Below are 57,671 nucleotides of genomic sequence, written 5' to 3'. Positions count from 1 at the left end.
CCGTTGTAAAATGGCACGTTGCTGAGTGGTGCGACGAATGCCTAAAGTTGTGGTTTCCCGAAATAAAACTGCTTCACAGTTAGGTAAATTTTCTGGATGACAAATCACTGTTAGTAATATCCCTGGACGGGATTTTTTCATGCCTATAGATTGAGTAAAGACATCTACGGCGCCCGCCGCAAACAATGCGTCAAATACATAGCCAATTGCTTGGGGGTTTAAGTCATCAATTTGAGTTTCCAGAACCGATATAGTTTCTAAACTTGGGTTAGTATCGCCATAATTGGTAAAATCTGACTGTAAACTGCTACTTTCACCCAACCACAGCCGTAGTATATTGGGGATGGGCAAATTTGCCGAACCTGCTCCCAATCCTACTTGCTGGATGGTGATGGGTGGTGGTGAACCAAAATCTCTCGCTAAAGTAGTAGCGATCGCGGCTCCTGTAGGTGTTACTAATTCTCGTTCAATACCATTGCTATAAACTGGACAGCCCCGCATTTCCCACAACTTCAAAACTGCGGGTACGGGTACTGCCATTTGTCCATGTGCAGCGCGGACTGTTCCCCCACCTGTGGGAAACGGTGAACAGTAGAGTAGGGGCCATCCTTGGTCATTACTGGCAATACCCAACCAATCTAACCCTAAACAAGTACCGACAATATCCACAATTGCATCCACGGCTCCCACCTCATGAAAATGAACTTTTTCAGGGGAAATGCCGTGTACAGCACCTTCTGCTACTGCCAGTTGCCGAAATACAGCTAAACTCCAAGCCTCTGCCCTTGATGGTAAACCAGCTTGGAGAATCATCCGCTCAATTTCTGGCAAGTGGCGTGCATGATGATAATGATCGTGTTCGCGATCGTGGTGTCCATGCTCATGTGCTAAATCCACATGGACTTTGGTCGCCTGCTGACCATGACGTTGGACAAGTTCTGCCCTTAACTGGTATTCCTGTTGAATTCCCAATCCGTGGAGTTTTTCAATTAAATATTCTAAGGGCACACCCAGACTTACCAAGGCCCCCAAACACATATCACCGGCAATCCCCGATGGACATTGAAGATAAGCAACTTTGGTCATATATGAATTACTCATCAGTACATAGTCATCAGTTAATAGTACACAGTACACAAACTCATAACTGACGACTGAGAACTGAATAACTTACTATTCCTGATTAACAGCTTTAATATAGTCGTATTTACTGCTGAGCGATCTAGTATTCAATTTTATATTTTTCTGACAATGCAAAACCCTCAAATTTCCTTCCCAAATTTTTTATGGCAAAAATTTTCACAGTCCATCCTGATAATCCTCAAATCCGCCGTATAGAGGAAATAAAATCGGCACTTTCTAGCGGCGCGGTAATGCTCTACCCTACTGATACGGTCTATGCAATTGGTTGTGATTTGAATGCCAAGTCGGCGGTAGAACGAGTACGGCAAATTAAGCAGCTAGCAAATGACAAGCCACTGACATTTTTATGTCCTTCACTCTCAAATGTGGCGACTTATGCCTTCGTAAGTGATACAGCCTATCGAATTATGAAGCGCCTGATCCCAGGACCGTACACATTTTTATTACCTGCTACTAAATTGGTACCAAGACTAGCACAAAACCCCAAGCGAAAAACTACTGGTATTCGCGTGCCCAATCATACTGTATGTCTGGCATTACTGACAGCGTTGGGTAATCCCATTATTTCTACTTCGGCTCATCTGCCGCCAGATGAGGTAGATAATGGGATGGGAGATAATCCAGAATCTAATTTGTCTCAGATGCAACTATTTGACCGTTTGGATAACTTGGTAGATGTAATTGTAGATACTGGCGAGGAACCTACATATGAAGTGTCTACAATTTTGGACTTGACCGGAGATCAACCAATGATGACAAGACGAGGTTTAGGCTGGGAAGAAGTAGCCGCCTGGGTTTAGTAACTAGACTTCACAGGCTAATTCGTCAATTTCGGAAAATCTAAGTAAATAAGCTCCAGTTTAACAATTGTCCTAATTACAGGTGCAAAGAACAGGTAAAAGCGGATAACGACAAAGTGAGGCACAGTAATCGTTTTGGGCGAATTTTAGCAAATTGTAAATAGCCCTGTGCCACCTGGATGAGGTTGCTTGTTAAAAAACCGACACAATGCTAACCTGTAACTTTTTCAGATTTCTTACAGTCATATATGTGAGCAGTGCTCACAGCGAGTCTTGATGGATAAATACCAAATTTATTAACCAAGACTAGACTCAGGTGCTGAATGGACATTGTTATAACGGTGCAATACCACTTCTAGTAAAAGTTATGAAAGCTAACCTTGCTAATCTGCCAACCTCTACATCTGCTTTTGACTTCCAAGTTTCCACCAAAGAAGTAACAGCCAGCAACATCGATACTCTGATGCAACTGCTATTAGAAGAAATCCAATCTCAAGTAAAAGCTGCACCTGGGTGTGTGCAAGCAGTAGCAAAACGCATAGCAAAAGAAGTGGAACGGATTTGTGATAAAAGCACCCGCATCCAAACATCAGGAGAAATCCAAGCTTGGCAGCTAACGCTAGCAAGACATCGTCTGCAAAAGTGTCTGCGTTACTACCAACTGGGTTCACGCAGAGGACGCGTTGAATTACATAGCAATTTAGGTGCTATGGTTTATCGCCACGTTACTATTTCCGGCTCAGATATGGGATTTCAGGGACGTTACAACCTGATTGAAGATTTTTTACAAGCATTTTATATCGAAGCGATTAAAGCTTTCCGTCGAGAAAATGAATTAGCTGAAGATTACACACCACGCACTCAGCTGCAATTAGCAGAGTACATGGCTTTTACAGAACAATATGCCAAGCGCCGCATTAATTTACCTGGGAGTGCTAGTCAGCAGTTAATTATTTTACGTGCCCAAGGCTTTGCCCGTCGCCAGCCGCAAGAAACTACCGTAGATATTGAAATGGCGGTAGAGTCTGCCAAGAGTGAAGAAGGAGAAGCTTACCAGCGTAACTCGGCGGTGCAACAGCTAAGATCCCAGATGATCGCCCAAAATACTTTTGATCCATCAGAAGAATCAGAACGCGATCGCGTCATTGCTGAATTAATAAGTTATTTAGAAGCTCAAGGTCAATCTGATTGTGTAGATTACCTCACCCTGAAGCTACAAGACCTTTCTGCACCAGAAATTGACCAAATTCTCGGTTTGAGCAGCCGTCAGCGCGACTACCTGCAACAGCGTTTTAAATATCATGTAGAAAAATTCGCCAAGCAACATCATTGGCAATTGGTACATCAATGGTTAGGTGCTGGTTTAGAGCATAGATTGGGTCTTTCTGCTCAACAATGGCAAACATTTTTAAGCTTGTTGTCAGAACAGCAACAGCAAATTTTACAATTAAAAACAGCACGACACAGCGACCAAGCGATCGCCAAAACCCTCAAATGCACCCCCAAACAACTGCAAAAGCGTTGGACTCAACTTTTAGACCTAGCATGGGCTATCCGCAACGGTAATACTCAAGCTCAGACAGGCTGAGTCAAGAGTCAAGAGTCAATGGTCATTTGTCAATTGTCATTTGTCTCCCTTCCCTTGTCCTCCTTGTCTCCCTTGTCCTTCTTGTCCCCCCTGCCCCGGTTGGTGAGCGCAGCGATGCACTGAGCTTGTCGAAGTGTCGAACCACTGCCCCCTCATCCCCCCGCGTCTCCCTTCCCTGATTCGCTTGATGAATCTTCGTTGCAGTAAAAGTGAATTAGTATCGGGCTTGCAGCCATCTCGTCTGTTTTTTGCAATCAGTCAGTTAATCTTTTATCAACTTCATCTTGTGGAAACAATCAAATATCTAACTTTACCTCCATCCCTTCTGATTACAAAAGACAGGAATGGGGGTAAAGTCATTGCTTTGCAGTCATAATATTATGACTTTAAATACACATGGGAACTATTCAAACAGTTTGGTACAAAAGTACTAAAAAAATTGAATTTTCTCTGTTTATAATTCAGCTTTTTTGATGCAAAATTGAAAATTCATATGAAATAATATACCATCTGTGACTGCTACTGTGGAATCCTAGAATCAAGGGCGATTTTGGCACAGGGATTCAGGATGACTATGACTCAAGGCGCACGGGCAAATAAGTCGGGAAATATTTTAGAAGGAAATATTGAAGCAGTCTTGAATGGACATAATTATTTCCAAGTCGGTAGTCATGTTACCAAAGAATTTCTTTTAACTGCCACTTTATTACCAAAACGCTACGCCAAGCAGGTTTCCATTGGTACAGGAATTTATCAAACTGCTCTAAAAGTGGACTTTTATGTTGTTGGTTTACCAGTCAGCCCTCCTGGGTTAATTATTGAGTGTAAATGGCAAGAAAGTGGGGGATCGGTTGATGAAAAATTCCCTTATTTAAATATGAATATTCAGCAATCTTACCCAGCACCAACTATTGTGGTGCTTGGCGGTGAAGGCATGAGAGAAGGAGCAATTAAATGGCTCAGGCAACAGGTTATGTATAATCGAAATTTATTAGGCGTTTATAACTTAGATAGATTTATCGCTTGGGCAAATAAACATTGTTAATTTAGTTTGTCATTGGTCATTGGTCATTTGTCATTGGGAAAATATTTCAATTCTTTACATTATTTAAACCACTAGTTTATATTTCTATTGGTTTTCTTAATAAGAAGTAATTAATAATTCGTAAATCATGCCGCGTTTTTTAGTATTAGAATTAATAGACCGTGATGCCGCTATGGGATAGATATTAAAATTTATTTCCTGATATAAGTTTCTAATAAATTCACAATCAGAATTACATACCATAACTTTAACACCACGATTGGCTAATTTTGCACAAGTATCTCTCAAACGTTCTTGGTCTTCTTCATCAAAAGAATCACGATGGTAACCTGTAAAATAACTAGTACTACTTATAGGATGATAAGGCGGATCGCAGAAGACAAAATCATCACTGCTGGTCTCGTAATTTAATAGTTCTACAAAATCAGCTTGTTTAATTTGAGTATGCGCCAGTACTACTGAGGCTGCTCGCAGTAAAGCTTCGTCACAAATATTAGGATTTTTGTATCTGCCTATGGGCACATTAAATTGACCTTTAGAGTTGACTCGATAAAGTCCATTGAAACAGGTCTTATTCAAATAAATTAACCGCGCGGCTTTTTCTAAAGCAGTGTTTCCCGGATTCGCTCTTACTGTATAATAGTATTCTCGATTATGACGAAATTTATGTTCTTTTAATAAGCAAATTAAATCCTCAACTTGATCCCGAACACAGCGATATGTGGTAATTAATTCCGCATTAATATCAGTGATAATTGCCACTTGTGGTTGGAGATGGAAAAATACAGCACCGCCTCCAATAAATGGCTCATAGTAAGTCTTATATTTGGTAGGTAAATAAGGAAGGTATTGTTGAATTAACCGACTTTTACCACCTGCCCACTTCAAAAAAGGACGTGGGCAAATTTCTTGAGGAATTTGGCTTACCATTTCATTGCAACTTATTTACTAAATCTAACCACTATAAACTAACGAATCATATTTTATAGGAATTTATTAAATTTCAGGCGGTATCGTTTACAATTAAATGAAACACGCATATCAAAACAAACTTATAGTCTATAACAAGGCAGTCTAAATAAATGTTTGACGGATTCTGGGATAACGTCTTTCGCTACCCCCGCTACTTGATTACGATCCTCGCAGGGATTTTTTTGAATACATTTGAGCCATTGTTTCCACTGTTGAAACGCCCAATCACCTTGATTCCCCTCATCGGTTTATTGTTTGGCAGCTTGGCCTTCGTTACTTTCACGCTCCGCGCCATGCTGGGCTATTAAGTACAATCTAGGTTGGCGCTATAGGGGGGTTTGCCCTACAGACAGTTGGGCAAGCACTGTTCTCCCTGATTTCTATCTATTGTTAAGTTATACAACCTCTGTGAGGAGGCAGAATTTTTATGGCTACAAATCGCCGCGTTTCCCGCGTTGCTGAATTGATCAAACGGGAAGTTAGCCAAATGCTACTCAACGGCATTAAGGATGACCGTGTGGGTACAGGAATGGTAAGTGTAACGGATGTTGATGTCTCTGGGGATCTACAACATGCCAAAATTTACGTCAGTATTTATGGCACAGAAGCAGCCAAGGCGGAAACAATGGCGGGTTTAAAGTCGGCCACAGGGTACGTCCGCAGCGAACTTGGGGCGCGGGTAAGGCTACGTCGCACGCCAGAAGTAATATTTATTGAAGACCGTTCAATAGAAAGAGGTAATAGAGTGTTGACACTATTGAACCAACTCAAAGATGAACGTCCATCCGCAAATGCGTCAGGAGACGATGAGAATAATGCCGACAAAGATGATGATGAATTTTCGGAATCAGTAACTTAAACAACAAAGTAACTTCTGGAACAATTAATCCCTGAGAATTCGCTCCTCAGTTTACAGACGTTATCGAGTCACGTCTGTTTCAATGTGACTATAGATTCAGGGGATAGAGCTAGAGACAAGGAGGATAAGGAAGCAGAGAAAGCAGAGGAAGCAGAGGAAGCAGAGGATACATGACTTATGCCCAATGCCCCATGCTCACTTGCCCTCTCGCAAGCCTTACTGCGTTCGCGCAGCGTCTCGTAGAGAAGCAGAACTCGTTCGCGCAGCGTCTCCGTCAGGAGAAGGGTAGGGATGCCCAATGCCCAATGCCCAATGCCCAATGCCCAATGCCCAATGCCCCATGAGTGTAGAAGTTAATACAGCAAAGAAAATTTCTTTAAGAAATAATTAACAGATGAAAGGCTGTAAGGTTTCCTGGTGTACTTTAACCTAATACTTTGCAACACTTTATACTCTAATTTCTGCAAGAGATGACTGCCTACTGAGGACTAGGTATAAGGAATTTTCATGCTTATTTATGGGTTTTTTCCATGATTGACTGCCTTGAACATAGAAATTAGGGATACAAGGGAAGGAGAATCATTAGTATTGCCCCCTGTCCCGCCACAAGCCCCATGCCCCATGCCCAATGCCTTATGCTCATTTATCTACATGGGGATGAACTTTTATTCATTGGGACTGCATAGCAGGTTATGTTGACTACCCTGGTATTCTTATATGAAGCAGATTTACTCATAATGTCAGAATATGTTGACTTTCTTTACATTTCTTAAGATAATTTGAGGATATGTAGCGTCAAAATGAAATTAGTTCCGTATAGCAAACTACAAAACCTTAGCTACAAGTCTAATTGTTGTCATGTTTGTTCCATCTAAATATCGGGAACACTATCTACGTGTAATTTGTGAGAAAAAATCATGAGTGTGAATACGGTGCCCTCTATCAGTTACTACTCTTTGGATGTAATTCAGGACGAAGCACGCCGACTGGTGCAGAAGGGAATGGTCAGCCGGCAACAGCCAATATATACACTCTGCCAATACATCCCTGCCAGAGAGTGGGTTTGCGTTGAATGTGAACTAGAAAAATGTGACTTTTTGTTACGCGATCGCATTGGCGATCTGATTGGTCGTGAAGAATGGGATAACGACTAATCAATACTCAATTTCTGATTTTGGGCTGAGAAGCAAATTTAAGGGATAATCTCTGGTTTTAATGACCATTACTCCAAATCCAGGATGTTAAATTGCCATTAAGACAGAAGCATTAGAGTCTGATTTATACAAGTTTTCGTTTTAGCGATCGCATCGGTAATTAATTCTCAGTTACATCCGATCTCGCCACCTGAGTATAGTATGTACATTCCCTAACCGGGGCAGTTTCCAATTGTAGACTGCTCCGGTAATTTTTCAGAAGAAGCCTGACAATGTAAACACAGTTAGCCAACTTGCTCTAGGTACTGATTAACGTCTTCAATCACGCGAGTGAGTTCCGCCTCTGTAGTTAAACGAATACTCAAGTCGCGGATCGTGAGTAAGACTTTAGCAGCGAAGGGAGTCGGCCAAATATTTGGATTACAGAAAATTTCTAAAAATACCTCACCAGTGTAGCGATATTCTACAGGAGCCTGGGGAGTGACTTTTCCTGCCCCTGGAGTCGTTTTAGCAGCGACAGTTTTCAGCCGAGACACTAATTCATCCAAAGCTGCTTTTAATTCCTGTGCTGCTTGGGGTGAAAAACTGAAGGAGACAGAACCTTCAATCAAGTTCAATGTTAGGGGCGTCGAAGACATAAGCTATTGATTCAGCCTGATTGATAATTACTCATGTTACCGGAATAGGGGCTAGGGGTTAGGGGTTAGGGGCTAGGGGAACCAGGATTAGGGGTTAGGCGCTATGGGTTAGGGGCTAGGGCGTGTTTTCAAACCCCAAACGCCTTCAGGCTAAAGCCTGAGGCTATATTAACAAAGCCCACCTGCGTGGGCTAAAAAGCCTTATTTCTCGTAGTCCGCGCAGGCGGTGAGTCCAGCGCTGCGGGAGGGTTTCCCTCTGCAGGCGACTGGCGTTAGCGTAGCGTTAGCGACGTTCGCGAAGCGTCTCCCCTTGGGAGAAGGAGCGTCACCCGAAGGGACTTGGTAGAGCTAGCCGCACCCTTGTAGGGTGACGGCGACTTTGAAAACACGCCCTAGGGAAGAAGAATGTTTATGTGCTGGTTGTTTGATTGATTACATAAGCCTCTAGCTTGAAAATAGGGGAATTAGGAAGAGAGATTTTTAGGGAAAAATAAGTTTCTTTCTTCTGCATCCTGCCTTCTACCTCCTACCTGGTTGGCGAGTGTAGCCGTACTGCGTTCGCGCAGCGTCTCGTAGAGAAGCAGAACCCGCAGGGTACCATTGCCTTTATTCAAAAAAAAGTTATAAATAATCTCAGTTTTTATACGGGTGAGTGATGTTTTGATAAGTATATGTGGAATGGAAACGACATGAAATATTAGTCAGAGAGGTAGCGTTATGAAATATGTTTCTTGGAATACTCTTTCTAGAACTGCTATCAGTGGTTTTTATGGGCACGGTAGAGGCGCAGTATACTTGTCTCATGATGGCAATGTACATTATTGCTGGGAAGGTCAAATATCTTTAGCTGTTTTGTTTTACGATCCCGAGACTGAGTTTGTTCTGGTTAAAGAGTGGCGTAATCCTGATAACCAAACTATTCATTTTGCTACCGCTATCATGCCTTTAGGCGCAAATGTCGTTTTACAGTTTTAAAATTATTTCCATTCACTGTTTCTAAATGTAGATTTTCGCAATGCCACCTAGAGAAGTTTTAGTAATTCATGTGAAACTAAAAAGTGTCATTGCAACTTTTAATAGTCTTTGTCTAAAGTCCGCAGTTTTGAGAGAAATCAACGCCAGCATAATTCGTAATTACGATGTTGTTGAATTTGGGAGGATTGCGATCGCAATTTGAGAGGTTAAGAAATTATAAGTAATGTAAATTTTTGTTGAGCGATCGCTCTTTTTGTATTTGCGAAGAGAAGTATTGAGCGATCGCCTGTAAGTTAGATTTTCATGCTGGGTACATCCTGCTCATCACCATGATATTCCAGATCGTTGGGTGCGCCACAAGCGGAAATATCGCCGGTATTGCCAGTAAAATTCACATCGGCTGACAATTCTGGATGTTGTTCTTTGCGTTCGGCAATTTGTTCACGAGTGAGAATTTTCGATTTATCAAAACCTAACTCGATTTCGGCATGTAGTCCTTTATATTTCACCCGCTTCAGGTTGTAGAAGCGTTTGTTGAGGGTAGTTTGGGCAAAAGCCTTTAAGCAGCCTAAAAGATATTTTCGCTTAAAGGGATCTTTGACAAACCAATACTCTAGCGTTTTCCGCAGATAGAACCGGGCGTAGTTGCGCAACACGCCTTTGAGAACTTCTTCCCGTTCCATTGCGTTGGGCTTCATGATTGGCGTGACAAAGTTATATTGCGAATAATCTCGGACTTCGACGCGATCGCCTAATTCCTGAAATAATTCTGAAAATGGCCAAGGGGTAAACATATTCCAGTTCACCATGTCTGGTTCCCAATCCAGCGCCATTTTATAGGTTTGTTCAATTGTCTCCGGGGTTTCGTTCTCTAAACCCATAATAAATTGGGCTTCGGCAACCATCCCATTTTGCTTTAGTAATTGAATCGCCCGCTTGTTTTGTTCAATTGTCGTTTCTTTGCGGAACAAGTTCAGCTTTAATTGGGCGGCGGCTTCTGTACCTAAAGAAACATGAACTAATCCGGCTTTGCGGTAAAGGGGTAATTCTTTTTCATCGCGCAAAATATCTGTGACTCTGGTATTAATTCCCCAATGCACACCTAAATTGCGTTCGATTAATTCGTTACATAACGCAATAAATTTGGGTTTGTTGATTGTCGGTTCTTCGTCGGCAAGAATGAAAAAGCCTACCTTGTGTTTTTTCACCAAGATTTCAATTTCATCGACAAAGCGCTTGGGAGAACCGGAACGGTATTTGCGCCAGAATTTCCATTGAGAGCAAAAACGACAGGTAAATGGGCATCCTCTCGCATAGTTTGGCACAGCTACGCGCACGTTCAGAGGAGTGTAGATATATTTCTTCCAGTCTAAGAGATCCCAATCTGGGGTGAGGGTATCCAGGTCAGCAATTGGGGGATGGGCTGGTGTAGCTACGACTTTACCATCTTCGAGGAAGGCAATACCTAAAATATTACGGCGATCGCTCTGATCTGTACCATTAGCGATCGCGCGTAGTAAATTAACTGTAATCTCTTCTCCTTCGCCGCGAATAATATAATCTACCCAAGGTGCTTCATTTAGCACTTCACTATACATATAGGTAGGGTGAACCCCGCCCATAATTGTCTTGGCTTGGGGGCAAACTTGTCTAACAATTTGTAGCGTTATTTGCGATTGGTAAATCATCGGCGTAATCGCCGTTGCTAGTACCACATCCGGTTGATATTGAGCGATAATTCCCGCTAAAACATCATCAGGAATATAGTCTGTCATCGCATCAACAAAACGGATATCGGTAAAGCCGGCTTGCTTTAATGCTCCACCAACATAAGGAACCCAACTAGGTGGCCAATTTCCAGCAATTTCCGCACCACCAGAATGATAGTTGGGTTGAATCATCATGATCCGCATAATTTTTTTCCTGCTGCTTTAAGAGGACTAAGGAAGGATGAAGGATGTAGGGCTTTGCCCTTCCCGAAGGGTAGGATGAAGGATGAATTTCTTGACTTCATACTTCATACTTCACACTTCATCCTTCAAATTAAATTGCTTTAGAAAAAGCTGCATTTTTTCGCTGTCTGGTATGAGCATCGAAGATGGAGGCAATATTTCTAATCAGTAATCTGCCGCTCGGTGTTACCTCAATACCATTGGGTATCATCCGAATCAAGCCATCAGCTTCTAGCAATCGCAACTCAGATAATTCTCTAGCAAAATATTCATTAAAATCCGTATCAAAAGCTATATGATATTTTTCTTCCACATCATCAATTGAAAGGCGGAACTGACACATCAATTCCATAATCACAGTCCGACGCAGAATATCGTCGCGATTGAGACTTACTCCTTTTTCAATGGGCATGATGCCTAAATCAATAGCATGGTAGTAACTTTTTAGCTGCTTAATATTTTGAATGTAAACATCGTGCAGCATACTTATAGAAGTAATACCAAAGCCAAATAAATCGGATTCGGGTTGTGTTGTGTATCCCTGGAAGTTTCTGTGGAGTTTACCCTCTTGTTGGGCGATGGTTAGTTCATCATTAGGTTTAGCAAAGTGATCCATCCCAATAAACCAATAACCATTTCCAGTTAATTCTTCAATTGTCATCTTCAGAATATCTAATTTTTCTGAAGCTTGAGGTAATGCTGACTGGGGAATCTTTCTTTGTACAGGCTTCATCCAAGGTACATAAGCAAAGTTAAACACAGCCACTCTATCGGGATCGAGTTTGATGGTTTTGGCTATTGTGTTTTTAAAGGTAGCCAGACTTTGATAAGGTAAGCCATAAATTAAATCGACGTTAACACTCTCAAATCCCGCATCGCGAATCCATTCCATGACATTAAAAAGCATAGATTCTGGTTGGACGCGATTAATAGATTCTTGCACTTGCGGGTTAAAGTCTTGAATGCCAAAGCTAATCCGATTAAAGCCTAAGCTTTTTAAGAAAAAGATATAATTTCTATCAACATATCTGGGATTGATTTCAATGGAGATTTCTGCATTTTCATCAAAGCTGAATTGTTGATTAATATTATTCCATAAAAATTCTACCTGCTGTAAACTTAAATAGTTAGGTGTTCCCCCTCCCCAATGTAGTTGATGAACTTGGCGCTTAGAAGAAATTAAGCTAGAAAATTGTTGGATATTGCGAGCAACATAATTGAGATAAGGGTCTACAATTTCTTTTCTTTGGGTAATAATTGTATTGCAACCGCAAAAATAGCAAGCAGTTTCACAAAAAGGTATATGAAAGTAGAGAGATAGGGGCGTATTTTTATAATTGCCAACTGCAATAGCTGCTCTCAAATCCAACTCGCCAAAATTTTCTTTTAACTCTGTTGCTGGTGGATAACTTGTATATCTAGGTAAAGCTTGATCGTACTTTCTGAGTAACGCCGAGTTGAATTCTACTGTTTGTGTTGCCAGTTTCATCATGCTAAGAACCTTGAATGATTTAATGTCAGTTGTCAGTTGTGAGGCAGTGCGTTGGGCGGGTTCCCCGACTTGAAGCAACTGCCGAACCCGTCAGGGTCAGTTGTCAGTTGTTATTTGTTATTTGTTATTTGTCCCCCTTCTCCCCTCAACACACTATTTCCAGTCATAGATAGCTAGCAACTGGGTTTTATATACAGAAAATTTCTGTCGTATTTTATGCGTATGGGTATCTAATTTGTAGAGTCAAGATAGCCACAATCGAAAAATTTACAAAATTCAGGACAAATCAGGGCGTTGCTGTAAACAAGTATGAATTAGGATTAATTCCTAGACGCAGAGCTAGAGAGAATAAGAGTTTGAAAGATGATATTTTTGGGTTTCATACTCATATTCAGCAACGCCAAATCTAGAGTTTCTCTAAATTGAACTTTTCATGCTTTATGCTTATTCAGCCGCTACGAGTTCTACTGAATTATTACCAGGTGAACGTTCTGTGCTACCGGGTTTATCTTGGCGCGTAATCAAATCAAAAACGTGATCCCCAATAGCAGCTTTGACATCTGCTTCTAATTCATGAACAACATCGCGATTGAGTTCAAATGCATAATTAGCTTCGGCGATAATTTTTTCAGCTAAAGCATCATCTACAGGTAATGCATTCAAAGCATCACGATATTGTCCTTTAAATGCTCTGATGGCTTCAACTGTAGGTAGTTGCTCAAATTCATGAAGTCCAGTTCCTTGATTTTCTGGTAAATCTAGGGCGGAACGGATAATTTTTTTCAAACTTTGTCCGCCAGATAAATCTCCCATGTAGCGAACATAAGCATGAGCAACTAATAATGCAGGTTCTGTGTTTGCGACTTCATTAATCCGCCCCACATAAACTTTACCTGCTTCTAGTGCTGAGATTTGCTCGCGCCAGTTTTCACCGTAGTAAAAAGCCAAGTCTTTCTCTAAATTGGCTTTACGGTTCAACAAGGGAAAATAAATCAGACTGACTACAGGATGAGTACTATATTGCTGAAGCTGTTCTTCCAAGGCAGTGTAAACTAGATACAAGTTCGCTATTAGTTTCCGAAAGGGTTCTCTTTCCACAATCCCTTTGAGGAAACATTTCATAAACGCTGTATTTTCTGCCATTGTATGGGATTTTTTTGTTCCTTCCCGTAACTTGGTTGCTAGATCGGTACTCATACTCAATTCCTAACTTTTTAATTGTCTATATAACTTTATGGCTATATAGACAACCAAATAAACTAAACTTTTCAAAAATTAACCTGAGGTTGGCAAAATTTCTCAAGCCGACTCAGAATTTAGTAGCAGTCAGGATTACGCTATAAAAGCACGACCTAGAGGTAACTCACCTTTGCTATCAAACGTGTTAAGGCTGGATTTGTTGGATTTGGGACTAGCTCAGCTTTATCACTTTAACCGAGACAATGATTTGTGGAGGACACTGCGCCGTTGCATTTAAAGGCTGGCGCTTCATTGATCATCGGTTAGCATTGGCAATTTACCCTTCTGAAATCAGCCCCACTGAAGTCAGTTGCGATCGCATTACAGAGATTTACTTGATTTAGCTTAACTTAACAACAGAAAGCAAGACTAAGTCTAGCATAGCTCAAATCTAGACGATTTAAACCTGCTTTTTTGATATCTATTTCAGCTATACTATGGGCGATCGCTTGGCCATACTACAGCCAAGTCCGGAGGAACCCCGCCCCAACGAATGCATGTGTCGCATTCTTTTTTACTAGTTTAATTAAGTAAAGATACTGCACCCCAGCATGAAAATCAATGCACAATGACTAATGTGCATTCAACCCCACAACCAACCTAGAAGATTGAAGTATAATTTTTGCAGGATTACTCTCTGCGTTCTTGATAATCTTCAGAGGACTTGGGGTCTAACTCCCAACGGCGATCATCACGCTCTTCTAAGATATCGTTAGTGCGGAGAAAAGTGCGATCGCTCATTTCTAGCCCTACTGCTGCTTCTAATTCCTCAGTGACATTTTGATCGGGAGTCGGCGCAGTACCACCCACAGCTTCATCTCCCACAGCATCTGCATCTTCCCAATAAGCATCAACATCACCACCAGTGAGTTCGGGGCTAGTTTCTGTATATTCCCGCCGTTCTGCTTGCATGGAGCGACCACCGATATTGTATCCTGGAACTTCTTTAACACCAGTGCCATAAGATTCGGTGATTTCTTGGGGTAAATCCTCAGGGTTGATTTCTGGTTGATGATTATTTGGCATAATTCTTCAAGTTTGCAGCCTCTTTACCATAACCTTTTCCACAAAAAAGCTTGTCTAACTAGGGATGTATTACTTTAGAAAGAAAACAATCTATCCCTTGAGAACGACGATCATTGAGTATTTGAAACATATTCTGGTAAGTATGAATTCATGGTCAAACCCCGTGTAGTTGAAGTTATTAGTTATGGGCAATAAGTTAATAAACAAAGTATTTTGCTTAATAGCTTATTGTTCATAACTGATATTTTATTGAAAAAACTTAAGAGGTTGTTTGAAAAGTGGTTTGCTGTATCTTCACACTAATCGATCCCCCCTAGCCCCCCTTAAAAAGGGGGGAAAACTTCTTAAAGTCCCCCTTTTTAAGGGGGATTTAGGGGGAGCTAAAAGGTTTTGCTACCTACGACAGGACTTTTCAAACATCCTCTAACAATCTATGCAATTAATCTTTTTTAAATTTGATGATTGCTTGCAACTACCTAAATGCTAAATCACAGCATTTATTGGGAAACCCCGGAGGTAGAAAGTGGAATACAACGAGTTTATTACCCACGTACAAAGCCTAGCTCAATCAAATTCTCGTGCAGAAGCAGAACGTGCTATCTTTGCCACACTAGAAACAATTGAAGAACGGATTGGATCGGCTCAAGCCCAGGAATTAGCTGCACAGTTACCTGATGAACTACGCAACTATCTAAAAGCAAGTCAGAAAGAGTCTGCTCAATCCTTTAATCTCCAAGAGTTTATAGCCCGTACAAGTCAAAAAGAAAATATTGACCCAATAATGGCTGTAAATCATGTGCGCGCTGTATTTGCAGTTTTGCAAAATGCAGTCCCACCAGAAAAATTTACGGCTTTTCACACCCATTTCTCTCACGATTACGAAGAACTGTTTACTACCGCATCTACGACATAGTAAACAATTCCTCACTGAATGAGGGCAAAAAAATGCCGCCATTTTTAGGAATTGAATTACCAAATTAGTTGACTATTTTACCCAGGAAAAAATCAGATGGTACATCATAACAGTCATTCAGCTAAGAAAAAAGTTGCGATCCTCATTGAAAATAACGTTGAAGATGCAGAATTTACTGTGCCTTATAATGGCTTAAAACAAGCGGGAATGGAGGTAGTGATCCTTGGTTCCCGGATGAATGAGAAATATAAGGGTAAACAAGGTAAACTTAGCACTCAAGCTGATGCTACCACCACAGAAGCGATCGCAGCTGAATATGACGCAGTCATAATTCCTGGCGGTATGGCTCCTGATAAAATGCGCCGTAACCCCAATACAGTACGCTTTGTTCAAGAAGCTGTACAACAAGGAAAATTAGTAGCCGCTGTCTGTCACGGGCCGCAACTTTTGATTGAAGGCGATTTACTCAAAGGTAAACGCATTACTGGTTTCAGTGCAATTCGCAAAGACATTATCAATGCTGGTGCAAATTATATAGATGAACCGCTAGTAGTTGATGGTAATTTGCTTACTTCCCGTGAACCTGGTGATTTAGGGATTTTCACCACAGCTATCTTAAGCCGTCTGGGTTACGGTGGAAAAGACGCAGCATTACCCAATGAAACCGATACATCTGCTGAATGGTGGAAACTGGCTGATGCTTGGGGTGGTTCAACAAAAGGCGATATCGTTAAAGGTTTGAATACTGCTTTAGCTGGTGAGCGTTATTCTTTGGAAGCATTGGAGAAGTATCTCGAAAAAGAATCAAATACAGACGCGAGATCCATTTTTCAAGAACTAATTGCAACTAAACAGCACCATATCCAAAAACTAGAAACCTACCTCGATAGATTGGGAGAAAAACCCTCCTTAGCTGCAAATATCGCCGAACAATACGCCAAAGTAAAAACCAGCTTGACTGGTAGCGATGACGTATATCAAATACGTTGCGCTTTAGGCGATTTGCAAACAGGAGTTGGCGATATTGGTAATTTGTGTGCCCAATTTACCGATCCCGTAGCCACCGCTCTTTTAAAACAAATTTATCAAGATTTAGTGACATGTGAACAGCGATTAGTTACCCTATATCGCCGACTTGTCACCGCCGAAGTTAAGCCGCCCAAGCCTACCACAGGTGCGGCTACAGCTATGTAATTTGTTTGACAACCTCAGAAGAGGACACTTCCATGCTGGAATTTTCCCAAATAGGAAAGTGTCCGTAGCGCAAAGAACACAGAGAGAGAAGAAGAGAGTCTTTGCGCCTTCACTGGTCATTGTACTGTAATCGGGAGAAAAAAAAGTGACTGCGACACCAGGAGATAGAACAAACACCAGTCAAGGTGAAGCCAGTGAAGCTGAACGTTGGGCTTCTTTAATCGGTGGCGGCGCTATGGTGCTGATGGGTTTGAAACAAGGCTCGTTGCGAGGTGCGCTAACGGCTTTGGCTGGTGGAGGTTTGATATATCAAGGTGTAACCAAACAAAGCACGATTCAGCAAGCACAGGAAGCCGTAGGCATGAATAAACCAATCAAAGTTGAAAAGACGGTAACCATTAATAAGCCTATAGATGAACTTTACCGCTTTTGGCACAACTTTGAGAATCTGCCGACATTCATGAAGCATCTCAAATCGGTTACGGTGTATAACCAGACCCGTTCTCATTGGATTGCCAATGCACCCTTGGGTAACAGTGTGGAATGGGATGCAGACATTTTAGAAGACCGGGAAAATCAATTGATTTCTTGGGCTTCGGTGGAAGGTGCAGATGTAGATAATTCTGGTTTTGTTCGCTTTCAAAAAGCACCCGGTAACAGAGGTACAGAAGTCAAGGTAGTTCTAGAATATAACATTCCTGGTGGGCAGTTGAGTGCTGCGATCGCAAAACTCTTCGGTGAAGAACCAGAACAACAAATCGGCGATGATTTACGCCGCTTCAAAATGCTCATGGAAGCCGGAGAAATCGCCACCACAGAAGGTCAACCTACAGGACGCCAATAGTCGGGTTTGTCAGTAGGGGCGGGTTTATTTAGATTGTTGCTAATCAGCGAGAAATATCTGTAAACCCGCCCGTACAGTTGTCAGTTGTAGTCAACACAAATGACAAATGACCAATGACCAATGACAAATGACCATTGACTATGGACTAATAACTATGAAAGCAGTTTGCTGGCATGGAGCCAACGATGTCCGGGTAGAGACAGTACCAGATCCGAAAATTCTCAACCCTCGCGACGCTATTATCAAAATTACTTCCACAGCTATCTGTGGCTCAGATTTACATATCTACGGTGGCTATATCCCCACAATGCAAAAAGGTGACATTATCGGTCACGAATTTATGGGGGAAGTGGTAGATGTAGGTAGGGGAGTCCATAATTTAAAAATAGGCGATCGCGTCGTTGTTCCTTCAACAATTGGCTGTGGTTATTGCAATTATTGCCAGCGTGATATGTGGTCGCTGTGCGATAATTCCAATCCCAAAGGTTGGATGGAAGAGAAATTATACGGCAATATTACCTCAGCAATTTACGGCTACTCGCATCTGTTAGGTGGTTACGCAGGCGCACAAGCAGAATATGTGCGCGTACCTTTTGCGGATGTGGGTGTTGTGAAAGTTCCTCCCGAATTACCGGACGAGATGCTGCTATTTATCTCCGACGCTATTCCCACCGGTTATATGGGAGCCGAATTTTGTGATATTCAACCCGGTGATACCGTAGCCGTTTGGGGTTGCGGTGCTGTCGGACAGTTTGCCATGATTAGCGCCTACATGATGGGTGCAGAGAGAGTGATTGCGATTGATCGCTTTCCCGAACGTCTAGAAATGGCCAGAAAGTATGCCAAAGCAGAAACAATCAACTACGAAGATGTTGATGCTGGCGAAGCGTTGAAAGAGATGACTGGTGGCCGTGGCCCCGATGCTTGCATTGATGCAGTGGGTTTAGAAGCGCATGGTGTCGGTTTAGAAGACTTCTACGATCAGACAAAACAAAAGCTGAGATTAGAAACCGACCGTCCCCATGTACTACGACAAATGATGGTAGCTGCACGTAAAGGTGGCACTCTTTCTATTATGGGTGTTTACGGTGGATTCGTAGACAAAATGCCCTTCGGTGCTGCTATCAACAAGGGTTTAACCTTCAGAATGGGACAAATGCATGGACAGAAATATATGCATTTGTTACTCAACATGATTTTGGATGGGAAACTCGATCCATCTTTTGTTGTTACCCACAAATTACCGCTAGAACAAGCACCCCACGGTTACGAGATTTTTCAACAGAAAAAAGACAACTGTATCAAAGTTGTTCTTAAACCGTGAAATAGCTCATAGCTATTAACAATAACCAGATTGTAATGTAACAGAGGATATCTATGGTACGTGTATTTGCTTGGATTCAAAATGCGATCGTGCGCCGGATTGTGGTTGTTTTTATGCTAGGTTTGGCGTTTTTAGGAATGCAAAGTTTCGGCTATAGTAATGGAATGCTAGCTCAAGCCGACACTGTGAAAACACCAGAAGGTATCTATTACAAAGGCACACCCGATAACGTTGGCAATACCGGCGGTGATAAGAATTTGTTGGAAAAAGCTAAAGATGCCCTAAAACCAAATTCTGGCGATAATATCAGACGAAATTTGAAGGATGATCAAGGATATTATGGCGATAGTAGATATGGCAATAGTTCCAGTAGCAGCAATAGCAATAGTGGTGAAACAGTAAGAACCCCAGAAGGTATCTACTACAAAGGTACACCAGACAATAACCCGATTGAAAATAGCCAAAACAAACTCGGCAAAGCTGCTAATAATATTCGCGAAAAGCTAAACTTAGATGAAGACACTCCTCGGGCGACAAAAGACTTTGTTAATTCAGTGAAGAACAAAGTAGGAGATGTCGTTAATCCTGGTAATAGGAATTAGTAATAAGCTTTGTAGGGTGGGCACTGCCCAACCCATACTATCCTTAATTTCTTACTCCTTTTTTCAAACTCAGTAGGGGCAGGTTAAGCCAGATATTCGTGAATTATTTGATCATATCTGTGAAATAGCCCCTACCCTTTGTCTAAAGGCCGTAGGGGCGGGTTAAGCGAGATAGCCGTCAATAATTTGATCATATCTGTGAAATAGCCCCTACTGTTTGTAAGAAACGCAATAATAAATTGTCAGTAATTTCTTGATTAAGAATAAAATCACGATTAATCGTGAATCAAGATATTAATTTTGGCAAAGTAAAGAAATTTAAAGCCTAAGGATTAATAATTATGAAAGCAGTTTGTTGGCATGGAGCCAATGATGTAAGGGTGGATACAGTTCCCGATCCCACACTGATCAACCCCCGTGATGCAATTATCAAAATCACTTCCACAGCAATTTGTGGTTCCGATTTGCATCTTTACAATGGCTATATTCCCACAATGCAAAAAGGTGATATCCTTGGGCATGAATTTATGGGGGAAGTCGTTGAACTGGGTAGCAGTGTTAAACATGTGAAAATAGGCGATCGCGTCGTCGTTCCTTTCACTATCTCTTGTGGTTCTTGTTTCTTCTGTCAGCGCGATTTGTGGTCTTTGTGCGATAACTCTAACCCCAATGGTTGGTTAGCAGAAAAGCAGATGGGCTATTCACCCGCAGGTCTATTTGGCTACTCCCATTTATTAGGCGGTTACGCTGGTGGGCAAGCAGAATACGCTAGAGTGCCTTTTGCCGATGTTGGCTTGTTCAAAATTCCTGATGGTTTAACGGATGAGCAAGTATTATTTTTAACCGACATTTTCCCCACAGGCTACATGGCCGCTGAGAACTGCAACATCAAACCCGGTGATATTGTCGCTGTGTGGGGTTGTGGCCCTGTCGGACAATTCGCCATCAGAAGCGCTTACATGTTAGGTGCAGAACGAGTTATCGCCATCGACCGCATCCCCGAACGCCTACAAATGGCTAAAGAGTATGGTAAAGCCGAAGTTCTCAACTACGAAGAATTTGATGTAGGCGAAGCACTCAAAGAAATGACCGGAGGTCGTGGCCCTGACTCCTGTATTGATGCTGTGGGGATGGAAGCACATGGTACAGACGCGATGGCGGTGTACGACAAGGTAAAGCAAGCAGTACGTCTAGAAACAGACCGACCCACAGCTTTAAGACAAGCAATTGTAGCTTGTGGTAAAGGCGGTCACCTATCTATTCCCGGAGTTTACGGTGGCTTTTTGGACAAAATACCTATGGGTGCGGCGATGAACAAGGGTTTGACTTTCAAAATGGGACAGACTCACGTTCATCGGTATGTCAAACCATTACTAGAACATATCCAAAATGGTGACATCGATCCCTCATTTATCATCACCCACCGCCTACCTCTAGAACAAGCGCCCCACGCCTACGAAATTTTCAAGCACAAAAAAGATAACTGTATCAAGGTTGTACTAAAACCATGAGTGACACCAGCGTTAAGAAAGTAGACTCTACCCATTCTCCTAAAGGTAAACTCGGTCAGAAGTATCTTGCATCTGGTAAGACTTTGGCAATGCGTCTTTGGGAAAATGAACAACCAAGCGAAGATAAACCGCCAACTTCCCGCGACTATGAAACAGTCGGTTATGTAATCAACGGTCGCGCTGAGTTACATATTGAAGGACAAACTATTTTATTAGAACCTGGAGATTCTTGGGTGGTTCCGAAAGGAGCAAACCATACATATAAGATTCTCGAATCGTTTACCGCAGTTGAAGCGACGAGTCCGCCTGCACAAGTACATGGGCGTGATGAAAATTAAAGCAGAATTCAGGATTCAGAATCTATTTTGAAAGATAACTTTTGATTACTGAATCCTTCTGCAATTTTCTACCTCTTTCAAGACAAAATCAACACAGAGCAGCACCGATAAATTGACTATATTTATCGGTGTTTTTTTGTGTGTATCTATAGTTTTAGATATTCCTATTTTTTGTAATATTTTTATCTGGCATTATATTTTGGACGGGTCTAATGATCGCAAGACACTCTGATGGGGTTATCAATAAAGTGAGCAATGACCACCAAAACACAAATATCTGGTCAATGCCCACCCTACAAAGTTTGTGTCGGCAACGTTGTATCTGCCCCTTGATATTCATTGAATTTAACGTTATCATTTCCTCAACTCAAAGAAGAGGATAGACCCCTCGGAGAGGTTTACCTGAAAAGGAGATTTCCGATCAGTCTCAAACTGTCAGAAGTGGGCATTAGTAGGGTAAAACGTATCTGCAACGATATCGCAGCAAGTGAGTGCCACGTTCTTGTAATTAACTTTCCTTCAAGCCGAAAGTAGAGTTCGTGGAAGCTGGATGGTACCGCCATTCTATGGTTCCAGCAATGGATAGTGCAGGCTAAAGCCTGAGCCTATTGATAGTTATTTTGCGGAACCTATGATATGGAGACTATTACACGAAGGCTAATTGCCTCCCTCAACTCATCAATTGCAGAAGAAATTATTATTCGAGGTTGGATTTCTCGTTTGCGATCGCTGGCTCGCACAACATTCATCATTGTTAAAGACTGTAGTGGCGAGATTCAGTGTGTTGCTGATTCCGAAGCGTTACGGGAAATTTCACTGAAGCCAGACGAGCCTGTCGAAGTTAGAGGTAAAGTCAGAGCAGACTCCCGCGCCCGTGCTGGTTTTGAGGTGGAAATATTAGCAATTTCTTTGCTCAATTCAGTAACTCATTTATTGCCATTCAATTCTAATGCCGATCTAGCTGATATCGGCATTGATACCATTTTGAGCTACCGTCCGCTATCACTGCGTAATCATAGTGTTGGTGACATCTTTAGAATACAGGCAGCAATTCTGCATTACTTTCGGCAATTCTTAAGGGAGCGACATTTCACTGAAATAGTCACATCCAAAATAGTTTCAGGCGGAACTGAAGGCGGAACAAATGTATTTGAAATCAAATATTTTGAGCGTTCAGCTTACCTCGCTCAAAGTCCGCAATTCTATAAAGAACAAGCTGTGGCTGGTTTAGAAAGAGTTTTTGAAACTGGTCATGTTTATCGTGCTGAACCACACGCTAGTAGCCGTCACCTGACTGAATATTACTCTTTAGATATTGAGTTAGGATTTATCGAAAGTCCTGAAGAAGTCATACAGTTAGAGCGAGAACTCCTCAACTTCATCTTTGAACGACTCAATCAAGAGTACTCTCACATACTGGAAAAATATCGTTCAAAGCCATTACCGCTAATGCTTGATATCCCTATATGGGAATTTGCACAATGCTTAGAAAAGCTCAAGCATTACTTTGGTCGTACCGATCTGATAGATGATCTAGACCCAGAAGCAGAACGCCAACTTTGCCAACTAGCAGAGTCAGAAACAGGAATATCTGCTGTGTTTGTACTTGGCTTTCCGCTTACAGGACGACCATTCTACACACACCCACGAGGCGATCGCGGAGCTTCTCAAAGCTTTGACCTACTTTTTGAAGGTATTGAAATCACAACAGGTGGACAACGACTTCACAAACGCTCTGATTTAGAGCAAGCACTTCATAACCGTGGTATTGATCCCGCGTCTTTTGAACATCATCTACGAATGTTTGAAATCGGAATGCCTCCACATGGAGGATTAGCGATTGGGCTAGAAAGACTAACAGCGAGAATTTTACATTTAGCAAATGTTAGGCAAGCGACGCTTTACCCACGAGATAGATACCGAATATCGCCATAATCTCAACTTATTGAAAAATGGGGTGAAAGTGGGTCATTAGCTTCGCTTACCGCGCAGCGAAGCTATACCCGAAGGGCTTTACATAATTTGTCATACATATCAGTATTTAGAAGTATGTATTTATTGTCCAGTTTTGTCCAGTTAATCAGCGATTAGAGGTGAGGCGATCGCTAAAACAATATCTTGATAAATTTCTATATTTAAAACAACAACACCCAAACTACTAGCTTAGTTTTCCTCTCTTTTCTCGCTAATATCTGGGGTTGTACTGATTATATCACTTGTGCAAAGAGATTAAAAAATCAGTCACATCGCCCCCCTGGAGGCACTAATTTGAGGAAATGTAAGTGTTCGATTTGGGTGTTGTAGTTAGTTGACGAGACAGATATAGAAACAGCGTTTTTACCTCTTAACTTAATTTAACTTTTGGACTGTGGCTGTTGGATCTGCCAGGAAAGCTTGTTAGCTCTGATTAATAAATTATCACTATTAGCTAGAGGGGAATTATTCTTGCAATTAAACTTTACTTTTAGTAGTAAAACCTTAGTCAGATATTTGAGAGATATTAGCGTAGATGCTTATTGCGTTGGGCGAATCCCTTAGAGCATGGTAGCAGAACTCGTAGAGTAGCAGCTTTTCATCAGACATCGCTTAAGGGAACTCCAAAAAATAAATTATTCCGTTAAAGTCGTTGACGGTAGACTGTTGACGTTTGACGGTTAACTGTGAACCGTCTGTAGGGGCAGGTTCTGTGAGATATTCACGCCTAAAATAGATATGTCGGTTAAACCCGCCCGTACAACAATAGCTTCGGGAATATTTTTTTACTTGGAAGTCCCTAACCACACATGTGAGAAAATTCTCAATAAATTACAAAAAATCGGGTTATCACCATTACCCTGTTGCTAGATAAACAAAGGCAGGTTGAATTTTCGTTAATCTTCTAAAAATCCGCAAATATACCATACATTTTCCGACCTATTTGAATTTATTCTGGTAGTGAATACACCAAAAAGTCGAGAGATGTGACCGTAAGCCCAAATTTTCCAATCATTCTAGTGAGTTGAGAAACCAGCTAGGATTCCTCTGGGAAGCCCTGGCTAAATAATTAGGCATATCGTTCCAGATAGCCAAATCCAAAGCATAAGGGGCAGGCTATCCTCTCATAAATACTAATCAAGTCAATTGAGTAGTTTTATCTTTGAAGTAAAAACTCAAATTATTTGGATGAGTATTTTCTAAGTAAGACCCAAGATATGAGAATTTGAGGAAAAGGTATGCCAGAAAATGAACGGGAAAAAATACGTCACCTTTTGGTTATCAAAGACTTACAGGGGCAACAAACTATTCCCCTACAAGAGGCTACTTATTCTCTCGGTCGGGATTCGGGAAACGCTATTGTCCTCCGTTCGCGATCGGTATCGAGACAACATGCCATTTTATTAAGGGTGACTATTCCAGAGACCGATCAATATGGCTTTCGGATTATTGATGGTGATTTCAAAGGAAAAAAAAGTACGAATGGTTTATTCGTAAATAGTAATAAATGCTACTCTCATAATCTCCAGCACGGAGACGTGATTGCATTTGGTAATAACCAAGTTAGTGCGAAATACTACGCCATTTCCAACTTGTCAGAAAAAGCTTTTTCTGAATCTTTTAATGTTGAGGACATATCTACCTACCTATCGGAGCAAGCCCATCCGGTCAATCCTTTTGAGACTCTGATCACTCCCGATATGAACTTTGAAGGTGCTAGTGAGACAGTACTCGCGCGTCTAGCATCTTTCCCAGAACTTATTCCTAATCCGATTATCGAAATGGATACAGAGGGAACAGTGATATATCTCAATCCCGCAGCAGCTCTCAAATTTCCCAAATTGAGGGAATCCGGGGAGCAACACCCAGTCTTGAGAGGATTGCTCAAAGCAATTAAAAATCGCCTGGGAAATTCTTTCGTTCGCGAGGTGGAAGTAGGTTCAGAAATTTTTGAACAATCTATTCATTATCTTCCAGAAAGTGATTTGATTAGAACTTTTATTATTAGGGATATTACAGAGCAAAAGCGAGCTACAGCCGAACTGCGCCAGCGAGACCGTTTACTACAAGCAGTCGCGGAAGCTGCTAATTATTTGCTTGTCGAAATGAACTACGAGAGCGGTGTGGAAAAAGCTCTAGCTATACTAGGTGAAGCGGCCGCAGTAGACCGTACTTATCTGTTCAAAAACCATCTCCATCCGACTACAGGGGAAATGGCCGTCAGTCTACTGTTTGAATGGACGCGATCGCATATTGAGCGATCGCAGCCCCACTGGCACAATCAGATTTATCAGTCTGCTGGCTTAGAGCGTTGGTACACTGCACTATCACAGGGACAATCGATTATTGGACTCACCCAGGAATTTCCTCTCACTGAACAAAAAATTCTCCTCCGAGATCAAATTCAATCAATCTTCTTAGTACCGCTGTGTTTTGAGGAAAAGTTTTGGGGTTACCTAGGCTTGGCAGATTGTTCACAAGCACGTCACTGGTCAAGACACGAAGAGTCTACCTTGTTGACGATGGCAGCCAGTATCAGTGGTGCTTGGCAGCGTCAGCAAGTAGAAGAAAAAATTCGTTACCAAGCTCTTCACGATCTACTCACAGGTTTACCTAACCGCCTTCAGTTTAATCATTCCCTTGATAAAGCTTTACCTAATGCAGGTATCAATCCGGATAGTCTCGCTGTCATGTTTCTCGATCTAGATCGTTTCAAGGTGATAAATGATACTTTGGGGCATACACTAGGAGATATTCTGTTAAAATCGGTAGCTCAAAGATTGAAAGAATGCCTGAGAACTGGGGACACCGCTGCCCGTTGGGGGGGTGATGAATTTACTATTTTACTGCCCCAAGTAAATTCTCTAGAAGAAATAAAACAGATAGCGCAGAAAATCCTCAAAGCTTTAACGAATGCCTTTGAAATCAAAGGGCACGAACTCTATATCAGTGCTAGCCTTGGCATCGCCTTATTGAATGACAACAGCCCTGATGCTGAAACCCTAATCCAACATGCGGATGCAGCCTTGTATCACGCAAAAGATGCTGGTAGAAATAACTACCAGTTTTACAGTCCTAATCTAAGTATTAAGTCACCTGCATTCCTAACTTTAGAGAAGAGTTTACGCTATGCCCTAGAACGGGAAGAATTCATGCTGTATTATCAGCCACGGGTGAATATTAAAACGGGAGCAATTACTGGCATGGAGGCTCTACTACGTTGGCAACACCCGGATATGGGACTAGTAGCGCCTAATATCTTTATTCCCTTGGCTGAGGAAAGTGGATTGATTGTCCCCATTGGTGAATGGGTAATCAGAACAGCTTGTAGGCAAAATAAAGCTTGGCAAGAAGCAGGATTACCGCAGCTGACTGTCGCTGTCAATCTCTCTCCGAAACAGTTCCGCCAACCGGATTTACTGGACATTTTGACTAGCATTTTACAAGAAACAGGTTTAAAGCCGAAGTTTTTAGAGTTAGAAATTACAGAGTCAACTGCTATTCAAGATTTAGAGTTCACCACAACAGTGCTGGAAAATTTAAAGCAGATGGGTGTTTATCTTTCTATTGATGACTTTGGTACTGGTCATTCTTCTTTATCGCGCCTACAGCTTTTACCGCTGCACCATTTAAAAATCGATAAGTCTTTTGTTCAAGAATTGTCAACAGATCAGAAAGTAGCTCATATTGTCAAAGCGATCGTAGTATTAGGTCAGAGTCTAGGGTTAAAGCTTACCGCTGAAGGTGTGGAAAAACAAGAAGAACTCGATTTTTTGAAATCTATCAATTGTGAGGATGTACAGGGTTATTTCTTCTACCGGCCGCTTGCTGCCCACAAAATTACAGAAATACTGCAAAAAGAAAAACTAAAGCACTAGTACCGCTGCGCGGAAGTCAAGAGTCACGCATTCACGCATTCAAAATAATTGAATTCCTTGCTCTTGCGTCATTTGTCATGGGTGCTTTAATGATGCTGCGATGTACTAGTTAAAACTAAAGTTAAAATTAGAATATTCAGATCTAGCTGTTAAAAATGTACAAATTTGCTCCAGCCGGGGAGAATGAACCAATAGTATTTGGTGCGGCGCGTCCTGGGTATTTAAACCAGAATGTGCATGATTGGATTGAGTTCATGAAGCAGCAAGATATTAAGCGAGTTTGTTGCCTTCTGCCTGAAAAGGAATTAGTTAATTATTCCCTGAATCTGGTAAATAAATATGAACAAGAATTTGGGGCTGCGCAAGTTTGCTGGGCACCAATTGAAGACTTCCACCTATGTGATTTAGAAACACTCACTACGAAAATACTTCCTTTTTTAATTACAGCAGACAAACAAGGTGAGAAAGTAGTTGTCCACTGTGCTGGTGGTAATGGGCGTACTGGTCATGTACTAGCCGCATGGTTAGCGAGTGTTCGGGGATTATCAAATAAAACAGCGATCGCCGCCATCAAGAAAACAGGCAGAAATCCTTATGAAGCTGCGATCGCATCTGTATTTAGGGGCAAAAATCCCTATAAAGTTGTCCAAGAACTTGATTCACTGTTGAATAATTGCCGATCGGCTTAAGATAGCGATCGCTTACTTTCTGGAAAGTCCAAAACCCAGACTGAACAGCACTGATTGACTTTCTAGGTGTTGTGAGTGGGCTTTTACGTTCAATCTCTGTGAGTCGCAAAAGAAGGTAATATTGCCCTAACACACTTGATGGCAGTATCCTGCAATTAGCCGTAGAAGTATCTGCGGCTGTGATAGTTGCTGAATTTCAGATAAATTTAAATGTTGAATTGCTTATGCGTCCTCGCCAAGAAATTACGGAGATGTTCTCAACCTTCGTTCAGTTGGAAAGAGACAGTTTTAGCAAATGGTTGATTGATATCAAACTGCGTCGCAGTATCCAAAATTGCTTACAGTCTTCACCAGAAGTCCCTAACTCAGAAAACTTTTGGGCACTATATTGGCACAAGCACTGGCGAGAACAATCTCATAGCCTTGCTAGAATGCATCTTTGTGCTTATCTACAAGAATCAAGTTACTGGACTGCTAAAAAAACAATTACCAGATTTACACATAGCCAATACAGCCTAGCTGATTACTTTCAAATGGCGAATGCGGAAATCGAAACAATTCTCAAAAGCTTTAACCCAGAAAAATCTTCTAACTTAAAAGCCTATGGGACAATAGCGATCGCCAGTCGGCTAAAAGATATTTTACGCCAACGCAAGGAAGCTGATATTTGTACAAGTTGGGGATTGTTACGCAAAGTCAGCAGAAAGCAGTTCTTAGAAGCTCTCGATCAAGCAGGATTATCACCTACCGTAATTGCCCAATATCGGCTAGCTTGGACTTGTTTCAAGGAATTGTATCTCCAAAACCAACCAGGAGGCACAAAGGCGCTACCAGATCCAAATCGCCAGCATTGGGAAGCTATTGTCAACCTCTACAACCGCGAACGACAAAATCAATTAACTCCAGCGATCGCAGAATGCACAACAGAGAAAATTGAAAAGTGGTTAACCCAAGCGGCTATGTATGTGCGTGCTTATCTGTATCCCCCTGTCAGTTCTCTAAATTTAGCCATATCAGACGATGACTCCACAACAACTTTTGATTTGCCAGATCCATCCTCCGTTTCATTAATCGCTGATATGATCGCCGCAGAGGATGACCAAGATCAACAAAATCAACAATCTCAGATTCGAGATATTTTGTTAAAAGCTATACAAAATTTTGAGGTAAAAACCCAGGAAATACTTAAACTTTACTACCAACAGGGACTGACTCAGCCACAAATTGTAGAACGCCTACAAATGAGTCAGCCTACGGTTTCTCGCAGGCTATTCAAAGCTAGAGAATCATTGCTCACAGCATTGATCCAATGGAGCCAAGATGGACTTAATATTTCTGTGACTTCCAACCTAATTAAAGATATGAGTACCGCTTTAGAAGAATGGTTGCAAGTTGACTATGGCGAATCTAGCTGACGTTATCCTGAATGAGGTAGTAAAAATGACTTCCGCTTTTATCGAACCGCAAGAACTATTGTTAGAAATATCACCGTCACTACAGGAAAGTTCTTGGCAAGAAAGCCAAGTTTACGCCACACCTAGCAGTCGTTGGCGTGCTTACATCAATCAAATTTCCCTTGATGGGTTTTTGAATTGGGTAAAAACTGAATATGTTTCCCATGTGAGTGTTTGGTACAGTTCCCCCGGTATTCCTGCGTTTTGGGAATTTGTCAATGGTACAGCAATCTTGTTAGGGGAAAGGCGAGTGGTTTTAATTCCCAGTGAAGCAATTGACGATCGCGAGTTAGAAGTTCCTCAAGAATGGGTAGATATTCCCAGTTGGACAGCGGACTATTATTTAGCTGTACAAGTTAAACCGGATGGGGAGTGGGTAAGAATTTGGGGTTACACTACCCATAAAGATCTGAAATCTTTAGCTGACTACGATCCAGTGGATAGAACTTATTGTTTAGATGTACAGCATTTAACAAAAGACCTAAATGCGTTCTTTTTAAGCTATCAATTTTGTAGAGGAGAAGAAATGAAAACTGCGATCGCTCCACTACCAGAATTAGCGCCTGCTCAAGTAAAAAATCTGCTACAACGCTTAAGCAGTACTGAAGTAACATTTACTAGATTAGCTGTACCCTTTAGTACTTGGGGAAGCCTACTAGAGAGTGAACAGTGGCGGCAAGATTTATATCAACACTATTTATATCAACAGCAACAGCCATCGCAATTTTTAAATGTGCAAGTTAATCTCAGTCGTTGGCTAGAAGAAATTTACGATGCTTCTTGGCAAGCTATAGAGACTTTTTTTGCGCCAAACTCCAGCAGTTTAGCTTTCAATTTTCGCAGTTCCTCTGGGTTAGGTGGGGCCAGTATCAAACGCGCCAAGTTGATTGACTTGGGAATGGAAATAGATACACAAAAAGTAATCTTACTAGTCGCCCTCATCCCAGATGCTAACCAACAAGTTAGTATTCGCGTGCAGCTACATCCAGCTGGTAATCAACCCTATCTACCCGCTAATATCAAGCTAGTTTTACTTTCAGATCAAGCAGAGATAATTCAACAAGTACAAGCCAGAAATCAAGATATCTACGTCCAATTGAAACTCTTTGATGGGGAAGTGGGAGAATGTTTTACCATCCAAGTAGCGCTTGATAGTTACCAGATTACAGAAAATTTTTTGATTTAGTCATTTGTCATTTGTCAAAAGGGTAACAGTCTTCTAGTTAATTACTAATGGCAAAGTCCACTTAAGTTATGAGTAAACTAGTCGTCATCAGCTTGTTAGGAGGAGATTTAAATTATGGATTTCCTGTAGTTACGGCGCAACTTTGGCATCACAACCAATTTGTACCCGTAAAATTAACAGGAAGTCTGCCAGCAGCACCAGAACTAAGTGAACTCTACCACAGATGGCAGTTACTCTACGAAGCTGTCCATCAACGTCTGGGTAGCAATCAACGGATCAAAGTGCATTCGCAAGACGTAACCAATATTTCTGTGAATGACTTCGAGCAATTGTGTCAACAGCTACAACTAAATATCAATGCTTGGTTGCAATTTGAATCATTTCAGAAGATTGAGCGACAGCTGCGGACTCTACTCAGTCGGGATGATGAAATTAGAATTATTATTGAAACTAATATTGTTCTACTACATCAATTACCTTGGCATCTGTGGCATTTTTTTGAAGATTACCCAAAAGCAGAATTAGGTTTGACTAATCATGAATATGCATCTCCTCAGGTATTAGAAAAATCTGCCACAGGTAAAGTCAAAATTTTGGCAATTCTCGGTAACAGAGATGGTATTGATATTGATAAAGATAGCTCTTTATTAAAAAGTTTAACAGATGCCCAAACCACGTTTATTGTCGAACCAACCAGGCAACAACTGGACGAGCATCTCTGGAATCAGAATTGGGATATTCTATTTTTTGCTGGACATAGCGCTAGTCTGGCTGACGGAGAAATAGGAGAAATTTGCCTCAATCAAACAGAAAATTTAACTATTTCGCAGTTAAAACATGCATTAAAAACAGCAATCAGACGCGGTTTAAAACTGGCAATTTTCAATTCTTGTAACGGAATTGGCTTAGCACGAAATTTAGCTGATTTAAACATTCCTCAAATGATTGTCATGCGGGAAGCAGTGCCAGATTTAATCGCCCAAGAATTCTTAAAAAACTTTCTGCTGGCTTTTGCTCTTAGCAAACCATTTTACTTGGCTGTGCGAGAAGCCAGAGAAAGACTTCAGGGATGGGAAAATGAATTTCCTTGTGCTAGTTGGTTACCGGTCATTTATCAAAATCCGACAACTGTGCCGACTACTTGGCAAGAATTGCGGGGCAATTTGGGCGATACTAAATTTGTGGGTAAAGTAGCGAACCAAGGTACAATTTCTTACCGAAAATCTCAAGTTTGGACTGTAATAATTAGTAGTTTGATTATAGCAGCTTCCACAGTGGGTTTAAGATACTTGGGAGTGTTTGAGAAAATCGAATTACAAACTTTTGACCAAATGCTAAGACTGCGACCAAAGGAAGAGCAAGAGCCAAGATTGATAGTTGTAGAAATCACAGAAAAAGATATACAATCTCGCTCAGAAAAAACCCTAGGTTGGAAATCAGTTTCCGATAGTACTTTAGCAACATTGCTGAATAAATTACAAAAGTATCAACCGCGAGTTATTGGATTAGATATTTACAGAGACTTTGCCGATCCGCCAAATAAATCAAATCCGATCAAACTTCCTACTGAATTGGCTCAAGAGAATGTTGTTGTTGTCTGCAAAAGCCTGGATCGCAAGTATGACCCCCAAGGTGTGAAGGCTCCAAAAGACGTACCTATAGAACGTCAAGGTTTTACCGATGGAGTTCAAGATCCAGATGGGATCGTCCGTCGCCAAATTTTGATGATGAATCAAGAGCCTTCTTCAACTTGTAAAACGCCTTATTCGCTCTCGTTACAATTAGCTGCGCGTTACTTAATGAGGGAAAAAATTCAACTAGATTTTCAGGAAGATTATGTAAAATTTGGCTCTAAAGTCTGGAACCGCTTAAAACCTGGGCGCAGTGGTGGTTATCAACAAGGAGTTGATTTAGGCGGAATGCAATTACTTGTCAACTACCGCAATACTGATTATCAAAGAGTTTCTCTAGAAGAGGTGTTGAGCAATAAATTGAACCCAGAATTACTCAAAGATAAAATAGCGATCGTGGGAGTGACAGCTAACACCATCAGCGATACTTGGTCTACTCCCTACTCTGCTGCGCAGCAACCTTACCTGGAAACACCAGGGGTATTGATCCAAGCGCAAATGGTCAGCCAAGTTTTAAGTGCAGTTTTAGATGACCGTCCAATTCTTTGGGTGTTGCCTTTCTGGGGCGATATGATTTGGATATGTGCATGGTCTGTAGGTGGGAGTTTGATTGTTTGGAGTGTGCGATCGCGCCCCGATCGGGGATGGGTCATAGTTGCAATGGTTTTCGCCTTATATGGAGTTTGTGCGATCGCGCTTTTTCAACAAGGGCTATGGTTACCATTTATTCCCTCTGTTGTTGGTGTGGTTGCAAGTGGTGTTGTTGTGCTACTTATCCAAAATAGTCAGAAATTTTCCAGTACTCCACAATCTTTGAGTTAAATAATACTTTCCTTTACAACTGAAAAATAACTGTCATTTAATTTAATAATATGACAGTTCTTAATACCAATATATAGATGTAGGAGTTTTAACCGCTTTAATTTAGGATAAAATCTTGCTTACGCATTGGAGACAGCTTGTTGAAAAGGCTCTCGAATATCAGGGGGGAGTTCGTCAGGAGTCAACACCCTTTCAGTAACAGCTGTGATAGCGCTCGTTTGTCGTTCGGCGACTGTTGAGCCAATTTTTTCTTTAGCGTTCTTAATTTGTGCGATCGCATTTTTAATGTCAGACTGCATTACTAAGCGCTCATTCCCTTTCCTGGTAACTGCACTGGAAGCAGCTAACTTCACTACATTCAAAATATCTCCCCCCGCTAGTCCAACAGACTCTTGCGCTAGCCATTCTGATGTCATACCATCAGCACAGGGCACTTCTTCTGGTAATAAATATTGCCATAACTTTACCAAACAAGCTTCATCTGGGAGTTCAAATTCAATGTGAGCTAGAATTCGCCGTACAAAAGCTCCGTCATAGTTGCTTGCAAGGTTAGTAGCGAAAATTACTACACCATCAAACTTATCTAACTCTAGCAGCATCACCGAGCGGCTAACATTAACTCCGTGGTCTGCACTTTGAGTGACGTTTGTCAAGCGTTTTCCCAGAATAGAATCTGCCTCATCAAAGAACAGCACAGCATTGGTTTCGCTAGCCTTTCTAAAGGCGGCGGTAATATTTTTTGGTGTTTCGCCGACATATTTAGATTCAATCTCAGCATAGTTCACTTTGATGATTTTTTTATCGAGGTAATGTGCGATCGCTTCTGCACAAAACGTTTTTCCTGTTCCAGGAAGACCATACATATTAATTGCTACCCGACGACCTTGAGGGTCAATCTTTTTCAGATTCCATTCGTGATACAGCACGTCATGATACAGAATGCGATTTAGTGCAGTCTCAATTCGTTCACGGACAATGGTTGGCACAATCAGATCGTCAATCTTGCGCTTCGGAGCTTCAGGAATGAATATTTCTAGTCGTTCCATCTCCGGCATTTCTGGCTTGGAACCGTTGACAGTAGAATTATTCTCAGGTTGATTATCTTTTGATATTGTTGATTCTGATTTGGCCGATTCTATCTTCCATCCTGTAGGCATATACCACCTCATTGAATTTGATTAATGATATTTATTGGGGCATAATTTATGCATTCAGTTCGTCGCATAAATTTGGATATTGAATTTACTCAAACTGATAATTTTCAGATATAGAGTCGGTCTATCTCACATTTAAATCGGGAAAGACCGACTCCCAAATCATCGCGATAACTCATTGACTTATTCCTGATAATGTCCACTCGGACATTATCAAGAAGCGAGAGTTGAGTTAATTAACCAAAGCCATTTCCTGTTTGCGAATCTCGGTAACATCTTGTGAAAAAGATGTCTGCTTTTGGCGCAGCAAATTCTTGCGTACATCTTCAGGTAAATTATCCCAAGAAACTTCCGTTTCTGTGGTAATTTGTTTAACTACAGGCTTGTTGTTATAACCAGAGACATCTATTACCCAAGAAGTGACTTGTTGAACCCAAGTATTCGATGTCTGGCGGTTCAGTTCTACAACCTGCTTGAGCAAGTACTGGCTCACCCTGTTCCAAGCCTCTTTAATAGCAATTCGGACACTGGTGACAACGTTATCAACACGAGAGAAAGCCTTACGTACATAAGGAGCAATAGTCGGAAGGTGGCGCTCAAACCAGGGAAATACGTTTTTCTCACCCCATTCAAGAATTTGGTGCCAGAACACTACAGTAGCTGTAGCACCTAATGTCAGTATACCCATGAGTACAATTGTAATTGGGTCCATGAATTAAGCCTCCTGTTGATAGAGTTTGTAGGTAAGGGGATCTGCACCAGAATGAAGACGTTCTTCGCGTATATCCCCAGGAAGATAATCCCAAGAAACTTCTTCTTCTACTTTGACCACCGTTGGTTTGTCATTCTTGAGCCATAAGATTTCAATCCGGCGATTGTAAGAGCGATTTGGTAGAGGCTCATACAGCACCTTAATGCTCAGGATCACTTCTTTTGCAGATGTCGCTAACTTTTCAGTCTCGTTATCAAGCACGCCGTCTAGCAGTAACCGGGGGTCATCTTCATCGCAAAGGATGTGTGCGGCTCCCAAACAAACAGGAAGTGGTTTTTGAAAGTTTTTCCGGAGAAACTTAGCAATAACAAGATAGACTTTTCGCTTTTCTCGCAAATTGATGTCCGTTTCGCTGTCTGTAAACAATTCGGGCAAACTTTCTGCTAACTGCTTGAATTTTTCAGGTGCTTGTGAAAATGTAGCCCGCATAAATTGCCAAGTCTGTTTTAATAGACGGCTGTCGAGATGATTCTCTATTTGATTTTTCATGTGTTTTTCCTCGCAATTTTGGTTGTTAGATCATCGAAAAGAGGCAAAAAATAATCAAATACACCTCAAGTAATCACTAAATCAAATTTTTCTCCTTGTTTTTTCGGAAGTTTCCGATGGAATTTTGAACTAAAGGTCAGAGCGTTTGCTTTTCCTCTAATTTTGAATTGGTAGCAGTGAGTAGATTTTATTCACTGTTGGAAATCAGAGGTTTTGAGCTTGGTTAACCTGACTGATTCTTAATTGGTAGCAGTGAGTAGATTTTATTCACTGTTGAAAATCAGAGGTTTTGAGCTTGGCTAACCTGACTGATTTTTAATTGATAGCAGTGAGTAGATTTTATTCACTGTTGGAAATTAGAGGTTTTGAGCTTAGTTAACCTGACTGATTTTGAATTGGTAGCAGTGAGTAGATTTTATTCACTGTTGGAAATCAGAGGTTTTGAGCTTGGCTAACCTGACTGATTCTTAATTGGTAGCAGTAGTTGAATTTTATTCACTTGATTCGGCAGTGCCAATTTGCTAATATGCTCTCTTGTGCATCAGTTGAGCTTGTCGATACACATACTCTTGATTACACATCTTGCAACACTTCTCTAACAACCCATTCCCAGCCTTTCCCCCGGATACTCTCTTGGGGAGAATTTGACTTGTGTCAAAGTCTGGGTGGCTTGGTATTTTGTGATTTATGCAAGAAGTCTATTGAGCATTAAGAGCTAAAATTCCTGTTTATAGGAGAGTGCAATGTCTTTGAGAACTGCGCGTTTAGACTGGTTGCAAGGTTTAGGAATTACCATTGTCAGTGTCATAGCTTTGTATACCAATAGCTCAGTTGCCCAAATCACCCCAGATGGGACTCTACCAAATAATTCCAACGTCACATTAGAGGGGAATACCATCAAGATTGAGGGTGGAACCACAACAGGCGCTAATCTGTTCCACAGTTTTGATAAATTCTCTGTTCCCAATGGCGGTACAGCTTTTTTCAATAATGGACTGGATATTCAAAACATTCTCACACGAGTCACAGGTAATTCAATTTCTAATATTGATGGCTTAATTCGCGCTAACGGTACAGCCAACTTATTTTTACTTAATCCCAATGGGATTGTATTTGGGCAAAATGCTCGGTTAAATATTGGCGGCTCATTTTCTGCAACCACCGCCAACAGTTTTAAATTTCCTGATGGAAGTGAATTTAGTGCTAAAAATCCCCAAGCACCGCCATTACTGAGAGTAAATATTACACCTGGTTTGCAATATGAAGGAAGTCAGCCAGGAGCGACTATTAAAAGTACCGCAAATTTAGCATCCCGACAAGACCTAACCCTAGTAGCTGACAAACTTGATTTACAGGGACAGTTAACAGCAGGTAGAAATATCACACTGATTGGCAATCGAGGAATAAACTTAACACAAGACCTGACCTTAAACCCAATTAATGATGAGTTAATTAGAAAAGTTAGCTTAACGACAACATCAGGGGATGTCACTACCCAAGCAATTACTACAAATGGTGGCGCAATTGAAATAAAAAGTGGGGGATCAATTGATACTCAAACCCTAGATACTAGAAATGGGGCTAAAAATGGAGGCGCGATCGCTTTAACTGCCAACGGTAGTATTGACACAGGTGATTTGTTATCTTATTCATACTCTGAATCTGGCAATGCAGGTGATGGAGGTGCGATCGCTTTAACTGCCAAAGACAGTATTGACACAGGTGATTTGGACTCTTCCTCTGAGTCTGGTTCTGGCAATGCAGGTCAGGGTGGCAATATTACACTTAAAGCAACCAACGGCAGTATTAAAACTGGTAATTTATTATCTTACTCATACTCTGAATCTGGCAGTACGGCAAATGGAGGCAACATCAGCCTGGAATCTGCTAAAGACATTACTACTAGTGATTTGGACTCGTCCTCAGACTCTGGATCTAGTAGTGCAGGTCAGGGAGGTGCGATCGCTTTGACTGCCAACGGCAGTATTAAAACTAGTAGTTTGGACTCTTACTCTGAGAGTAATTCTGGTAGTGCAGGTCAGGGTGGTGCGATCGCTTTAACTGCCAAGGGCATTATTGATACTGGCAATTTGGACTCTTACTCATACTCTGAATCTGGCAGTACGGCTCAGGGGGGTAACATCAGCCTTGAATCTGCTTTTGACATTACCACTGGCGATTTGGACTCTTCCTCAGACTCTGGATCTGGCAATGCATCTCAAGGGGGAGCAATTGATATTATTGCTTTTAACGGTAATATTATTACCAAGAATTTAAACTCTAACTCTCTTCCTACTGATAGCGCAGGAGGAAATGGAGGCGCTATTAACCTCATATCAGGCAATGGCAACATCACAACTAGTTCTGTAACTGGAGGTAAGCTAACTTTTTTTGCTGATACAATAAGTTCTGAAAGTGGCAATTTTAAGAGTGATGACAGTCTTTTGATTCGTAGTAGCTCTGGAGGATTAGCAACTTTTGTTAGTAAATATGGCGCAATTATAAGTGCTAACAGCAATGTTGATGTTGCAGCCAATTATGTAGGAGCCTCGCTATTAGTTGAAGCTACAGGTGATATTCGTTTCCAAGGTGACATCTATATTACTCGCCCAGATGATATCACTTCTTTTCCTATACGAGCAGATACAGAAACCCTTAGTACTCACTCAGCATTAATTCTACGTTCAGGACAGTCGAATCTAACTTACGGGGGAGTGAATTCTGGCTTAATACCTACTTACGGTACTGGCACTGTACCTTCGGGAATTACGATAGGTGGAGATATTGTCTTACAACCGTTTAATGGCATTGGGGGGATAGTTAGTCTTTTGGCAGCATCAGGGGATGTGAATACCCAACTCATTAGCACTAATGGACAACAAATTCCTAACTATCAGAACTCTAATACCACCAACGGGGGTTCGATTAGCCTGGAAGCAGCCAATGGCAGTATTACTACTGGCGATTTGTTATCTTTCTCCTACTCTAAATTAGGCAGTACGGCTCAGGGAGGGGAAATTAGCCTTAAAGCTGCCAACACCATCAAAATCACTGGCAATTTAGACTCCGGAACAAGATCCGATAGTGGCAGTGCTGGGAATGGGGGTACTATTACCCTAGACGCAGCCCAAGACATTATCATTAATGGTCAAGTTGACTCTTCCTCCATCTCCTCCTCTGACTCAGGTACAGGGGGAGCTATAACACTCAGTGCTGGTGCAAATATTAATACGCAAGATATACAATCTTCCTCCTTTGCCGACTCTGACTCAGGTGCAGCAGGAGCGATAACACTTATTGCTGGTGCAAATATTAATACACATTCTCTAAACTCCTCCTCAATGACAGCGGGAAGTATAGGTAGCTCAATAGACCGTGATACATTATACCTGAATATCGGCTCCTATTTTTCAGGAACCCCAGGTCTAGGAGGAGCGATAAAACTTACTGCTGGTGCAAATATTAATACACATTCTCTAGACTCCTTCTCTCAGTCGCTCTCCTTCTCCAACCCAGGTGAAGGGGGAGCGATAACACTCAGCGCTGGTGTCGATATTCGTACACATTCCCTAAACTCCTCGTCCATATCTCCCTATTTATCAGCTATAGGGAGTTCCCTAGCTATAAAGAAAGTGATAATATACAGCAATGGTGCCATTATTAATACACAAAATTTGTCCTCCTCTCTCTCGGTAACCGCAGGTGGAGGGGGAGCGATAACACTCAGTGCTGGTGGCAATATTAATACACAAAATCTGTCCTCTTATACCTCTCTCTTGGGAGCCACAGGCACAGGAGGAACGATAACACTCAAGGCTAATGCTAATATTGATACAGAAAGAATGTCTTCTTCTTCTTCTTCTCTCTTCGGAACTGCAAATCAAGGAGGAGCAATAATACTTAACGCTGGTGCAAATATTGTTACCAGCACAGTGTCTTCCTCCTCCTCATCTCTCTTCGGAACCGCAGGCACAGGGGGAACGATAACACTAAATGCTAATGCTAATATTAATATAGAAACACTAGACTCTTCGTCCTTCTCCTCCTCAGGAACCGCAGATGCGGGGGGAGCGATAACAATCAGCGCTGGTGATAGCATCAAATTTCAAGAAGATGACATTTCTGCTGAAACATACATACTGAATTCCAGAGGTTCAATTAACTCCTCAGGAGCAACTGGTTCAGGAAACATTGCTATTAACAGCAATGCTCCTTTTGTTTTTGATAATGGTACAATCTCTAGCGATACATTTGGTTCAGGCAAAGCGGGATCTATTCAAATTAGCGCTCCTTCAATTTCCTTAACTTCAGGCGCACAAATATCTGCTTCCACCCACAGCACCGGCTCTGGTGGCGACATCACATTAGTTGCTTCCGATCAAGTAGAACTAACGGGCGAAACAACCAAAATACCTAGAGGTATTTTTTTACAAAATGATTCCTTTAACAGTGTTGAAATTCCACCTGGTACATTCCTTGGTGGTTACATTCCAAATGGAACTACTAGTCAACCTCCCGAAGGAACTGTATTTCCCAGCGGTGTATTTTCTCAAACAACCGTTGGTTCCACTGGCAGTGCAGGTAACTTGAAAATAGAAACCGGAAGACTCATCATTAATAATGGAGGAGCGATCGCCACCACAACATTTGGGCAAAATAGCAATGCAGGCAACATCTCCATCAATGCAGATTCCATGATTATTGACAATGGCTCAATCTTAAGCGGGGTAGCCGGAGGCGCAAGGGGAAATAGTGGCACAATCGACTTGCAAACACGTTTACTGGAGATAAAAAAAGGGGGAATCGTACAAACTCAGACACTAGGACGGGGAACGGCGGGAGAAATTACCGTCAATGCAACTGAGCAAGTTAATATCTCTGGTGCTGGTAGCGCTTTACGCTCAAGTAGTGGTGGCGACAATAGTTTATTGGGTAATATAAACTCTGCTGAAATTGGTGCAGGTGGTGACATCAACCTGACAACCACCAATCTGAGCGTAGTTGATAATGCTGTATTTGATGCTACAACTGTAACTAATGCTCCAGGTGGGAATATTACACTCAATTCCAATGTTTTTACCACAACGACAGGCGGAAAATTACTGACTTCTACATCAGGAGGTGGTAATGCTGGTGACATCGTAGTCAATGTCGAAGAATTGCAACTCGGTGCTAATAGCGGACTATTTGCAGAAACCCGCAGTACAGCAAACGCTGGTAACTTGACTATTCAACCCCTGAATGACGGGCAGAATTTGCTGGTTAATTTAGAAGATGGTGCGCAAATATCAGCAGCGACGTTCAATAGCGGTAAAGGTGGGACGCTCACGGTAACAGCGCCTGAATCTATTACTATCCGTGGTAATGGCTCGATTGTCTCGGCGGAAACTACAGGTAAAGGTAGAGGCGGTGACTTGACTCTGGATACAGGAAGTTTAATCGTGCAAGATCAGGCACAAGTCACAGTCAGCAGTGTAGATTCAGGAGAAGCAGGCGCATTAACAGTTGACGCTAACTCTATCTTTTTAGACAACCAAGGAAAAATTCGCGCTGACACTACTGGAGGTGGGGGAAACATTTTTCTCAACTCACCATTTTTGATGTTACGTCGAGGTAGCAGCATCACTACTAATGCCAGTGGTGATAAGGTCGCTGGCGGTAATATCACCATTGATGCCAAAAATGGCTTTATTATTGCTGTTCCATCAGAAGATAGCGATATTAGAGCAGATTCCGCTAATTTCCGGGGCGGGGTAGTGAGGATCTCTAATGCTGCGGGGATATTTGGCATACAGCCCCGCAATGAACCTTCACCAAACACTAGCGACATTACTGTTAAAGGCGCAACTGCTGATTTAAGCGGCACTATAGACATTACACCGCAAGTAGATATCAGTCGCGGTTTAACCGAACTCCCGATTGATTTAGTTGATGCTTCTAGCCAAATTTCCAATGCTTGCACACCTGGAAGTCGGCAATTCCAAAATAAGTTTGTGGCTACAGGACGCGGTGGTTTACCGATCGATCCCACTGAACCTTTACAAGATTTAGGGACTATATCAGCTTGGGTGAGATTAAAAACACAACCAGAAAATTCAGTCAACACGACGAGTCAGCCACAAGCAACAACAGTTTCAACTAATTCTCATGCAACGAGAATTATGGAAGCTTCGGGTTGGGTAGTCGATCGCAATGGAAATATAGAATTAGTGGCGCAAGCTCCGCAAATCAACCCCCACAGTTCTTGGCAAGCATCCGCTTCTTGTACTGTATCTCAGTAAGGTGTGAAATATGCGATGGTGTAAAAGTGGTAAACAGACTCAAACTTACAGCGTATTAGAGTTCTTGAGCAATAGGTTCAGTATTGCTTTGCACAGATGATAGTACGATGAATGTGATGAGTGCGATCGCTTTGTGCTTGAAGCGTGAATATATCAGGCATTAGTTTGAGCCTGTATGTGAACTCTAATTCTTAATTGTCAGGAGATTTTTTGGATTAACTGTGAAGAATCAGAAGTTTTGTAGCTGCGTTAACGAAGCTAATTTTTAATTGCTTATCATCGTCAGTCTAGCGCTCAAATCGCTGGTTTATGCGGGAATTTTTGAGGTAAGGTCTGGCAACATAACCTTCAATCGGGGAAACCATTTTTGTCCAACTATTTCCTTCACTACCATCAGTCACTTCTAAACCAACGCAAGTGCCATTTTTCAATGAACCAATAGTTCTACTATTAGTACTAGGGTCTTGTTGAACATTCAGTGAACCAGATTGCACCGATACTACACAACCGCCAACACGAGTTTGAGCCAATCGGAACTGCAAACTATTTTGAGAACCCGTTGGTGAGTTTTGACTTTTTCCTGGTTGTACATTTATTGTCAATGTTTTTGGCTGTTCACCGATTTTTTGTTGAGCGATTGTATTAGATTCATTCGCTGATGCAGGCAAAGTAAAACCAGTGACAGCCAGCATTGTTCCGGCAATAATTACAGAGATTTTGCGCTTCATATCTACACCGTGATTGTTGATAATGGTCATTGTGTTGCTCCTAAATTTCAGATTAGGGTTTGAATAGCAGGTAATCTCCTATTTGCTCACCTGACTAATTTTTAATTGGTAGCAGTGAGTAGATTTTATTCACTGTGAAAAATCAGGCGTTTTCAGCTTGGCTTACCTGACTAATTTTTAATTAGGAGTAAGTAGTTGAATTTTATGCACTTGATTCGGCATTGCCAATTTGCTAATATCCTGTGTTGTGCATAAGTAAAATTTGTTGATATCTATATTGTTAATTCAGCATCAAGAGCTATATTTCCTGTTTATTAGGAGAGTGCAATGTCTAAAAGAGCTATGCGTTTGCAATGCTTGCAAGGTCTAGGAATTGCCTTTGTCAGTGTTATAGCCTTGTCAGCCAATAGCTCAGTTGCCCAAATTACCCCAGATGGGACTGTGCCAAATAATTCCAATGTCACATTAGAAGGCAAAACTTTTAACATCTCAGGCGGAAGTCAAGCCGGAACTAATCTCTTCCACAGCTTCAAAGATTTTTCGGTTCCTACTGGCTTTGAGGCATTTTTGAATAATAGCGCAAACATTCAAAACATTATTAGCCGAGTTACAGGTGGCTCGATTTCTAATATTGATGGGTTAATCAAAATCATCTGCTTCTTGTCCTGTATCTCAGTAAGGTGTGAAATATGCATTTATTTTGGCTGACTAAGCGAGTAGTTAGATTTGCGGTAATTCCTGTAGTATTATTTACTCTTACTGTTTTCCTGACTATTATCCCCAGCACATTTGCTAAACAAATTCAGATAAATTCACCAGACGGGTTTCATATCCAAACTAATAAACCCCCAGCTACGACACCACCACAACTTCTGGAGCAAGGAGAAGCGCTTTATCAGGCTGGACGGTTAACGGAAGCGGTAACTGTTTTACAACAAGCTGTGCGTATTTATCAACAACAACGCAATAGCCTCGCACAAGCCGCAGCGTTGACTAATCTTTCCCTTGTCTACCAGCAACTCGGCTCTTGGAAAGAAGCTTATGCAAGTATTGACGATAGCTTAAAGTTACTGGGCTGGGATGAAACAAATCAAAGGTTAAATGTCAACAATCCCAAGTCTGATTTGTGGGAAATTCTGGCACAAACTCTCAATATTCAGGGCGAATTGCAACTAGTACGGGGACAAACTGATGCATCTGTGAAAACATCACAGCAAGCAGAGCAAATCTGGCGGAAATTAGGTGACAATGGGGGAGTCATGCGCAGCCGGATAAACCTTGCACAAGCTTTACGAGTGGCTGGGTTTTACCGTCGTAGCTTGGATATATTGGAGGAAGTATCGAGTCAGTTAAAAGCTCAGCCTGATTCGCTTGTTAAGGTAACAGCTTTGCGATCGCTTGGTAATGTCCAACAACAATTAGGCGAAGTAGAAAAATCCCAGGAAACTTTACAACAAAGCTTAGAAATTGCTCAACGTCTGCAACTGCCTCTAGAAGTTAGTTTGACGGAATTTAGTCTCGGTAATACTGCTAGGTCGTTGGGTAAAATTAAAGATGCGATCGCTCATTATGAAAATGCTGCCAAAATTGCGCCTAACCCACTTACCAAAGTTCAAGCCCAAATCAATCAACTCAATTTGCTTCTTGAGCATGAACAAATAGCAGCAGCGCAAACATTAATACCGATCATCCAATCGCAACTCGCTAGTTTACCGACAACTCAAGCGGGGATTTATGCCAGAATCAATTTTGCGCAGACTTTGACCACAAAGACCCCGTCCTTAAGGACGGGGTTTAACAAAAGAGACATTGCAGAGATTCTCGCCAGCAGCGTTCAACAAGCTCAAATCATCGGCGATCAACGGGCCCAATCTTATGCTTTGGGTAGCTTAGGAGAAGTTTACGAACAAAATAATCAATGGACACAAGCCCAGGATTTGACCGAGCAAGCGTTGTTTTTGGCGCAAAAAATTGATGCTTCAGATATAGCTTATCGCTGGCAGTGGCAGTTAGGACGCTTGCATAAAGCACAGGGAAATATCCCAAAAGCCATATCTGCTTATGATGCAGCTGTCTCCACGCTTCAGTCTCTACGCACTGATTTAGTTGCAGTTAACAGAGAGATCCAATTTAATTTTCGCGATCGCATCGAACCAATTTATCGCCAGTCTGTAGAGTTGCTTTTACAAGAAAAAGGACAAGGAAAGCCCAATTTAGATAAAGCTCGTCAGCGAATTGAAGCTTTGCAATTAGCCGAACTTGATAATTTTTTCCGCGAAGCTTGCTTAAGTAACCAATTTGTGGTATTGGATAATGTAGTAGACCGTGACAACCCAGATACTGCTATTTTCTACCCGATTATTCTCGATAATAATTTAGAAATTATCGTCAAACTTCCCAAACAAGAGTTGATACATAAAACTTCCCAAGTCAATCGTCAACAAGTAGAAGAAGTCATTACCAAAATCCGCGAGACAATAGTCGAACCCGATGCTAATCGGCAATTTCAAGCACTTTCGCAACAGCTTTATAACTGGTTAATTAAACCAGTGGAAACAGACCTCAAAAATCGTCCAGTCAAGACTCTAGTATTTATTCCCGATGGGTTATTGCGAAATATCCCGATGTCTGCATTGTATGATGGCAAAGAGTATTTAGTGCAAAAATACTCTGTCGCTGTTAGCCCCGGACTGCAACTATTTACGCCTAAACCGCTAGGACAGCACAAATTAAATGCTCTGGCTGGAGGACTATCGCAACCACCCAAAAACGAAAACTTTGCCCCACTTCCTAACGTGAAAGTTGAACTGAAATTAATTCAAGAATCGGGCTTATCAACAACCACATTATTAGATGACAATTTTAGAAGTACGACTTTAGGAAAAACCATTAACGCTCAACCTTTTAGAGTTGTTCATTTAGCAACTCATGGGCAATTTAGTTCTAAAGCAAAAGATACTTTTATCCTAGCAGCTGATAAACGTATCAATGTTAGTGAATTAGATAGCTTACTTAAAAGTAGAGAGCAAAAACGCACGGAGCCTGTTGAGTTACTGGTTTTGAGTGCTTGTGAAACAGCAGCCGGAGATAACCGCGCTGCATTAGGATTAGCAGGAGTTGCTCTGCGTGCTGGTGCGCGGAGTACTTTAGCATCTCTGTGGCAAATTGGCGATAATTCTACAGCTGTTTTTATTGATGAATTTTATCATCAGTTATTAACAGGTAAAACTACGGCTGAAGCTTTACGTGTTGCTCAATTAAAGCTACTTGAATCTCCTGAATATCAGCGTCCAATGTATTGGGCACCTTATGTTTTAGTTGGTAATTGGTTGTAGTAAGTAAGTCGGTGGAAAAAAACCAAACTATGTTAAGAAACGTAAATTGGCTTGAAACCCTTACCAATGACAAATGACAAATGACAAATGACAGTCCTCGCCAGTTATGTTTAATTGCACCGCCCTACTTAATTCGTAATTAGTTGCTGTTATTTAGCAAAATTAGATCCCCGACTTCTTGAAGAAGTCGGGGATCTGAACAGGGCGAATTTTCATAAAATACAGGACTTACGCAAAAATGATGTAAAAGCCTTGATTTACGGTAGGGTTTATTCAGGAATTGCCATTATGTACTAGTTGCGTAAATCCTAAAATATAGCGGTTTTGGGAGCGCTGAAGTACAGTTTTAAATTGCAAAGCCTGTAGGGGCGGGGTTTCCCCCATTGGTGTCAACTTAAGCTAAAAGCTATATAGGACAAGCATTGTGCAAAAACCCTCTCGCCCTCATCCCCTAACCCCTTCTCCCTTGGGAGAAGGGGAATTTAATTTCTGGCTCCCCTCTCCCTCAGGGAGAGGGGCTGGGGGTGAGGGCAAAAACCTTGCTACAAAGGGGGTTTCGCGTTAAGTTGACACCAATGGGTTTCCCCGCCCTCTATTGGACAGGGCGAATTTTTACAATACGTCCCGTTCAAATCCCAAATCGCCACGCCATTTATGGGGATGATCTTTTCACTTTTCAGTTTTTAATATAGGAGCCGTAGCAATATTATTTAAGTTGACCGATTGCAATAAACTTTGCCAATCTTCTTTAATAGATGCATCATTATCATTAGCTAGGCGTAATTGTGCCAGCAGGGTTACAGCATCGAACCAAATCCCTTCTTTGGCATAAATTACTATCTTGCTTTGGGGATCTGTTGTTGATTCTAATTGCTGCATGACACGAGAATCTAAATTGATGCGTTTGATGTCTCCTTCTACATACACAGGAACGCTTGCTGTCTGCTGCTGACAGCGGACTTTGAAATACCAATGATATGTTTTACCGACTTCTAAAGCTGTCACAGTTTCCGGGAGAGAAACACCAACGACACTAGGCTTTGGAGGAAGAGCGATCGCATGTTTATAAATATCCTCTCCTGCACTATCCTGTAAGATAAATTCAGCGCTGGCGTTAGGCAAATCCTGAGTGTAGGGAACGTAAAACCAAAATGTCGGTCTTTGGGCGGTGGTTAGTCCCTCGACAATCCCGATATCTGATTTGTCTGTTTGGTTACGCTGCTTTTGTTCTGCTTGCAAAGGTACTAAGGCGGTGAGTGCAGTTGTCACCACCGGACAATTATCCCGACTACCCATTCCGGCTCTCCGCCCAGATACAGTACCTAATCGAGGAGGTATTTTTGGCAACACAAAAACTGGTCGAGAGGTTGGTTTTTGAGATGTAGCCGGTGTCGGAACTGGTTGCACAGGCTGCTTAGGAGTTGCTGGTTGTGGTGTTTGGGCTGTAACTTTTGCTGGATATTGGGTGGTGCTGCTCAAAATCAGAGCAATTGTTAATAGCCATTTCATGTACTTAAAAAGGTACGATTTCTGCTTGTAGCTATTGTGAGTGTAGCATTTCGTTACACATTTATTTTTTGGTGTTTCCTGATTTTAAGTTTGTAGTCAGGACTTTATGGATAGAGGAAGCGATCGCAGATGCAAAGATTCCGGGGCGATCGCCTGATGCTAAAATTATCTCGACTGTTATTTATCCAAATTCCATCGATATTTGTGAGAAAATTATGGATTCGAGGGAAGTGCCAAACCTAACACCATCTCCTGTTTCTCACCCATTTGTTGGGTTTCACAACGTTAACCCAACCTACAATTATGAATGTAGGGGATAGAGTAATAATCATCCAATTAAGAGGTACTCTCCATGCTCACTACAAATATTCATCTTAGCCAGGAAGCTCAAAAAATTTTGATTCAGGCTGCGGCTTTTAAACAGATATCTGTAGAAGATCTGGTTTCAGAAATTCTCAATGAAGTGATCACAGAAAAGCTGAGTTGTATGATTACAGATACAGAAACTAAGCCAAAACGTCAACCTGCTTTGGCAGGTACAGAACCTTTTGTCTTCTATGGAACTCCGGAAGAGTCAGGACTCCCGGCTGATGAATGGGATATGGAAAAGGAATGATTATTCTTGATACCCATATCTGGGTTTGGTGGAACCAAGATTCCCCCCAAATTACGAATTTGCAAAAAGAAATTATTGAAAACTCTCGTCCTTATGGGATAGGAATATCAAGTATTAGTATGAATGGAAATTGCCAGATTAGTCAATCAAGGTCGTTTAGTTCTTCCTAAGCCATTGAACGAGTGGTTTTCTATAGCCTTGGCTGAAGAAGGAATCCTTTTAATTTCTATTACCCCGGCGATCGCTATTGAATTTTACTCCTTACCAGGGGAATTTCATAAAGATCCCGCAGATAGGATTATCGTTGCTACTGCAAGGACTTATGACTGTCCTTTAATGACTAATGATGGCAATATTCTTGCTTATCCTCATGTAAGGTTGATTACCACTACAACTCCGTAGCGCGATCGCCTGATGCTAAAATTCTCTCGACGAACTTTATTTAGGCATGGTATCGATCTCCTCACTGAAACAGTATGCCCATTCTATCCCTAAGCTTATGAGTGCGATGTCTGGCGACAAAAAACAGAATTTCTACCCATCGCCCTTAACTTGAGTTGAGGGAATCAAGATTTTTGCGAAAATTATTTTACTAGTAAAAATACTACAATAACTAAAGAAAAGATTACGAAAGTTCTTCTGTCTGAAGAAGAATAGGAGAAACTATAAATATATGCTTAGTATAAGAAATACACAATTTTTGAAGTAACTCGTGATTACATCAAGAGCTTGTTAAGGCAGGATTAATACTCCAATTAGCTTTCTCCCCTAGCTTAATCCAAGGGGTTTTGAGCAGATTTTTTCTATCTTTTAAAGATCCAAGGGTGAATCTCATTGCTACCAGAATCAGAACTCAAAGAAAATTCATCGATGCAAGCAATCCAGCGTGTGTTGGTGAGCTTGAGCAATTATCGCTGGATTTCCTTAGGAGCTTTTTTAAGTCTCTTACTTTTGACAGTTGCGAATGCAGTTACCCCCCAATTATTTCGCTGGGGGATTGATCGAGGTATAGCCCCGCACAACTTACAAATTGTACTGGAGAGTGGGGCATGGATGGTAGTCGCGGCGATCGCGCGGGGTTTGTTTAATTTTGGCCAAAGCTATTGGGCGGAAGCGGCTTCCCAAGGTGTGGCTTATGATTTACGCAACAAGATTTTCAGCAAAATTCAAAATCTCAGTTTTAGCTATCACGATCGCTCCCAAACTTCCCAATTACTAACTCGCGTTACTAGCGACATTGAGCAAATCCGCACATTTATTGGCACTAGCTTAATTCAAGTCATCGGTGCAGTGGTGACATTGGTGAGTGTTGCAGTCATTATATTGTTGATGAACTGGAGATTGGCACTAATTACCTTAACAGTAGTGCCGATGGCTGGATGGTTAATGGCACAATTCATCACCCGCAATGAGCGATTATTCCGCCAGGTACAAGAACAGCTGAGTGGTTTGAATGCTGTCTTGCAAGAGAATTTGTTGGGGATTAGAGTAGTCAAAGCTTTTGTGCGGGAGTCTGCGGAAAGGTCACGTTACACCAGACTCAATGATGCCCTGGTCAAAGCTAACATGAAGACCATTGATGCCATCCATAATACCTTCCCGTTTATCTTTTTGTTGAGTAATTTGGTGACTTTGGCAGTTTTTGCCTATGGCGGGGCACAGGTAATTGATAATAGGTTCTCGATTGGGGAACTAGTAGCGTTCAACTCCTACTTAGTGTTGATTCTCCAACCGATTTTACTGATTGGATTTGCTGCACCGGCGATCGCATCGGCTGCGGCTTCGGCGCAACGAGTTTACGAAGTGGTAGATGCAAAGGTGGAAATTCGCGATCGCCCCCAAGCCATCGAGTTTAACTCCTGTGCAGGTAGAATTACTTTTGAAAATGTCTCATTTCGTTATCCGGGAGCCACCACCGAAGCTCTGAAGAATGTTTCTTTTGAAACTAAGCCTAACGAGCTAATCGCCGTTCTCGGTATGACAGGTTCCGGTAAAAGCACCGTCATGAACTTGATTCCTCGCTTTTACGATGTCACAAATGGCGCAATTCGCATTGATGGTCGGGATGTGCGGGATTTTACACTGAAAAGCCTGAGATCCCATATCGGCATTGTGTTCCAGGAAACCACCCTATTTTCTGGCACTATCCGCGAGAATATCAGTTATGCAAAACCCCATGCCACTTTAGAAGAGGTAATTGCAGTCGCCAAAACTGCCCAAATGCATGATTTCATCGCCAGCTTACCCGATAGCTACGAAACGATTGTCGGCGAACGGGGTATAGGTTTATCTGGGGGACAAAAACAACGGATAGCGATCGCCCGCACCCTACTCACCGATTACAGTATTCTGATTTTGGATGACAGTACCTCCGCTGTAGATGCGAAAACTGCGGCGCAAATTCAAGCCGAACTCGATAACTTCATGCGCCAAAAAGCCTGTGTAACTTTTGTTGTCGCCCAACGCATTACTACAGTCAAGAATGCCGATCGGATTTTGTTGATCGACAAAGGACGCTTGGTAGCTCAAGGTACTCACGAGGAGTTGATGCAAACCAGCCCACTCTACGGTGCGATTTTGGAATCTCAAGTCAAGCAGAAGGAGAACAAATGAGAGGTATCGGCCCAGTTGTTGCACCTGAGCAACAAGCTACTCAGCAACTCTCCACCTTGCGGCGCTTTTTACAATACTTGCGACCCTACCGCAAAGAAATTCCCATTGCCTTGACATTAGTCTTAATTGGTGCATCAACCCAGGCGATCGGTCCCTTATTACTTGGTTGGTCAATTGATCACCTGATTGCACAAGGTAATTTGCAGGGTTTGCTGCTGCTATTAGGCTTACTAGCGCTCATCTATGGACTTGGTGTCTGGGCAATTCGCGGTCAAATTATGCGCGTCGGTTGGATTATGCAGCGATTACTGGCGCAACTGCGACAAGACATTTTCACTAAAATTCAAAGTCTACCACTGAGCTTTTTTGATCGCAGCGAAGCAGGCGATTTAATGAGCCGTCTGCTGAATGATGTCAACACGGTAAATCAGGCTTTTGGACAGACAATCGCCCAAATGCTAGGCAACACTTTCAGTTTGGTGGGCATTGTGATTGCCATGCTTTCGATTAACCTGCAACTCGGTTTGTTAAGCAACTTAGTTGTGCCTGTAATGATTGTGACAACAAGCTTGTTTGCCCGTTGGGCAAGAGACAGATTTCGTGTTACCAGACAAACAATCGGTGAACTTTCCGCCAAGTTAGAAGAAGATATTGGCAGTGTGCGGGAAGCACAGGCATTTAATCGTGTACAAACTAACATAGCAGAATTCGATATTCTCAACGCGGCAAATCGCGATGCCAATGTTGAGGCGGTAGCAATTACTGCGGCATTTTTGCCATCGATTGATTTTCTTAATACCCTAGCAACCGCAGGTGTTTTGGCTTATGGTGGCTATCTCGCCGTCACCGGAGGCGCAACGGTGGGTGTAGTCACATCCTTTTTACTTTATGTCCAGCAGTTTTTTCGCCCCATCCAAATCCTCAGTCAATTTTACACCCAAGCTCAGTCCGCCTTCGCTGGATTAGAGCGAATTTTCCTGCTGTTAGATGAACCATCAACACTCAACGATGCAGCCGATGCTACTGAAATGCCAGCAATTCAAGGTGAGGTAACCTTTGAGAATGTCAAGTTTGGCTATAATACCGGGCAACTGGTACTCAAAGGTGTAAATTTAAACGCTAAACCGGGACAGATGGTGGCATTAGTTGGGGCTACCGGCTCAGGCAAAACGACGATTATTAACTTAATCTTGCGGTTTTATGATGTCTCAGATGGTGCGGTCAAAATTGATGATATTGATGTACGTAGTGTGACGCAAGCTAGTTTGCGCCGTCAAATTGGCATCGTCCTGCAAGATAATATTTTATTTAGTGGTACTGTCGCGGAAAATATTGCCTTTGGCGCTCCTGAAGCTAGCCAAGCAGATATCGAAGCCGCTGCACAAATGGCGAATGTACATGAGTTTATCACCTCATTGCCAGAGGGTTACAGCACTCAATTAGGTGAACGCGGTGCGCCTCTGAGCCAAGGACAGCGCCAACTGATTAGTATTGCCCGTGCGGTGTTGATTAACCCCCGCATTTTGATTCTCGATGAAGCTACCAGCAGTATAGATACCCGCACCGAAGCCCTAGTACAAATTGCGATCGCTCGCTTGCTGCAAGGTCGTACTAGTTTCGTAATTGCCCACCGCCTCAGTACTGTTACTCAGGCTGATCAGGTGTTAGTGATTCAGCAAGGACAAATTATCGAACAGGGGACTCATACAGAACTGATTGCCCAACAAGGTGTCTACGCCAACCTTTATGCTCTCCAGTTGGGTGCTGGGTAATTTTTGTCGCCGCATATTAACACATAATTTGTATGTTGAGCCGGTAAGCTTTGAGTCCATAGGTGTCAACTTACAGCAGTTTTCAATTAGATAGACCACGCGGTAGGGGCACGGCACCGACAATCTTCTGGTATATATAATAATCTTAATGATGCCGTGCCCCTACGAAAGGATCTGTAGTTCAATTACCACCGAAACTGCTGTAAGCTGTAATACCAATTCTCTATGGAGATGCATATAATTAGTCTGCGTAGGCAGGCTTTGTTTGTGTAGCCTTCACTTTTTCAATAAATAATTGTGAAGCGATCGCGACATAACGCTTCATTGCAACCGACAAAACAGAGATAATTTGCATTAGTGGGTGATACACATATCTACTGTCGTTTAATTCAACCATTAACGTCACGATATGGGAGTTTGTATGCGAGTAAATGCTATTGCCATGACTCTGGTGCTGTCACTGGCTGCGGCGCGGGGTGCATATGCGCAAAACCCTGATGTCACAAGCGAGCCATTCATGAAGGCGGCGCTGACTGTGATGACATTCGATTACTTCGCCGAGCAATGCAACCAAGGTAGCGGCTTCGCTGCTAGCGATGCTGCTAAGGTTGAGGCGTGGGAAACTACCAACGGTGTCGCCCAAATCCGCGCACGGTTACCTGAATTCGATCAGCACCCCACGCAAAAGCAGCAACTCGAACTAGCTTTGTCTACGATCACCAAACAAATCGCCCGTCAACACGCCAATATTAATCCTTGCACTGCGGCGGTGTCTTTGTCCCAGATACCCGATGCCCAATTTGCCAAGGTATCACCGCAAATTCTCTCTTTGGTGAGTAAACCGCCCAAAACACCCAAAAAAGCTGCACAGCCGCCAGCCAAAACTCCTGAGAATGTTACCTCCGCATCGGACAGCGAAATTGTCAAGCAAATTGATAGCTTTGGTTTTAATTCTCGCCCGAAAATGGGCATCGGTGGCTTTATCGTCCTCGATATCTATCCTGTGGTGCTGTTTCGCAACGGTGAAGCCTTGACTAACGTTGAAGGGCTTTCCTTCAGCGGCGGTATTGCAGCTCACAAACGGGCTAACCCCGATGAATGGACACGTTGGCGTAAGCAGGGTGGCAAAATAGAACTGGCAAACAAGGACGCTTGGGAGGCGTTACCTTTCTCCAAGACATATCCGAAATTACCGAATAACTTCAAGCTTAACGGGTTATTTCGCTCACTCTCAGGTACGGGTAACGTGGCGATTGGCGGTAGCCAATCGGTTGCAGCTTGGCAGGACTATCGCTTTTCGTCAGATGGCCGAGTTGTGCGTGGTAACGGTGCAGGTGCAAGTAACGAAGCGATCGCTACCAGCAATGTAGCACCAAATCAGCGCGGTACTTATCGCGTTGAAGGGCTGACGCTGTATATCACTTATGATGATGGCTCAAGCGAGCATCGCATCCTGATCACCGATCCCACAGATCCCAGTACCATCTGGCTTGATGGGGTTAGCTATGTCCGCCGGAAGAAGTAGGGGCGGGTTAAGCCAGATAGTTTTGACACTCTCCGCCCTATAAGGGCGAAGATTCTTCATTCATAGACCCAACTTGCTCATACAAGATTTCTCCAGCATGAGTAGAGGAAACCCAGTTTTTCGGTAAAAATTTGGGAATTCATTTCGTAGACGCTATGCGAATGCGTCTAGGCGTAGTTCTTGGGGTAATTCACCCACCCGTCGAGTTAGTTGACGAAGAATGAGCGATCGCCAGACGAGCTACACTAATTTGAGCAGGCTCTGTTGAGTCCAATCTTGGTGGATATATCGCACCACACTATCGGTTTGATTGGAATCAATCACATGGGTGGCGTGGCGCTTTAACTCGGCGGTGGCGTTAGCAACTGCGAACGCACTATCGGCAATTTGAAACATTTCAATATCATTTGTACATTAACTAATTATTTGTCACTGTTAACAGATTAATGTCATTGTTAACAGATTAAATGTCATAAGGTTATAAGTAGGGCGGTGCAATTAAACATAACTGGCGAGGACTGTCATTTGTCATTCTTACAAAGTTCTGATCGGAGGAAACCTCCGCTCAGACTTTGCGCTTTGTCATTTGTCATTGGTAAGGGTTTCAAGCCAATTTACGTTTCGTAACATAGTTTGTTTTTTTTCCACCGACTTACTTAGTATTTACCTTTGGCGACGCTCTCAGAGGATGGTTACAGCTTCAAAGTGAGAAATCAACGCCAGAGTCTATACCGATATTTAACCTAGCCTTGGCACAATTAGCGATGTCTGACGACAAGCCGCTTCTCTACGAGACGCTACGCGAACGCGTCTACGCCATCTACGGCGGTTTCTTCGGCGCAGGTTTAGGAATTTTAATGTTAGCAACCCTATCATTTTTAGGTATCAAAAATATTCATACAATCAATGCCTTTAAAGCATTTTTAGGAAGTTGTATTAATGGAATTGCAATTATCCCGTTTATTTTTGCAGGCGTAATTGTTTGGCAGCAGGCGATTTTAATGGCTGTGGCTGGTTCTTTGGGTGGATATTTAAGCGCCCATTATGCACGTAGACTTAAACCCCAATTAATTCAGAAATTTGTTATATTTGTTGCCTTCAGTATGACTATCTACTTTTTTGTTCATGGCTAGGGGTGATGTATGGCGACAGACAGCAAACAATCTATGCCTCGTGTTTTTCATGCTATAAATTTTTGCCTGTTATACATAGGTCATTTTGTGACAAAATAATTCGGAGTTTGTAAATAAATAACAACAATGACTACAGTAAATGATCCTGCTGTTGTAGCTGAAGTAACTGATTTATACCTCAAGTACGAAGAAGCTTTAGCCAATAACAATTTAGAGGTGATGGATAGTTTATTTTGGGATGCACCAGAAGTAGTACGTTTTGGTGTAACAGAAAATCTTTACGGTAGTGAAGAGATTCGCAATTTTCGCACCTCTCGAACTAACCCAAAAATTGAACGCGAAATTTCTCATCTTAAAGTTGTGACTTTTGGTAAGGATACAGCAACTGTAACTCTAGAATTTCGCCGCATTATCAATAATGTAGAGCGTTTTGGGAGACAAAGCCAGACTTGGTATAAATTTCCTCAAGGATGGAAAATAGTTTCTGCTCATGTTTCTTTGTTAGCAGTATGAAATCAACCTATCTACCAACGAGAAAAATATAATTACGAATTACGAATTACGAATTATTTTCATAAGGTATCAAAATGCCAGATAAATGGAATCCAGAACAATATGAACGATTTCAATCAGAAAGAAGTCGTCCATTTTACGACTTAGTAGATTTGGTGAGTCCTCAAGAAAATTTACGAGTTTTAGATTTAGGCTGTGGAACTGGAAAGTTAACCAAGTATCTCCATGAAACATTAGCTGCAAAGGAGACTGTGGGAATTGATGCTTCCGAAAAAATGTTATCTGTAGCGAGTCAATTTGCAGGTAATGGGTTGCGGTTTGAGCAAGGAAAAATTGAGGATAACCCAGGAGACGGTAAGTTTGATGTTATATTTTCTAACGCTGCTTTACAGTGGGTAACAGAACACGAAACATTATTTGCTAAATTACGAGACAAATTGCAACCAGGCGGACAATTAGCAATACAAATTCCTGCAATGGATGATGAGCCAGTGCATCAGTTAGCTGTAAAGACAGCAAAGGAATTTAGTCAAGAACTAAATGGATATGTGCGACGCTTAGAAGTACTTTCGCCAGTAGCTTATGCTAAACTACTTTATAAGTTAGGCTTTGTTAAACAACAAGTAAAGTTACAAATTTACGGGCATTTATTACCATCACGAGAAGCTGTAGTGGAATGGTATCGGGGAACGTTACTCACCGCCTATGAAACGCAGTTAGATACCCAAACTTATGAGCAATTTGTAGCCACATATCAACAAAAATTATTCAGCATCTTACCAGACGAACGTCCATTTTTCTTCCCCTACAAGCGCATTTTAATTTGGGGACTTAATCCATGATGACATTACCTATTTTCTTCTAACACTCATCAGTCATCTGTATTTAACAACGACAACTGACAACTGACAACTGACAAATGACAACTGACAACTGACAACTGACAACTAACTAATATATGACTACGACTGTTTCCTTTGATCGCGTTTCTAATATTTACGATGCTACCAGAGGATTTCCACCGGGAATATCTGAGCAAGTGACAGACTTTATCCTAAATTTGGTTTCAGCAACAGCAGATACTAAGTTTTATGAAACGGGTATTGGTACTGGGAGAATTGCTGTCCCAATTGCTAAAAAAGGCTATTCCTACACTGGTATAGATGTCTCAGAAAAGATGTTGGCTGAACTGCACCAAAAGGTAGAGGGTGTGTCTCATAAACTAACAGCAATTAAAGGAGATGCTACTGCTTTATCTTTTGATAGCAATTCCTTTGATGTGGCGTTGGTTGTTCATGTTTTTCACCTAATTTCTGCTTGGAAACAGGCGCTAGCAGAAATTCGTCGGGTCTTGAAACCAGGTGGTATTTTTCTCTACACTCACGGTCAAACTAACTCTAATAATGCTGCTTTAGAAGTGAATGAGCCAAGACGGGAATTTACTGAGCATTGGAAAGCTATTTTAGATGGTTATGGTCATCCTTTACCGCTTTACGGTGCGACGGAAGAAGAGGTTTTAGCAGAGTTAGAAGCACAAGGTGCAACTTTAGAAACTGAAATTGCAGCCCAATGGCGAATTGAAGATACTGTAGGTAAATTGGTAGAAAACCAAGAAAATAAAATCCAAAGTGCAGCTTGGAGTATCCCAGATGATATCTTTCCGCGTGCTATTCAGGATTTAAAAACTTGGGTTTTAGAACGCTACGGTTCATTTGATTACATTTTACCCGAAGAACGTCAATACAAGATTGTTGTGGTACGCAATTGGGCTTAAATTAAATCGGTGATTTTTGGAGGGTGGGCAATTCCCACCTCTGATGATTAAAAATTCAAATATTAGCCCTGATATTTTATCTATTTTAAAGTTTAAATAAGTCATGAGTGCTATTGAAACACATCCTCCTATCTCAATAGGAATCTTATTGTTCCCTAATGTGACGCAGTTAGATTTCACAGGGCCATACGAAGTTTTTGCCAAATTACCCAAT

At 41.8% G+C, this 57,671-nt stretch carries 49 protein-coding genes and 1 pseudogene (2 of these 50 running past the window's edge); 35 read left to right on the top strand and 15 right to left on the bottom strand.

What is annotated here, in order from left to right:
• Positions 1–1,086: the 5' portion of a nickel pincer cofactor biosynthesis protein LarC gene (larC, locus tag AACU32_RS09350; RefSeq protein ID WP_096599318.1), read on the bottom strand. Its footprint begins 189 nt before the window's first position; 1,086 of the gene's 1,275 nt are visible here — the first part of the coding sequence; its start codon is at positions 1,084–1,086; its stop codon lies off the left edge, out of view.
• Positions 1,087–1,286: 200 nt separating this feature from the next.
• On the opposite strand from larC, the gene AACU32_RS09345 reads away from it, so the two are divergent.
• The 3 genes from AACU32_RS09345 (at position 1,287) to AACU32_RS09335 (ending at position 4,576) form a co-directional block, all read left to right on the top strand.
• Positions 1,287–1,943 (top strand): L-threonylcarbamoyladenylate synthase, encoded by a 657-nt coding sequence (locus tag AACU32_RS09345; RefSeq protein ID WP_096599317.1) that lies wholly within the window; start codon positions 1,287–1,289, stop codon positions 1,941–1,943.
• A gap of 367 nt (positions 1,944–2,310) precedes the next feature.
• The gene (locus AACU32_RS09340; RefSeq protein WP_096599316.1) at positions 2,311–3,531 is read left to right on the top strand and encodes a HetZ-related protein; all 1,221 of its coding nucleotides are present in this window, start codon (positions 2,311–2,313) and stop codon (positions 3,529–3,531) included.
• A 568-nt stretch (positions 3,532–4,099) separates the two neighbouring features.
• A complete protein-coding gene (locus AACU32_RS09335) occupies positions 4,100–4,576 on the top strand; it encodes a PD-(D/E)XK nuclease superfamily protein (RefSeq protein ID WP_339377701.1) in 477 nt (158 codons plus the stop codon).
• A gap of 96 nt (positions 4,577–4,672) precedes the next feature.
• Here the strand turns inward: AACU32_RS09335 and AACU32_RS09330 are convergent, their stop codons facing one another.
• Positions 4,673–5,506 (bottom strand): DNA adenine methylase, encoded by an 834-nt coding sequence (locus AACU32_RS09330; protein ID WP_096599314.1) that lies wholly within the window; start codon positions 5,504–5,506, stop codon positions 4,673–4,675.
• A 152-nt stretch (positions 5,507–5,658) separates the two neighbouring features.
• On the opposite strand from AACU32_RS09330, the gene AACU32_RS09325 reads away from it, so the two are divergent.
• From AACU32_RS09325 to AACU32_RS09315, 3 genes are all read left to right on the top strand, one after another.
• On the top strand, positions 5,659–5,856 hold the full coding sequence (locus tag AACU32_RS09325; RefSeq protein ID WP_096599313.1) for a DUF751 family protein: 198 nt from the start codon (positions 5,659–5,661) through the stop codon (positions 5,854–5,856).
• Positions 5,857–5,975: 119 nt separating this feature from the next.
• Complete coding sequence (gene rbfA / locus AACU32_RS09320; RefSeq protein ID WP_096599312.1) at positions 5,976–6,407, top strand: 30S ribosome-binding factor RbfA; 432 nt, start codon at positions 5,976–5,978, stop codon at positions 6,405–6,407.
• 917 nt (positions 6,408–7,324) lie between these two features.
• Positions 7,325–7,561: a DUF4327 family protein gene (locus AACU32_RS09315; RefSeq protein WP_045872662.1), complete on the top strand. Its 237-nt coding sequence runs from the start codon at positions 7,325–7,327 to the stop codon at positions 7,559–7,561.
• A 284-nt stretch (positions 7,562–7,845) separates the two neighbouring features.
• Here AACU32_RS09315 and AACU32_RS09310 read toward each other — a convergent pair whose 3' ends face one another.
• Entirely contained in the window at positions 7,846–8,199 is a 354-nt protein-coding gene (locus AACU32_RS09310; protein ID WP_096599311.1) for a hypothetical protein, read from the bottom strand.
• A 717-nt stretch (positions 8,200–8,916) separates the two neighbouring features.
• Between AACU32_RS09310 and AACU32_RS09305 the strand changes: the two genes are divergently transcribed.
• Both AACU32_RS09305 and AACU32_RS09300 read left to right on the top strand, forming a co-directional pair.
• Complete coding sequence (locus tag AACU32_RS09305) at positions 8,917–9,174, top strand: hypothetical protein (RefSeq protein WP_096599310.1); 258 nt, start codon at positions 8,917–8,919, stop codon at positions 9,172–9,174.
• A 40-nt stretch (positions 9,175–9,214) separates the two neighbouring features.
• Positions 9,215–9,376 (top strand): hypothetical protein, encoded by a 162-nt coding sequence (locus tag AACU32_RS09300; protein WP_339377700.1) that lies wholly within the window; start codon positions 9,215–9,217, stop codon positions 9,374–9,376.
• A gap of 91 nt (positions 9,377–9,467) precedes the next feature.
• Here AACU32_RS09300 and bchE read toward each other — a convergent pair whose 3' ends face one another.
• From bchE to AACU32_RS09275, 5 genes are all read right to left on the bottom strand, one after another.
• Positions 9,468–11,087, bottom strand: a complete 1,620-nt coding sequence (bchE, locus tag AACU32_RS09295; RefSeq protein WP_096599309.1) for a magnesium-protoporphyrin IX monomethyl ester anaerobic oxidative cyclase — start codon at positions 11,085–11,087, stop codon at positions 9,468–9,470.
• A gap of 130 nt (positions 11,088–11,217) precedes the next feature.
• Positions 11,218–12,615, bottom strand: a complete 1,398-nt coding sequence (gene hemN / locus AACU32_RS09290; RefSeq protein ID WP_096599308.1) for an oxygen-independent coproporphyrinogen III oxidase — start codon at positions 12,613–12,615, stop codon at positions 11,218–11,220.
• 447 nt (positions 12,616–13,062) lie between these two features.
• A complete protein-coding gene (locus AACU32_RS09285) occupies positions 13,063–13,815 on the bottom strand; it encodes a biliverdin-producing heme oxygenase (protein WP_096599307.1) in 753 nt (250 codons plus the stop codon).
• A 305-nt stretch (positions 13,816–14,120) separates the two neighbouring features.
• A complete protein-coding gene (locus AACU32_RS40680) occupies positions 14,121–14,174 on the bottom strand; it encodes a hypothetical protein (RefSeq protein WP_445223218.1) in 54 nt (17 codons plus the stop codon).
• A gap of 313 nt (positions 14,175–14,487) precedes the next feature.
• On the bottom strand, positions 14,488–14,883 hold the full coding sequence (locus AACU32_RS09275) for a DUF6335 family protein (protein WP_339377697.1): 396 nt from the start codon (positions 14,881–14,883) through the stop codon (positions 14,488–14,490).
• A 523-nt stretch (positions 14,884–15,406) separates the two neighbouring features.
• Between AACU32_RS09275 and AACU32_RS09270 the strand changes: the two genes are divergently transcribed.
• The 13 genes from AACU32_RS09270 (at position 15,407) to AACU32_RS09210 (ending at position 33,243) form a co-directional block, all read left to right on the top strand.
• The gene (locus AACU32_RS09270) at positions 15,407–15,796 is read left to right on the top strand and encodes a DUF2267 domain-containing protein (RefSeq protein WP_096599305.1); all 390 of its coding nucleotides are present in this window, start codon (positions 15,407–15,409) and stop codon (positions 15,794–15,796) included.
• 96 nt (positions 15,797–15,892) lie between these two features.
• Positions 15,893–16,990 carry a DJ-1/PfpI/YhbO family deglycase/protease gene (locus tag AACU32_RS09265; RefSeq protein WP_096599304.1) on the top strand — a complete coding sequence of 366 codons (1,098 nt, stop codon included), beginning with the start codon at positions 15,893–15,895 and terminating at the stop codon, positions 16,988–16,990.
• 145 nt (positions 16,991–17,135) lie between these two features.
• On the top strand, positions 17,136–17,834 hold the full coding sequence (locus AACU32_RS09260; protein ID WP_096599303.1) for an SRPBCC family protein: 699 nt from the start codon (positions 17,136–17,138) through the stop codon (positions 17,832–17,834).
• Between the two features lie 154 nt (positions 17,835–17,988).
• On the top strand, positions 17,989–19,158 hold the full coding sequence (locus AACU32_RS09255; RefSeq protein WP_096599302.1) for an alcohol dehydrogenase catalytic domain-containing protein: 1,170 nt from the start codon (positions 17,989–17,991) through the stop codon (positions 19,156–19,158).
• Between the two features lie 53 nt (positions 19,159–19,211).
• Positions 19,212–19,760: a hypothetical protein gene (locus AACU32_RS09250; RefSeq protein ID WP_096599301.1), complete on the top strand. Its 549-nt coding sequence runs from the start codon at positions 19,212–19,214 to the stop codon at positions 19,758–19,760.
• A gap of 341 nt (positions 19,761–20,101) precedes the next feature.
• Positions 20,102–21,271, top strand: a complete 1,170-nt coding sequence (locus AACU32_RS09245; protein WP_096599300.1) for a zinc-dependent alcohol dehydrogenase — start codon at positions 20,102–20,104, stop codon at positions 21,269–21,271.
• Complete coding sequence (locus AACU32_RS09240; protein ID WP_096599299.1) at positions 21,268–21,609, top strand: cupin domain-containing protein; 342 nt, start codon at positions 21,268–21,270, stop codon at positions 21,607–21,609. Before AACU32_RS09245 ends, AACU32_RS09240 begins: the two co-directional genes overlap by 4 nt.
• Before the next feature lie 636 nt (positions 21,610–22,245).
• Positions 22,246–23,544 (top strand): aspartate--tRNA(Asn) ligase, encoded by a 1,299-nt coding sequence (gene aspS / locus AACU32_RS09235; protein WP_096599298.1) that lies wholly within the window; start codon positions 22,246–22,248, stop codon positions 23,542–23,544.
• 1,277 nt (positions 23,545–24,821) lie between these two features.
• On the top strand, positions 24,822–27,461 hold the full coding sequence (locus AACU32_RS09230) for an EAL domain-containing protein (RefSeq protein WP_096599297.1): 2,640 nt from the start codon (positions 24,822–24,824) through the stop codon (positions 27,459–27,461).
• Between the two features lie 155 nt (positions 27,462–27,616).
• A complete protein-coding gene (locus tag AACU32_RS09225; RefSeq protein ID WP_096599296.1) occupies positions 27,617–28,150 on the top strand; it encodes a protein-tyrosine phosphatase family protein in 534 nt (177 codons plus the stop codon).
• Positions 28,151–28,374: 224 nt separating this feature from the next.
• Complete coding sequence (locus tag AACU32_RS09220; protein WP_096607925.1) at positions 28,375–29,565, top strand: sigma-70 family RNA polymerase sigma factor; 1,191 nt, start codon at positions 28,375–28,377, stop codon at positions 29,563–29,565.
• Positions 29,566–29,590: 25 nt separating this feature from the next.
• Entirely contained in the window at positions 29,591–30,790 is a 1,200-nt protein-coding gene (locus tag AACU32_RS09215; RefSeq protein WP_096607926.1) for a DUF1822 family protein, read from the top strand.
• A 68-nt stretch (positions 30,791–30,858) separates the two neighbouring features.
• Positions 30,859–33,243 carry a CHASE2 domain-containing protein gene (locus tag AACU32_RS09210; protein WP_096599295.1) on the top strand — a complete coding sequence of 795 codons (2,385 nt, stop codon included), beginning with the start codon at positions 30,859–30,861 and terminating at the stop codon, positions 33,241–33,243.
• Between the two features lie 119 nt (positions 33,244–33,362).
• Here AACU32_RS09210 and AACU32_RS09205 read toward each other — a convergent pair whose 3' ends face one another.
• The 3 genes from AACU32_RS09205 to AACU32_RS09195 form a co-directional block, all read right to left on the bottom strand.
• Positions 33,363–34,400, bottom strand: a complete 1,038-nt coding sequence (locus tag AACU32_RS09205) for an ATP-binding protein (RefSeq protein WP_339377696.1) — start codon at positions 34,398–34,400, stop codon at positions 33,363–33,365.
• 229 nt (positions 34,401–34,629) lie between these two features.
• Complete coding sequence (locus tag AACU32_RS09200; RefSeq protein WP_096599293.1) at positions 34,630–35,109, bottom strand: hypothetical protein; 480 nt, start codon at positions 35,107–35,109, stop codon at positions 34,630–34,632.
• 3 nt (positions 35,110–35,112) lie between these two features.
• Positions 35,113–35,658, bottom strand: coding sequence for a hypothetical protein (locus AACU32_RS09195; RefSeq protein ID WP_096599292.1), 546 nt, complete (start codon positions 35,656–35,658; stop codon positions 35,113–35,115).
• A gap of 743 nt (positions 35,659–36,401) precedes the next feature.
• On the opposite strand from AACU32_RS09195, the gene AACU32_RS09190 reads away from it, so the two are divergent.
• Positions 36,402–41,939 carry a two-partner secretion domain-containing protein gene (locus AACU32_RS09190; RefSeq protein ID WP_096599291.1) on the top strand — a complete coding sequence of 1,846 codons (5,538 nt, stop codon included), beginning with the start codon at positions 36,402–36,404 and terminating at the stop codon, positions 41,937–41,939.
• 287 nt (positions 41,940–42,226) lie between these two features.
• Here AACU32_RS09190 and AACU32_RS09185 read toward each other — a convergent pair whose 3' ends face one another.
• Positions 42,227–42,697 (bottom strand): SH3 domain-containing protein, encoded by a 471-nt coding sequence (locus tag AACU32_RS09185; protein ID WP_096599290.1) that lies wholly within the window; start codon positions 42,695–42,697, stop codon positions 42,227–42,229.
• A gap of 297 nt (positions 42,698–42,994) precedes the next feature.
• Here AACU32_RS09185 and AACU32_RS09180 point away from each other — a divergent pair, with 297 nt between their 5' ends.
• Together AACU32_RS09180 and AACU32_RS09175 are read left to right on the top strand one after the other, a co-directional pair.
• Positions 42,995–43,375, top strand: coding sequence for a two-partner secretion domain-containing protein (locus AACU32_RS09180; protein ID WP_096599289.1), 381 nt, complete (start codon positions 42,995–42,997; stop codon positions 43,373–43,375).
• Positions 43,357–46,002 (top strand): CHAT domain-containing protein, encoded by a 2,646-nt coding sequence (locus AACU32_RS09175; RefSeq protein ID WP_096599288.1) that lies wholly within the window; start codon positions 43,357–43,359, stop codon positions 46,000–46,002. Before AACU32_RS09180 ends, AACU32_RS09175 begins: the two co-directional genes overlap by 19 nt.
• A gap of 669 nt (positions 46,003–46,671) precedes the next feature.
• Here the strand turns inward: AACU32_RS09175 and AACU32_RS09170 are convergent.
• Positions 46,672–47,511, bottom strand: coding sequence for a DUF928 domain-containing protein (locus AACU32_RS09170; protein WP_096599287.1), 840 nt, complete (start codon positions 47,509–47,511; stop codon positions 46,672–46,674).
• A gap of 71 nt (positions 47,512–47,582) precedes the next feature.
• Between AACU32_RS09170 and AACU32_RS09165 the strand changes: the two genes are divergently transcribed.
• From AACU32_RS09165 to AACU32_RS09140, 6 genes are all read left to right on the top strand, one after another.
• A complete protein-coding gene (locus AACU32_RS09165) occupies positions 47,583–47,831 on the top strand; it encodes a hypothetical protein (RefSeq protein ID WP_339377695.1) in 249 nt (82 codons plus the stop codon).
• Positions 47,832–47,863: 32 nt separating this feature from the next.
• The gene (locus tag AACU32_RS09160) at positions 47,864–48,127 is read left to right on the top strand and encodes a hypothetical protein (protein WP_096599286.1); all 264 of its coding nucleotides are present in this window, start codon (positions 47,864–47,866) and stop codon (positions 48,125–48,127) included.
• A gap of 123 nt (positions 48,128–48,250) precedes the next feature.
• A complete protein-coding gene (locus tag AACU32_RS09155; protein WP_339377693.1) occupies positions 48,251–48,529 on the top strand; it encodes a type II toxin-antitoxin system VapC family toxin in 279 nt (92 codons plus the stop codon).
• 468 nt (positions 48,530–48,997) lie between these two features.
• Complete coding sequence (locus AACU32_RS09150; protein ID WP_339378675.1) at positions 48,998–50,740, top strand: ABC transporter ATP-binding protein; 1,743 nt, start codon at positions 48,998–49,000, stop codon at positions 50,738–50,740.
• Positions 50,737–52,512 (top strand): ABC transporter ATP-binding protein, encoded by a 1,776-nt coding sequence (locus tag AACU32_RS09145; protein ID WP_096599284.1) that lies wholly within the window; start codon positions 50,737–50,739, stop codon positions 52,510–52,512. Before AACU32_RS09150 ends, AACU32_RS09145 begins: the two co-directional genes overlap by 4 nt.
• Before the next feature lie 421 nt (positions 52,513–52,933).
• Positions 52,934–54,037 (top strand): hypothetical protein, encoded by a 1,104-nt coding sequence (locus AACU32_RS09140; RefSeq protein ID WP_096599283.1) that lies wholly within the window; start codon positions 52,934–52,936, stop codon positions 54,035–54,037.
• A 153-nt stretch (positions 54,038–54,190) separates the two neighbouring features.
• Here AACU32_RS09140 and AACU32_RS40675 read toward each other — a convergent pair.
• Positions 54,191–54,265, bottom strand: a pseudogene (locus tag AACU32_RS40675) (DUF4351 domain-containing protein); the annotation flags it as partial.
• 12 nt (positions 54,266–54,277) lie between these two features.
• Positions 54,278–54,433, bottom strand: a complete 156-nt coding sequence (locus AACU32_RS09135) for an HAD hydrolase family protein (protein WP_096599282.1) — start codon at positions 54,431–54,433, stop codon at positions 54,278–54,280.
• 368 nt (positions 54,434–54,801) lie between these two features.
• On the opposite strand from AACU32_RS09135, the gene AACU32_RS09130 reads away from it, so the two are divergent.
• From AACU32_RS09130 to AACU32_RS09110, 5 genes are all read left to right on the top strand, one after another.
• The gene (locus AACU32_RS09130; RefSeq protein ID WP_339377692.1) at positions 54,802–55,170 is read left to right on the top strand and encodes a sulfite exporter TauE/SafE family protein; all 369 of its coding nucleotides are present in this window, start codon (positions 54,802–54,804) and stop codon (positions 55,168–55,170) included.
• A 126-nt stretch (positions 55,171–55,296) separates the two neighbouring features.
• Entirely contained in the window at positions 55,297–55,683 is a 387-nt protein-coding gene (gene hpxZ, locus AACU32_RS09125) for an oxalurate catabolism protein HpxZ (protein ID WP_096599281.1), read from the top strand.
• A gap of 74 nt (positions 55,684–55,757) precedes the next feature.
• A complete protein-coding gene (locus AACU32_RS09120; protein WP_096599280.1) occupies positions 55,758–56,525 on the top strand; it encodes a methyltransferase domain-containing protein in 768 nt (255 codons plus the stop codon).
• Between the two features lie 116 nt (positions 56,526–56,641).
• Positions 56,642–57,457: a class I SAM-dependent methyltransferase gene (locus tag AACU32_RS09115; protein WP_096599279.1), complete on the top strand. Its 816-nt coding sequence runs from the start codon at positions 56,642–56,644 to the stop codon at positions 57,455–57,457.
• Between the two features lie 103 nt (positions 57,458–57,560).
• Positions 57,561–57,671: the beginning of a DJ-1/PfpI family protein gene (locus tag AACU32_RS09110; RefSeq protein WP_096599278.1), read on the top strand. It continues 588 nt past the right edge of the window; 111 of the gene's 699 nt are visible here — the first part of the coding sequence; the start codon lies at positions 57,561–57,563; the stop codon falls past the right edge of the window.

Origin of the sequence: Calothrix sp. NIES-2100 (assembly GCF_963875285.1) — a bacterium.
Lineage (GTDB): Bacteria > Cyanobacteriota > Cyanobacteriia > Cyanobacteriales > Nostocaceae > Aulosira.
The sequence above is the reverse complement of the archived record's forward strand: the minus strand, read 5'-3'. Positions and strand labels throughout refer to the sequence as shown.

Excerpts from the sequence above, each read along its gene's own strand:
- AACU32_RS09190 (WP_096599291.1), top strand. The coding sequence starts at position 36,402 with ATGTCTTTGAGAACTGCGCGTTTAGACTGGTTGCAAGGTTTAGGAATT.
- AACU32_RS09155 (WP_339377693.1), top strand. The coding sequence starts at position 48,251 with ATGGAAATTGCCAGATTAGTCAATCAAGGTCGTTTAGTTCTTCCTAAG.
- AACU32_RS09115 (WP_096599279.1), top strand. The coding sequence starts at position 56,642 with ATGACTACGACTGTTTCCTTTGATCGCGTTTCTAATATTTACGATGCT.
- AACU32_RS09120 (WP_096599280.1), top strand. The coding sequence starts at position 55,758 with ATGCCAGATAAATGGAATCCAGAACAATATGAACGATTTCAATCAGAA.
- AACU32_RS09135 (WP_096599282.1), bottom strand. The coding sequence starts at position 54,433 with ATGTTTCAAATTGCCGATAGTGCGTTCGCAGTTGCTAACGCCACCGCC.
- AACU32_RS09220 (WP_096607925.1), top strand. The coding sequence starts at position 28,375 with ATGCGTCCTCGCCAAGAAATTACGGAGATGTTCTCAACCTTCGTTCAG.
- AACU32_RS09195 (WP_096599292.1), bottom strand. The coding sequence starts at position 35,658 with ATGAAAAATCAAATAGAGAATCATCTCGACAGCCGTCTATTAAAACAG.
- AACU32_RS09180 (WP_096599289.1), top strand. The coding sequence starts at position 42,995 with ATGTCTAAAAGAGCTATGCGTTTGCAATGCTTGCAAGGTCTAGGAATT.
- AACU32_RS09185 (WP_096599290.1), bottom strand. The coding sequence starts at position 42,697 with ATGACCATTATCAACAATCACGGTGTAGATATGAAGCGCAAAATCTCT.
- AACU32_RS09150 (WP_339378675.1), top strand. The coding sequence starts at position 48,998 with ATGCAAGCAATCCAGCGTGTGTTGGTGAGCTTGAGCAATTATCGCTGG.
- hpxZ (WP_096599281.1), top strand. The coding sequence starts at position 55,297 with ATGACTACAGTAAATGATCCTGCTGTTGTAGCTGAAGTAACTGATTTA.
- AACU32_RS09205 (WP_339377696.1), bottom strand. The coding sequence starts at position 34,400 with ATGCCTACAGGATGGAAGATAGAATCGGCCAAATCAGAATCAACAATA.
- AACU32_RS09335 (WP_339377701.1), top strand. The coding sequence starts at position 4,100 with ATGACTATGACTCAAGGCGCACGGGCAAATAAGTCGGGAAATATTTTA.
- AACU32_RS09345 (WP_096599317.1), top strand. The coding sequence starts at position 1,287 with ATGGCAAAAATTTTCACAGTCCATCCTGATAATCCTCAAATCCGCCGT.
- AACU32_RS09325 (WP_096599313.1), top strand. The coding sequence starts at position 5,659 with ATGTTTGACGGATTCTGGGATAACGTCTTTCGCTACCCCCGCTACTTG.
- AACU32_RS09285 (WP_096599307.1), bottom strand. The coding sequence starts at position 13,815 with ATGAGTACCGATCTAGCAACCAAGTTACGGGAAGGAACAAAAAAATCC.
- AACU32_RS09210 (WP_096599295.1), top strand. The coding sequence starts at position 30,859 with ATGAGTAAACTAGTCGTCATCAGCTTGTTAGGAGGAGATTTAAATTAT.
- AACU32_RS09305 (WP_096599310.1), top strand. The coding sequence starts at position 8,917 with ATGAAATATGTTTCTTGGAATACTCTTTCTAGAACTGCTATCAGTGGT.
- AACU32_RS09175 (WP_096599288.1), top strand. The coding sequence starts at position 43,357 with ATGCATTTATTTTGGCTGACTAAGCGAGTAGTTAGATTTGCGGTAATT.
- AACU32_RS09230 (WP_096599297.1), top strand. The coding sequence starts at position 24,822 with ATGCCAGAAAATGAACGGGAAAAAATACGTCACCTTTTGGTTATCAAA.
- AACU32_RS09275 (WP_339377697.1), bottom strand. The coding sequence starts at position 14,883 with ATGCCAAATAATCATCAACCAGAAATCAACCCTGAGGATTTACCCCAA.
- rbfA (WP_096599312.1), top strand. The coding sequence starts at position 5,976 with ATGGCTACAAATCGCCGCGTTTCCCGCGTTGCTGAATTGATCAAACGG.
- AACU32_RS09250 (WP_096599301.1), top strand. The coding sequence starts at position 19,212 with ATGGTACGTGTATTTGCTTGGATTCAAAATGCGATCGTGCGCCGGATT.
- AACU32_RS09310 (WP_096599311.1), bottom strand. The coding sequence starts at position 8,199 with ATGTCTTCGACGCCCCTAACATTGAACTTGATTGAAGGTTCTGTCTCC.
- AACU32_RS09240 (WP_096599299.1), top strand. The coding sequence starts at position 21,268 with ATGAGTGACACCAGCGTTAAGAAAGTAGACTCTACCCATTCTCCTAAA.
- AACU32_RS09340 (WP_096599316.1), top strand. The coding sequence starts at position 2,311 with ATGAAAGCTAACCTTGCTAATCTGCCAACCTCTACATCTGCTTTTGAC.
- AACU32_RS09200 (WP_096599293.1), bottom strand. The coding sequence starts at position 35,109 with ATGGACCCAATTACAATTGTACTCATGGGTATACTGACATTAGGTGCT.
- AACU32_RS09315 (WP_045872662.1), top strand. The coding sequence starts at position 7,325 with ATGAGTGTGAATACGGTGCCCTCTATCAGTTACTACTCTTTGGATGTA.
- AACU32_RS09245 (WP_096599300.1), top strand. The coding sequence starts at position 20,102 with ATGAAAGCAGTTTGTTGGCATGGAGCCAATGATGTAAGGGTGGATACA.
- aspS (WP_096599298.1), top strand. The coding sequence starts at position 22,246 with ATGGAGACTATTACACGAAGGCTAATTGCCTCCCTCAACTCATCAATT.
- hemN (WP_096599308.1), bottom strand. The coding sequence starts at position 12,615 with ATGAAACTGGCAACACAAACAGTAGAATTCAACTCGGCGTTACTCAGA.
- AACU32_RS09225 (WP_096599296.1), top strand. The coding sequence starts at position 27,617 with ATGTACAAATTTGCTCCAGCCGGGGAGAATGAACCAATAGTATTTGGT.
- AACU32_RS09145 (WP_096599284.1), top strand. The coding sequence starts at position 50,737 with ATGAGAGGTATCGGCCCAGTTGTTGCACCTGAGCAACAAGCTACTCAG.
- AACU32_RS09255 (WP_096599302.1), top strand. The coding sequence starts at position 17,989 with ATGAAAGCAGTTTGCTGGCATGGAGCCAACGATGTCCGGGTAGAGACA.
- AACU32_RS09300 (WP_339377700.1), top strand. The coding sequence starts at position 9,215 with ATGCCACCTAGAGAAGTTTTAGTAATTCATGTGAAACTAAAAAGTGTC.
- AACU32_RS09160 (WP_096599286.1), top strand. The coding sequence starts at position 47,864 with ATGCTCACTACAAATATTCATCTTAGCCAGGAAGCTCAAAAAATTTTG.
- AACU32_RS09130 (WP_339377692.1), top strand. The coding sequence starts at position 54,802 with ATGTCTGACGACAAGCCGCTTCTCTACGAGACGCTACGCGAACGCGTC.
- AACU32_RS09330 (WP_096599314.1), bottom strand. The coding sequence starts at position 5,506 with ATGGTAAGCCAAATTCCTCAAGAAATTTGCCCACGTCCTTTTTTGAAG.
- AACU32_RS09140 (WP_096599283.1), top strand. The coding sequence starts at position 52,934 with ATGCGAGTAAATGCTATTGCCATGACTCTGGTGCTGTCACTGGCTGCG.
- AACU32_RS09215 (WP_096607926.1), top strand. The coding sequence starts at position 29,591 with ATGACTTCCGCTTTTATCGAACCGCAAGAACTATTGTTAGAAATATCA.
- bchE (WP_096599309.1), bottom strand. The coding sequence starts at position 11,087 with ATGCGGATCATGATGATTCAACCCAACTATCATTCTGGTGGTGCGGAA.
- AACU32_RS09265 (WP_096599304.1), top strand. The coding sequence starts at position 15,893 with ATGGTACATCATAACAGTCATTCAGCTAAGAAAAAAGTTGCGATCCTC.
- AACU32_RS09170 (WP_096599287.1), bottom strand. The coding sequence starts at position 47,511 with ATGAAATGGCTATTAACAATTGCTCTGATTTTGAGCAGCACCACCCAA.